Origin of the sequence: Alcaligenes sp. WGS1538 (genome assembly GCF_043187505.1) — a bacterium.
Classification (GTDB): Bacteria; Pseudomonadota; Gammaproteobacteria; order Burkholderiales; family Burkholderiaceae_B; genus Alcaligenes.
Genome location: NZ_CP171109.1, coordinates 563921 through 620754, shown reverse-complemented (window position 1 = coordinate 620754; position 56834 = coordinate 563921). Strand labels below are relative to the sequence as shown.

The window sequence follows — 56834 nt, the reverse complement described above, 5'->3', positions numbered from 1 at the left end:
CCAGACCACCTCGACCTTGGAGTCGATTTCATAGAAGGCGGTGCCGCCCCCGCTGAAGGTGGGCGCCAGTGTCACCTGATCGCCACGCCTGCCCCAGGCATTGGCCAGCGTCGAGGCGACGCGCTCGGCTCCGCCGGAATTCAGGGAACTGACGAAAAACAGAATTTTCACTGGGCCTCCATGGGCTCTTGGAATGGGGCAATCACGCAAAACGCCATTCTAAGACCGGCGCAGGCACTGTTCCAGCAATTGCTGCCACATGGCGAGCACGCGGGCCGAGGAGAAGCGGTCGCGCACGTCGATGGCGCGCCGCGCCAGGCGCTGGCGCTTGTCGGCATTGGCCATCAGATCGGACAGATGCGCGGCCAGGGCCTCCACGTCGGAGACGGGCCGCACCAGCACCCCGTCGATATTGGCGCGTATGATCTCGCGCGGCCCGGTGTCGCAATCATAGGCCACGGCCGTCAGGCCGCTGGCCATGGCTTCCAGCAGGCTGTTGGACAGGCCTTCCATGCGGGAGCTGAGCACATACAGATCGGACTGGCTGTACCAGTCCGCCATATTGCCGACTCGGCCGGGCATCTGTATGCGTTCCTGCAGTTCCAGCTCGGCGATGCGCGCCTCCAGCGGTTCGCGCTGCTCTCCTTCGCCCAGAATGACCAGATCCCAGGTCGGGAAATAATTGGACAGCATGGCAAAGGCTTCGATCAGGGTGTCGAAGCCCTTGACCGGATGCAGGCGCCCCACCGCCAGCAGGCGCTTGCGTCCTTCCCGCTCCGGCGCCGCCACGACGGGTTCGCCGTTGTCCATGGGCCAGCGCACGGCGTTGGGAATGACCTGGACCTGGCTGCCCGGCACATTCTCCCGCAGCCAGGCGGCGGTGCCCGCGGTCAGGGCCACCACGGCCTGCGCCTGGGGGTAGGTGCGCAGCCGCGCCTTCTGCCAGAACGTCGACAGCGACTGGGAGGGCGGATGCGTGTGCTCGGTGGCGATCACTTTGCAGGGCAGGCCCCTGGCGGCGGAGATCGCCAGCACGGACGAGGTGGTCATCATGCCCAGCACCACGTCCGGCTTGTGGCGGCGCATCAGCGCGCGCAGACGGCTCACCCGCCGCCAGTTGTTCCACAAGGCATGCAGGCGGCCGCGGCTGTTGCCCGCGGTGCCCAGCACATGGCGCTCCACGCCGGGAGCCAGCGCGTAGGCGTCCCTGTCCGTTCCCGCCTGGGTGACCAGCGACACCCGATACCCGCGCGCCGTCCAGGCGGCGCTCAAGTCCGCCGCGACGCGTTCGGCCCCTCCCCCGCCCAGCGAGTGGATGACCAGCATGACATGCGGCCGGGATCCTGATTGACTATGCACGTTTTCCTATTCCTGCGAGCCGGTCGCCACGGCGCCGGCCGGCTTCAAAGCCAAGATGAAATAACACGTGAAGGAAGCGGCATACATCAGGCTGGTGGCGAGCATGATGCCCGCCGGGCCCATGCGGGCCGCCAGCACCGGATTCAAGGCCGCCTTCACCAGAAAATTGACCACGGCGATCACCGCCATGGACTTGTAGCGGTTCTGGCTGGCCAGCAACTGGACCAGGATCAGAACCCCGAAATAAAACGGCAGTTGCACCAGCCCCCAGCGCATGACATGCGCGACGGCGGCCGTATTGTCCGGCGTGAAGGCGCCGCGCTCATAGAGCAGCGCCACGCCCCACGGCGCGAGCGCGATGCCCGCCCCCGCGGCCGCGGCCCCGGCCAGCAGCATCAGCGCCGACCATTTCAGGGCCATCGAACGGGCGCGATGCTGGTCTCCCCGGCTCTGGATGTCGGCCAGTACCGGCAGGGCGGCCCGGCCCACCGAGGCGGCGCCCACGCCCAGCAGCAGGGAAATGAGACGGCTGGCGTAACCCAGCGTGGCGTTGGCATTGGCGCCCAGGTTGGCTGCCGTGTATTGGTCTATGGGCCCGACAAAGCTCATGGCCACCTGCCCGACCAGCATGATGGTCGCCGCCTTGAGCAGGTTGGGCCATTGGCCCGAACGAAGCGTCGGGCTGGGCCGGGCCCAGACCTGGTCGGCACGCGAGGCCAGCACCAGCAGCCAGACGGCCTGGATGATCAGGCCCAGCAGCGTGCCCCACAACAGGGGGCCTATGCCCGGATCCGCGCCGGCGGCCAGCACCATCACCAGGATGACGAAGGCCGGCACGCTCTCGAGCAAGGTGTTGATGTGCCGTTCATGGGCGCGCAGCCGCGCCGCGCTCAGGCCTATCATCAAGGTCAGCACGGCGGCGGGCGCGAAGGCGAACAGCAGTTCCTGGCTCATGTGGCGGGCCTGCTCGTTCAGGCCCTTGCCCGCCCACTCCAGCACCCAGGGCCAGGCGATCCAGATCAGCGCGCCCAGCACGCAGCCCAGCACCACGCACCAGGCCTTGATCTCTCCCAGGAACTGGCGTCGCTGCTCCGGTTCGAGCCGGCGCAGGCGCACCAGCACGGGGATCAGCACCACGGACATGGAGCCCACCAAGGTGAGCGGCAGCCAGTTGGCCATGACCATGGTGAACTGATAGGCGTCGACCGCATCGCTCACGCCGTAGCGGTAGGCCACGGCCATTTCCTTGAATGCGCCCGCGGCCTTGCCCAGCAGCAGAAAAAACGCCACCCGCATCGCGCCCATGGCGATGCGGCGGTGGTCGGCATGCAGGCCGGAGAGGCGTTTTTTCAGGCTGGTCCGGGTCAACTCAGGAACGCCACATACCAGGGCATGGCCACGTCCAGACCCTGCTGGATGGTGTGACTGGGCTCGTAGCCCAACTGTTCACGAGCCTTGGAGATGTCCGCCTGCGAATGGCGCACGTCTCCGGCGCGAAAATCCGCATGCACGGGCTCGCGCGTATAGGTCACGCCATTGGCCGCCAGCGCCGTCCGCAGGTACTGGAACAACTGGTTCAGGCTGGTGCGGGCATTCACGGCCACGTTGTAGACTTCGGCCGAGCCCGGCTTCTGGTTCAGCGCGGCCAGGATGTTCATCTGCACCACGTTCTCGATGAAGCAGAAGTCGCGGCTGGTCTCGCCGTCGCCATTGATCTGCAGGGTCTGGTCCTGGATCATGGCCGACACCCATTTGGGAATCACGGCGGCATAGGCGCCGTTGGGGTCCTGGCGCTTGCCGAACACATTGAAATAGCGCAGGCCCACGCTGGAAAAGCCGTAGGCGCGGGCGAACACGTCCGCATACAGCTCGTTCACGAACTTGGTCACCGCATAAGGCGAGAGCGGCCGGCCGATGCAGTCCTCGACCTTGGGCAGGCCCGGATGGTCGCCGTAGGTGGAGCTGGAGGCCGCGTAGACGAATGCCTGCACCTTGGCGTCACGGGCCGCCACCATCATGTTCAGCGCGCCGCTCACGTTGACCTCGTTGGAGGTCAGCGGATCGTCCAGCGAGCGCGGCACCGAGCCCAGCGCGGCCTGGTGCAGCACGTAGTCCACTGCGTCGACCGCCTGGCGGCAGACGTCCAGGTTGCGGATGTCGCCCTCGATGAAGCGAAAGCGCGCCCAGCGCTCGGGGCCGACCTGATCGCGCACCTCGTCCAGGTTGTACTGGTGGCCGGTGGCGAAATTGTCCAGGCCCACCACCTGCTGGTCGAGCATCAGCAACGCTTCCAGCAGGTTGGAGCCTATGAAGCCGGCGCAGCCGGTGACCAGCCAGGTCCGTGGCTGGTCGCGCAACTGCTGCTTGGCCTTTTCGAATGCAGAACTCATGGCAATATCCATTTAGAGGCGCAGGTCCGATTCTTCGCGGTCGAACACGTACTTCAGGTCGTACAGCACATGCTCGGGCTTGCCCCATTGGCGCACGCCCTGCACGCCCAGCTCCTGGAACTGGCGATGGGCCACGGCCACCACGATGCCATCGTAGGCGCCGGCCTGGGGATCCGCGACCGGGGTGATGCCGTATTCGTGCTCGGCCTCCTTGGGGTCGACCCAGGGATCGTAGACGTCCACGTGCACATCGTATTGCTTGAGCTCGTGCACGATGTCCACGATGCGGGTGTTGCGCAGGTCCGGGCAGTTTTCCTTGAAGGTCAGGCCCAGCAGCAGCACGCGCGAACCCTGCACCTGGATGCGGCGCTTGGTCATGGCCTTGACCAGCTGGGACGCCACGTAGGCGCCCATGGAGTCGTTCAGGCGGCGGCCGGCCAGGATGATTTCGGGATGGTAGCCGATGGCCTGGGCCTTGTGCGTCAGGTAGTAGGGATCCACGCCGATGCAGTGCCCGCCCACCAGGCCGGGCCGGAAGGGCAGGAAGTTCCACTTGGTGCCGGCGGCCTGCAGCACGTCCAGCGTGTCGATGCCCATGCGGTTGAAGATCAGGGCCAGTTCGTTGATCAGGGCGATGTTGACGTCGCGCTGGGTGTTCTCGATGACCTTGGCGGCTTCGGCCACACGGATGGAGCTGGCCTTGAAGGTGCCCACCACGATGATCTCGCGGTACAGCGCATCGACCAGCTCGGCCACTTCGGGCGTGGAGCCGGAGGTCACCTTCTTGATGGTGGAGACGCGGTGCTCCTTGTCGCCCGGATTGATGCGCTCAGGGCTGTAGCCGGCGTAGAAATCCTCGTTGTAACGCAGGCCCGAGACCTGCTCCAGCACGGGCACGCAGACCTCTTCGGTGGCGCCGGGGTACACCGTGGATTCATAGATGACGATGTCGCCGCGCTTGAGCACCTTGCCAATGGTTTCGGAGGCACGCACCAGCGGGGTCAGGTCGGGCTGCTTGAACTGGTCGATGGGCGTGGGCACGGTCACGATGAACACATTGGCCCGGGCCAGTTCGTCGGCCTCGCAGGAATAGCTCAACCCCTTGGCCTGCGCCAGCTCTTCGGGCTCGACTTCCAGCGTGCGGTCCACGCCTTCCTTCAATTCGGCCACGCGGCGGGCATTGATGTCGAAACCGATGACGGAGCGCTTCTTGCCGAATTCAACCGCCAGAGGCAAACCGACATAACCCAGGCCGACCACGGCCAATTTCACATTCTCAAGTTGCAACTTCATTCTCCAATAGGCGGGATGCGCAAGGATTTATCACGAAGGCCGGAAATTCAGTCCCGGTCCGCCCGCCTGCGGACCGAAGGCAGCAGCAACCAGGACGGCCGCCGCCAGGAGACCAGGCGGGAATACAGCCAGATATAAACCAGTGAGAAGGCCAGCATGCTGGCGCACAAGGCCCAGGTATTGTCCCACCAGATCGTGGCTGGAACCAAACCGATCAAGGCGAGCACCCACAGGTAAGGCGAAGTCATGGCATTGCAGAAGGCCGGCAGCGAACCGGTGCTGTCGCGGCTGAAGGTGGCGCGCACCAGGCGACGGAACACCAGCTGGTGCAGGTGCAGCGCATCGGGCTGATCCACGGGCACGCCGCGCTTGAAACGGCGGCGCCAGATCGAGAACATGGTCTCGAACACCGGGTAGAACAGCACGGCCAGGGCATAGAACGGCGATACGCTGGGATTGCGCACCACCAGCTGGACCGCCAGCTCGGCCAGCATGAATCCCAGGAAATAAGCGCCGCCGTCGCCCAGGAACACGCGTCCGAACGGGAAGTTCCACACCAGAAAGCCCAGCGTGGCCGAGGCCAGCGAGGCGGCGATCAGAAAGATGGGGTAGTCCTGCACCTGCAGCGCCACCAGGGCGAGGGACAGGGCCATGAGGGTGGCGATCATGCCGGCCAGGCCGTTCATGCCGTCGATGATGTTCAGCGCGTGCGTGCAGCCGCCCACCGCGATCATGGTGAACAGCAGGGAGATGGGCCAGAAGCCCAGCACCCAGTCCGCCCAGCTCACGCCCACGCGCGACACCCCGCCCAGCAGCCACCAGGCGATGGCCGCGGACAGGAACGCCGCCAGCAGGCGCTTGAGCGAACCCACGTCCTTGGTGATGTCCTCCACCAGGCCGGCCACGAACACGGGCATGGCCGCCAGGAACAGGACGGGCCACAACCAGGTCAGCGTCATGTTGCTGGGGCCCAGCACCAGCAGGCCGGCCAGACTGCCCGCCACCACGGCCAGGCCGCCGACGCGGGGAGTGGGGCGGGAATGGGAGGCCTGGGGCTTGCTGAGATCGCTGTCGCCGGTCAGCCTGCCATGCCAGCGCTCGGAGGCCACGATGAGCCCGCCGACCATGAAGGCCACGACGCAGATATACAACCAGGTAAACGATTCCCCCATCTGAGGTAAGGACACTGCGGGACACCCTGAACGTTAGGACTGCATTATTATCAACCTGCCGCTGAGCTTCTGTCCGTGACCAGTCGCTTTAAATGCAACAAAATCTGTGCAAATCAGCGCGATCGGACCTGCGGCCCCCATGAAATCGGCAGCCCGCTAATTTGCCCGAGCGCGCAGCCGAAATCAAGCGTTTTACGAGGCTTACGGATTGGCCTGCACCAGTTCTTCGGTGGGGGTCAGCTCGTTGCCGCATTCGGTCAGCAGGCGGCGCAGCCAGCGGTGGCTGGGCGAGTGCCGGTTGCGCTCGTGCCAGAGCTGGTAGAAGCGCATGGGCGGGAACTCCACCGGCGCCTCCAGGATCGCCAGCGGCAGCAGCTTGCAGTAGAACTCCGCGAAGTGGCGCGCGGTGGTGAACACCAGGTCGGTGTTCTGCAGCAGGTAAGGCGCCGCCGAGAAGGACTGCACGATCACGCTCTCGTCGCGCTGGATGCGCAGCGCGGACAGCGTGGTGTCGATGACGCCGCGCTGGTTGATCGAATACGGCATGGGCACGACGTGGCGGGCGCGCAGGTAGTCGTCCATGGTCAGGCCCTTGCGGGCCAGCGGATGCGTGGCCGCCACCAGGCAGACGATCTGGTCCTCCAGCAGCACCGACAGGTGCATGCGGTCCGGGGGCTCGGGCCAGTTGCCGATGACCACGTCCAGATCGCCCTCGGCCAGGGAACGTTCGAAGTCGAAATTGGCGTCCAGCGCGTGCAGGTTCAGCCGCGCCTCGGGCGCTTCGCGGCGCATGCGCTCGACCACGCTGCCGATGAACATGGGCGCCAGGTAGTCCGGCGCGCCGATGTGAAATTCGCTGCGGCTGACCTGCGGATCGAAATTGCCCGGCGCATTGACCATGCAGTCGATCTCGGCCAGGGCGCCCTTGGCATGCGCCAGCAGGGCGATCGCCCGCTCGGTGGGCACCATGCCGCCCTTTTCCCGCACCAGCAGCGGATCGCCGATGATGTCGCGCAAACGCCGCAGCGCCGCGCTGATGGCGGGCTGCGACTGGTTCATCTTGAACGCGGTCCGTGAAACGCTGCGTTCGGTCACTAGCAAGCAAAATACCCTCAACAGGTAGGTATCGAGCGGGTTATCCCCACGCCGGGCGGCCATCAAGGTCTCTCCTTCTCACGAGTTTTCCTGCCACGATATTGGCACATGCGCAGAATACGTCATGGCATATATCATTTATAAGTCTAATTCTATTTTATTTATGATCAGAAATCTTAAACTGGTCGCACATAAAAAGACCATAGGCTGGAGACCCTCCTATATAAGCGCCCCGGAACCGCAAGCTCGGCCCCTTCCGCTCCATCACCACCGATACGTTGCAGACGGCCCTTTTCATGCACTTGCCCGCGGGCGTTTTCGCTAGCATAAATACTCCTAGAAAATCGGACTGAACCATGACCCAAACCCTTACTCCCGACACCGCCCTGGCCGAACTGTCCAGCCTGGATCAGGCCCAGTTTGTGAACAAGCTGGAAGGCATCTTCGAACACTCCCCCTGGGTGGCGGAGCGCACCTGGAGCAAGCGCCCCTTCCACAGCGTGGACGAGCTGCACGCCACCATGGTGGACGTCATGAACAGCGCCTCGTACGAAGAAAAGAAGAACCTGATCTGCGCCCACCCGGAACTGGCCGGCAAGGAAGCCGAGGAAGGCACCCTGACCACCGCCTCCACGGGCGAGCAGCGCGGCGCCGGCCTGGACCAGTGCTCGGCCGAAGAGCTGGCCCGCCTGCGCGGCCTGAACGCCAGCTACCGCGACCGCTTCGGCTTTCCGTTCGTGATCGCCGTCAAGGGCTTGACGCGTTACCAAATCATGGACACAGTGGATGCTCGCCTGAACAACGACGTCGACACCGAATTCCAGGCCTGCCTGCGCGAAATCGGCAAGATCGCCCGTTTCCGCCTGGACGCCCTGTTTGCCTGACGGCGGCGCGATCAGCGCCTGAACGGCAGAGCCCACGCACAAGCGGGACCGCAAGCAGGCAACTGCCACGCTGCGGTCCCGTTTTTCATTTCCTCAACCCGGCCCGGCGCAGCGCGGCTCCCGAACCCTGCTCCGGCCATTACCAGGACACGCCATGACCATCACCCTGAAACTGGAAACCCTCACCGCCGACGCCTTCGCTCCCTTTGGCGACGTCATCGAGGCCTCCGACGCCGTGAACCACTTCACCATCAATGAAGGCAATACCGAGCGCTACCACGACCTGGCCAACATCGACCCAGGCGCCGACGGCCGCGCCATCGTGTCCATCTTCCGCGGCCAGCCTCGCAGCCTGCCGTTCAAGGTCGAAATGATGGAACGCCACCCCAAGGGCAGCCAGGCCTTCATTCCCCAGTCGGGCCAGCCTTACCTGGTGATCGTGGCGCCCGCCGGCGACGCGCCCAAGGCCGCCGACCTGCGTCTGTTCCTGGCGCGCGGCGACCAGGGCGTCAACTATGCCACCGGCGTCTGGCACCACCCCCTGATGGCCCTGAACCAGGTGGCCGACTTCATTGTGATCGACCGCAAGGGCCCCGGCGACAACTGCGACGTCATCCAGCTCGAAGAGCACGCCGTCATCGCCGAACTGGAAACGGCCCAGGCATGAGCGAGTCCTGTCCGATCACTCCGGACATCCAGGCGATCTACGCCGGACGTCCGGACGGCGTGGATCAGGCCGAATGGCGCGCCCGGGTCAATCTGGCCGCCTGCTACCGCCTGGCGGCCCGGCAAGGCTGGGACGACATCATCTACACGCACATCTCGCTGCGCCTGCCGGGCCGCGACGACGTCTTTCTCATCAACCCCTTCGGCCTGCGCTTCGACGAGATCCGCGCCTCCAACCTGCTGCTGATCGACACGCAAGGGCGCGTGGCGGACGGCACCGACCGCAAGGCCAACCCCAGCGGCTTCGCCATCCATGGCGCGGTGCACCGCGCCCGCGAAGACGCGCACTGCGTCATCCACCTGCACACCGACGCCACCATCGCGGTCTCGGCGCTGCAATGCGGGCTGCTGCCCCTGTCCCAGCACGCCATGCGCTTCTGGAACGACATCGCCTACCACGACTACGCCGGCCTGGCCTTCCCGGCGCAGGAGCAGGAGCTCCTGGTGCAGGAACTGGGCCTGCATCCCGCCATGCTGCTGCGCAACCATGGCGGCCTGACTTGCGGGCGCACCGTGGCCGAGGCCTACATCCTGATGGATACGCTGGAGCGCGCCTGCCGCATCCAGCTGTCGGCCATGGCCGCAGGCACGGACCTGCACATGCCGCCGCGCGACATCCTGGACCTGACGCATCGCCAGCTCTTGCCCGGCTCCCAGCCCGAAGGCTTGCTAGAATGGCCTGCCCTGCTGCGCAAGCTGCATCAGTCCGAACCGGACTTCTGCCTGTAGCAGCCCATTCCAATCCCAATACGGAGCAACCCATGCCTACCATCAACGTACAACTGTTCGAGGGCCGTCCCGTGGAAACCAAGCGCGCCCTGGCCGAAGCGCTGACCAACGAAGCCTGCCGCGTGCTGGGCTGCGGCCCCGAGGCCGTGGACGTGGTCTTCACCGACGTCAAGCGCGAAAACTGGGCGACCGCCGGCGTGCTGTGGTCGGATAAATAAGCCGTTCCGCGCGTCTTCGCCAAGCGGCCCTGCGGGCCGCTTTTTTCATGCCCGCATCTTCAGGCGCGCAATGCGGATCGGCCCTGGCCATACCTTGAAATTTCAACTAGCATAGTTTCTTTGAGCTTGCTAGGTGGGCAATACCCCTATGCCCTTGAAACCAGCGTGAAATATGACAAATTGATGTCAAAACCGTTACCTCAGGCCCCGTTTCAAGGGGCTTATCTGAAAACGGCACCTAACAGTTCAACGCTATAAGCATTTGCATATTCCACTTATCAAGCAGCTCCTTCTTCCAGTGATATCCCCCATCCGATACCTTTATGCGTGCGCTGCCAGACATCGCCGCGCAAGCAGGCTATGGTCGTGCCGCATCGCCAGACTGGCCGGTGCCCCTCGATCACCTACCCACACCCGCCTGACCGACGCCGTCGTGCCGCACCCTCACCCGAGTCCTGCTGCGTCACCCTGGACGTCAACAACGTATCACTAAGGAGACCCCCTGATGTCTGCGAATCCTCAAGTTAGCCAGCCCGACGATTGCGGCGGCGTGGACGAACGCCTGCCCGTGGGCAGACTGGCGACCCTTGGTCTTCAACACGTCATGGTGATGTACGCCGGCGCGGTGGCCGTGCCCCTGATCATCGGCGAAGCCTTGGGCCTGACCAAAGACCAGATCGCCCTGCTGATCAACGCCGACCTGCTGTGTTGTGGCCTGATCACCATCATCCAGGCGCGCGGCGCCGGGATCTTCGGCATCCGCCTGCCCGTGATGATGGGCGTATCCTTCGCCGCGGTCAGCCCCATGATCGCCATCGGCCTGGATCCCAACCTGGGACTGACCGGCATCTTCGGCGCCACCATCCTGGCCGGCCTCTTCAGCATCCTGATCGCCCCGGTCTTCAGCCGCCTGATGGGCCTGTTCCCGCCCGTGGTCACCGGCATCATCATCACCGTCATCGGCGTGACCCTGATGCGCGTGGGCCTGAACTGGATCGGCGGCGGCCAGCCCACCATCCTGGATCCCGCCACCGGAATGCACGTGGCCAATCCCGAATATGGCTCGCTGGAGAACCTGGCCATCGCCATGATCGTGCTGGCCGTCATCCTGGCGATCACCAAGTTCGCTCGGGGCTTCCTGGCCAACGTGGCCGTGCTGATCGGCCTGCTGGTCGGCTTCTTCATCTCCCTGGCGATGGGCCGCATCAGCTTCGCCGGCCTGGAGCAGACCAGCTGGTTCGCCGTGGTCACGCCCTTCGAATTCGGCGTGCCCACCTTCAGCTGGGGCCTGCTGGGCGCCGCCGCCGTGCTGTCCCTGATCATGGTGGTGATCATGGTCGAATCGCTGGGCATGTTTCTGGCCCTGGGCTCGATCTGCGGCCGCCCCCCAACCCGCGAGGACCTGGTGCGCGGCCTGCGCACGGACGGCCTGGGCACCCTGGTCGGCGGCATCATGAACACCTTCCCGCACAGCTCCTTCTCGCAGAACGTGGGCCTGGTCAGCGTGACCGGCGTGCGCAGCCGCTGGGTCTGCGTCATGGGCGGCGTGGTGCTGATGATCCTGGGCCTGTTCCCCAAGATGGCCTTCGTGGTCGCCTCCATCCCCAACTACGTCCTGGGCGGCGCGGGCATCGTGATGTTCGGCATGGTGGCCGCCACCGGCATCAAGATCCTGATGTCGGCCAACCTGAACCGCAACCGCTACAACCCCTACATCATTGCCATCAGCCTGGGCTTTGGCATGATCCCCCTGGTTGCCGAGCACCTGCTGGACAAGATGCCCGCCGCCCTGGCCCCCCTGCTGCACAGCGGCATCCTGCTGGCCGCCGTGTCCGCCATCGTACTGAACCTGTTCTTCAACGGCATCGAGAAATTCGCCAGCCACAGCCACGAAGTGGAATCCACCTCGGCTGAAGCCAGGAAACAGGAGAACGTTCAATCCGCCCAGGACAATCAGCAGCTGGCTTCCCAGCACTGACACACCGGGCCTCAAGGCCGCCTTGCCCGAGGCGGCCTTCTTCTTTACCCCCTTGACCAGTCCCATCCGAAAAGTATCGACTGATCCACATGTAAACAAAAAAGATAAGGCACTACAGGAATTATCAACCACGCGTTCCGATGCAAAGGGCAAAAGACCCCGGACGCCATACCAAGCAAATCGAAGAGGAGACTTCATGAAACACCTGCGCCCCACCCTGCTGACCTGCGCCGCGCTGGCCGCCTCCACACTGGCTTCCCAGGCGCACGCCGCCACCTGGAGCGATACATTCCTGGGCTACCGCTACAGCTCGGCCTACACCGAGCCGATGAACGATCGCGACATCGAAAAGCACATCCTGAGCCTGACGCACGTCAGCGGCTACAGCCTGGGCCAGAACTTCTTCAATCTGGACATTCTGCAGTCGGACCGCCACGATCCTTCCAACGGCAGCAAGAACAACGGCGCCACCGAGTTCTACGCCACCTACCGCCACCAGCTGTCGCTGGGCAAGGTCTTCGACAAGAACCTGGCCTTCGGTCCCGTCAAGGACGTGGCCCTGACGGCCGGTTTCGACCTGAACACCAAGAACACCGCCTTCGCGCCGCGCAAGCGCCTGCTGGTCGTGGGCCCCACCTTCAAGTTCGACGTGCCCAAGGGCTTCGTGGACCTGAGCCTGCTGTACGGCAAGGAATGGAACCACTGCGGCCTGGGCGCGCCCGCCTGCCCGCAGAGCAAGATATCCTTCGACCCCCAGTTCATGGCCAGCCTGACCTGGAACATCCCTTTCGACGCGGGCGCGCTGCCGCTGAAATTCCAGGGCTTTGCCAACTACAACGGACCCAAGGGCGAGGACTACGCCGGCATCAGCACCAAATCCGAAGTGCTGGTGCGCACCTCGCTGATGGCCGACGTGGGCAAGCTGGCCTTCGACAAGAAAAACACCCTGTGGGTGGGCGTGGGCTACGAGTACTGGTACAACAAGTTCGGCAACCGCTACATGGCCAACGGCGACCTGAAGCCCGGCATCAAGACCAGCGCCCCGACCATCCAGGTCGAATGGCACTTCTGATCGCGCCGCATAACCAGAAAAAAACCGCTCCTTGGAGCGGTTTTTTTTTTGGAGCGGCCCGGGACAGTCAGAACTGCACTTCCCCGTCCCAATAGCCCGGCGTGTTGTAGATGGCGCGCAGATAGTCGATGAAGCGCCGCACCTTGGCCGGCAGGTAGCGCTGTTGCTGGTAAACGGCCTGGATGTCGTAGCTGGGCATCTCGAAGTCGTCCAGCACCGTGACCAGCTCGCCGCGCTTGAGTTCGGGCTGGATTTCCCAAGTGGAGCGCCAGCCTATGCCCCAACCCTGCTTGACCCAGTTGAACAGCAGCTCGCCGTCGTTGCAGTCCAGGTCGCCGTCCACCCGCACGGCGAAGGGCTTGCCGTCGCGCATGAAGGTCCAGCCGCGCTGCTGGCCGCCCTGCAGGTTGAAGGCCAGGCAGTTGTGGCGCACCAGATCCTCGGGCACGCGCGGCACGCCGTAGCGCTCGAAATACTCGGGCGTGCCGCACACCACGCGGCGGTTCGGATACAGGCGCACCGCCACGTAATTGGGATCGGTGACCTCGCCGATGCGCAGGGCCATGTCATAGCCTTCGCGCACCAGATCCACCACGCTGTCGGTGAAATTGAAGGACAGCTTCAGCTCCGGGTAGCGCTTCTTGAAGGCGATGGCGTGCGGAGCGACGTGCCGACGCCCGAAGGCGGCCGGCGCCGACACCACCAGGTGTCCGCGGACCACCTTGCGCTGAGCGCTGATGCTGGCCTCGGCCTCGTCGAAGTCCTTCAGTATCTGTTTGCACTGCTCCAGGAACTGTTCGCCCAGGTCGGTCAGGGTCAGGCCGCGCGTCGAGCGGTGCATCAAGCGTACGCCAAGCCGCTGTTCAAGCGCATCCAGGCGCCTTCCCATGACGACGGGGGTGACTCCTTCCACGACGGAAGCCGCCGCAAAACTGCCTTTTTCGGCCACCAGGGCGAAGCTTCTGATCTCGGTATAACGACTCATTCAATACTCCAGGTATCGATAGAAACAATCGTACCATCAATTCAAAGCCCTGCCCCCACTCCTTATTATCGTGTTGTGTATTTCGTCAACCGATGATCTAGGAGACATCAATGGCTCGAATGAGAGCAGTGGACGCCGCCGCCGCGATTCTGCGCAAAGAAGGCGTGAGCACCGTATTCGGCGTGCCCGGCGCCGCCATCAACCCCTTCTACTCCGCTCTGCGCAAGGAAGGCGGCTTTGATCACATTCTCGCCCGCCACGTGGAAGGCGCTTCCCACATGGCCGAAGGTTACACCCGCGCTGCTCCGGGCAACATCGGCGTATGCATCGGCACCTCCGGCCCCGCCGGCACCGACATGATCACCGGCCTGTACTCCGCTTCGGCCGACTCGATCCCGATCCTGTGCATCACCGGCCAGGCTCCCCGCGCCCGCCTGTACAAGGAAGACTTCCAGGCCGTGGACATCGAGTCCATCGCCAAGCCCGTCACCAAGTGGGCCGTCACCGTCCGCGAACCCGACCTGATCCCGCGCGTGTTCCAGCAGGCTTTCCACATCATGCGCTCCGGCCGTCCCGGCCCCGTGCTGATCGACATGCCCATCGACGTGCAACTGGCCGAAATCGAATTCGACCTGGATACCTACTCCCCGCTGAGCGCCTACAAGCCCGCGGCCACCCGCGCCCAGGCTGAAAAAGCCATCGAACTGCTGAACGCCTCCGAGCGTCCGCTGATCGTGTCCGGCGGCGGCGTCATCAACGCCGACGCATCGGCCCTGCTGCAGGAATTCGCCGAGCTGGTCAACGTGCCCGTGATCCCGACCCTGATGGGCTGGGGCACCATCCCCGACGACCACCCCCTGATGGCCGGCATGGTCGGTCTGCAGACCGCGCACCGCTACGGCAACCAGACCCTGCTGGCATCGGACTTCGTGTTCGGCATCGGCAACCGCTGGGCCAACCGCCACACCGGCTCGGTGGACGTCTACACCGAAGGCCGCAAGTTCGTGCACGTGGACATCGAACCCACGCAGATCGGCCGCGTGTTCGGTCCTGACCTGGGCATCGCCTCGGACGCCGGCGCCGCCCTGGAACTGTTCATCGAAGTGGCCAAGGAATACAAGGCCGCCGGCAAGCTGCGCGATCGCGCCCAATGGGTTGCCGACTGCCAGAAGCGCAAGGCCACGCTGCAGCGCAAGACCAACTTCGACAACGTGCCTCTGAAGCCCCAGCGCGTCTACGAAGAAATGAACCGCGCTTTCGGTCCCTCGACCCGCTACGTGACCACCATCGGCCTGTCGCAGATCGCCGCCGCGCAGTTCCTGCACGTCTACCAGCCCCGCAACTGGATCAACTGCGGCCAGGCCGGTCCTCTGGGCTGGACCATCCCCGCCGCCCTGGGCGTGGTCGCCGCCGACCCATCGCGCGAAGTGGTCGCCATCTCGGGCGACTACGACTTCCAGTTCATGATCGAGGAACTGGCCGTGGGCGCGCAGTTCAAGCTGCCTTACCTGCATATCCTCGTCAATAATGCCTACCTGGGCCTGATTCGCCAGGCGCAGCGCGGCTTCGACATGGATTACTGCGTGCAGCTGGCCTTTGATAACATCAATGCGCCCGAGACCAACGGCTACGGCGTGGATCACATTGCCGTCGTAGAAGGCCTGGGTTGCAAGGCCATCCGCGTGCACAAGCCCGAAGAGATCCAGCCCGCCATCGAGAAGGCCCGCGCCCTGATGAAGGAATTCAGCGTGCCCGTCGTGATCGAACTGATCCTGGAGCGCGTCACCAACATCGCCATGGGCACGGAGCTGCACAACGTGACCGAATTCGAAGCCCTTGCCGAATCCGGTATCGATGCGCCCACCGCCATCTCGCTGATGGACTGATTGTTGATTTGAAACGGAGTACCGAAATGCCAAAATTTGCTGCCAACCTGACCATGCTGTTCAACGAGCACGACTTCCTGGACCGTTTCCAGGCAGCGGCCGACGCCGGCTTCAAGGGAGTGGAATACCTGTTCCCCTACGCCTACGACAAACAGCAGCTGGCTGAACAATTGCAGAAACACGGCCTGACCCAGGTCCTGCACAACCTGCCGGCCGGCAACTGGGACGGCGGCGAACGCGGCATCGCGGTGCTCCCCGAGCGTGTGGGCGAATTCCAGGACGGCGTCGGCCGCGCCATCGAATACGCCACGGCCCTGGGCTGCAAGCAGGTCAACTGCCTGGCCGGCAAAGTGCCGGCCGGCCTGGACGCCGACACCGCTCACAAGACCTTCGTCGACAACCTTCAGTTCGCCGCCGGCAAGCTGAAGGACGCCGGCATCCGCCTGCTCGTCGAACCCATCAACACCTACGACATTCCAGGCTTCTACCTGAACCGCACCGAACAGGCCGCAGCCCTGCTGCAGGACGTCGGTTCCGACAACCTGTTCATCCAGTACGACATCTACCACGCCCAGCGTCAGGAAGGCGAACTGGCCAACACCATCAAGAAGCACCTGGATAGAATCGCGCACATCCAGCTGGCCGACAACCCCGGCCGCAACGAGCCGGGCACGGGCGAGATCAACTACGCCTGGCTGTTCAAGTACATCGACGGCACCGGCTACGACGGCTGGATCGGCTGCGAATACAAGCCTGCCGGCATCACCAAGGACGGCCTGGGCTGGATCCAGGCCCTGACCGCCTGATCGGGCGGCTCACTGCGCACCAACAACTAGGAGATTACAAAATGGCAAAAATCGGTTTTATCGGTCTGGGCATCATGGGCGCCCCCATGGCAGTCAACCTGATCAAGGGCGGCCACGAGCTGTTCACCTTCACCCGCGGCCCATTCCCCAAGAGCGTCAGCGAAGCCGGCGCCACCGTATGCGAGAACAGTGCTGAAGTCGCCCGCCAGGCCGACATCATCATCACCATGGTGCCTGACACCCCTCACGTCGAAGACGCCCTGTTCGGCGAAAACGGCGTGGCCGCCGGCCTGTCCAAAGGCAAGATCGTGGTGGACATGAGCTCCATCTCTCCCGTGGCCACCAAGGAATTCGCCAAGCGCATCGCCGAACTGGGCGGCGAGTACCTGGACGCTCCCGTGTCCGGCGGCGAAGTCGGCGCCAAGGCCGCCTCCCTGACCATCATGGTCGGCGGCAAGCAGGAAGTCTTCGACAAGGTCAAGCCCCTGTTCGAACTGATGGGCAAGAACATCACCCTGGTGGGCGGCGTGGGCGACGGCCAGATCACCAAGGTGGCCAACCAGATCATCGTGGCCCTGACCATCGAAGCCGTGGGCGAGGCCCTGCTGCTGGCCTCCAAGGCCGGCGCCGACGCCGCCAAGGTGCGTGAAGCCCTGATGGGCGGTTTCGCCAACTCCCGCATCCTGGAAGTGCACGGCGAGCGCATGGTCAAGCGCACCTTCGATCCCGGCTTCCGCATCGAGCTGCACCAGAAGGACCTGAACCTGGCCCTGACCACCGCCCGCCAATTGGGCGTGGCCCTGCCCAGCACCGCCATCGCCCAGGAGCTGTTCAACACCTGCGCCGCCCACGGCGGCTCCGGCCAGGACCACTCCGCGCTGGTCCGCGCCCTGGAAATCATGGCCAACCACGAGATCGGTCAATAAGACCGGGCTCCAGGGCGAGTCGACTTGCTGACGCCATTCGCAACAGCAGGGCATCAAAAGTCGATTCGTCCTGAAAGCGGGCTGCGGCCCGCTTTTTTTACCGCCGGGCCGCCCCAAGGCACAATGCCTCCTTTGGAGGTGCAGCAAGCCAGAGGCGCCGCGGGGATGTTTTTCAGCGCTGCACCGGGGGCCTCCCTCTTTGCTGCGCTTGTTCTTTTCGTCTAGATGGGCGCCTTGCCATTTCTGCAGATGCGCCCATATCGCGCAGCGGCCAGTGACCGACGCCGCCATAGCCCTGCGCCAGGAATGCCCATGAAAATCGAGCCACAAGACTTACTCAGCAAAATGTTCCAGGCTGCCGTCAATGCGGCTCAGCCCGAACACTGTATTCCTCCCTACCTGCCTGAAGCGCCCAAGGGCCGCACCATCGTCATCGGCGCCGGCAAGGCCTCCGCCGCTATGGCTCAGGCGCTGGAACGGCACTGGAACAAGGGCCCCATCAGCGGCGTCGTGGTGACGCGCTATGGCTACAGCGTGCCCTGCGACCACATCAAGATTCTTGAGGCTGCCCACCCCGTCCCCGATCAGGCCGGCGAAGACGCCGCGCACGAAATCCTGCGCACGGTCAGCAAGCTGAGCGAAGACGACCTGGTGATCTGCCTGATCTCGGGCGGCGGATCCTCCCTGCTGCCGCTGGCCGGCGGAGGCATCACCCTGGCCGACAAGCAGGCCATCAACAAAGCCCTGCTGAAATCCGGCGCGTCGATCGGCGAAATGAACTGCGTGCGCCGCCACCTGTCCGCCATCAAAGGCGGCCGGCTGGCCGCCGCCTGCGCTCCCGCCCGAGTGCTGAACCTGCTGATCTCCGACGTGCCCGGCGACAACCCCATGGACATCGCCTCCGGCCCCACCGTGGCCGATCCGACCACCTGCGAGCAGGCCCTGGAAATCATCCGCCGCTACGGCATCGACATTCCCGACGCCGCCCGCAGCCTGCTGGAGACCGGTGCCGGCGAAACCATCAAGCCCGATGATCCGCGCCTGGCGCGCGTCACGACCCACTTGGTGGCCACGCCCCAGCTGGCCCTGCAGGCCGCCGCCCGCGTAGCCGAAGCCGTGGGCGTGCAGCCCGTGCTGCTGGGCGACAGCATCGAGGGCGAAGCCCGCGACGTAGGCAAGGTCATGGCCGGCATCGCGCTGAGCGTGGCCCAGCACGGCCAGCCGGCCGCGGCGCCCTGCGTGCTCCTGTCCGGCGGCGAGACCACGGTGACCATACGCGGCAATGGCCGCGGCGGACGCAATGTGGAATTCCTGCTGTCCACCGCCGTGGCCCTGGACGGGGCGCCCGGCATCTACGGCCTGGCCGGCGACACCGACGGCGTGGACGGCCAGGAAGAAATCGCGGGCGCCTTCTGCAGCCCCGACACGCTGGAGCGCGCCTGGAAACTGGGCATACGACCGCGCGACAGCCTGGACAACAACGACGGCCATGGCTTCTTCGAAGCCCTGGACGACTCGCTGGTCACCGGCCCCACCCTGACCAATGTCAACGATTTCCGCGCCATCTTGGTTTTACCCCACAGCGAATAACGCATTTCATAAAGGACTGGACATGAGAGACACGAAGGCCCTGACACTGGACGACGCCAAACGCATCGCCGCCGCCGCGGAAGCCGAAGCCCGCAACAACAACTGGGCCGTCAGCATTGCGATCTGCGACGCCGGCGGTCACTCCCTCTGGCTGCAGCGCATGGACGGCGCTCCCCTGATGAGCGCCAGCGTCGCCCCCGAGAAGGCCCGTACCTGCGTGCTGAGCGGCAAGCCCAGCAAAGTCTACGAAGACATGGTGAACAATGGCCGCATCGCCGCCCTGGCCATGCCCGTGGTGCCCCTGGAAGGCGGCGAGCCCGTGGTGGTGGACGGCCAGGTGATCGGCGCCGTGGGCGTGTCCGGCGTGAAAGCCGGCGAAGACGCCCAGGTCGCCCGCGCCGGCGTCGCCGCCCTGACCGCCTGACTCAGCAAGGACAACACCATGAAACGTCAACGTCAATCCCGCATTCTGGCCACGCTGGGCCCTGCCAGCTCCACGCCGGAACGCATCCGCGAGCTGTTCGAGGCCGGCGCCGATGTATTCCGCCTGAACTTCAGCCACGGCACCCATGAAGACCACGCCGCCCGCTACCACGCGATCCGCCAGATCGAAAAGGAAACGGGCCGCAGCATCGGCATCCTGATGGACCTGCAGGGGCCCAAGCTGCGCGTGGGCAAGATGAAGGACGGCCGCGTGCAGCTGCAGACCGGCCAGAAGTTCCGACTGGACCTGGATCCGGCCGAAGGCGACGGCACTCGCGCCCACCTGCCGCATCCCGAGATCTTCGCCGCCCTGGAGAACGGCACCGACCTGCTGCTGGACGACGGCAAGCTGCGCCTGCGCGTGGACAGCTTCGGCCCTGATTTCGCCGAGACCACCGTCATGGTCGGCGGCCCCCTGTCCGACCGCAAGGGCGTGAACGTGCCCGGCGTGGTCCTGCCCATTTCGCCCCTGACCGAAAAAGACCTGGCCGACCTGAAATTCGGCCTGGAGCTGGGCGTGGACTGGGTGGCCCTGTCCTTCGTGCAGCGTCCCGGCGACATTCGCGAAGCTCGCGAGATCATCGGCGACAAGGCCTGGATCATGGCCAAGCTGGAGAAACCGCAGGCGCTCGAGCACCTGGAAGAGATCGTGCATCTGTGCGACGGCGTGATGGTCGCTCGCGGCGACCTGGGCGTGGAAGTTCCCCCGCAGCGCGTGCCCGTGCTGCAGCGCCAGATCGTGCGCACGGCGCGCGCCGCCGGCCGCCCCGTGGTCGTGGCCACCCAGATGCTGGAATCCATGATCACCTCCCCCGTGCCCACGCGCGCCGAAGCGTCGGACGTGGCCACCGCCATCTACTCGGGCGCGGACGCCGTCATGCTGTCGGCCGAATCGGCCTCGGGCCAATTCCCGCTCGAAGCCGTTTCCATCATGGACAGCATCATCAAGGAGATCGAGAACGACCCCAGCTGGCGCACCATTCTGGAGGCCAACCACAGCACGGCCGAGGCCACCACCGCGGACGCCATCTGCTGCGCCTTGCGCCGCGTGGCCGCCATCCTGGAGCCCGCCACCACGGTGGCCTACACCACGACCGGCTTCAGCGCCCTGCGCGCCAGCCGCGAGCGCCCCACCGCGCCCATCCTGGCCCTGACCCCCAAGCTGGAAACCGCCCGCCGCCTGGCCCTGGCCTGGGGCGTGCATGCCATTCCTTGCGAAGACGTGAGCGACCTGAGCGAAATGATTGATCACGCCACCGACGTGGCCGTCAGCAATGACTTTGCGAGCGCAGGCGACACCATCGTCATGATCGCAGGCGTGCCTTTCGGCAACAGCGGCAAGACCAATCTGCTGCATGTGGCCACCGTGCCCGGCGCCAAGGCCTGACACTCCCGGCCCTGTCCTGAGCAACACACTGCCCGCCTCGAGCGGGCAGTGTGCTTTTTACGCCCTCCCCGCTCCGACTCTCTCGTGAACTTTCCGGACAATGCCGACGCCCTCAGGCGAGGGGCGGAGCCAGCAAGGCTCAAGCAGGCACCCAATGGCGAGGCTCATCGCTAGCCGCGGGCAAAAAAAAACCCGAGATCAAGAGATCTCGGGCAAATCCACCAAAGGAGGAGGGTGGAGGAGACAACCGTGGCATGTCGGGCTGCTAGATGATTCATCGAGCCAGAAAGCTAGGGTAATTACCGTTGTTTTTCCCGCTTTCTTTTCGACATCCGATAACTGAAGTTTATCCATAAAATTTGTGCGATGCAAGATAAATACGCTCGAGGCCGCATAAACCAAGAACTTGTGGCGTTAATGCCTCATTTCCTAGCGCAAAACAGGCCGCAGGTATCTAGTCGTTATCCCTAAGCCCCCAAACCATCATCCGCTGAACGGTCACAGCCGGCAAAACGCCCTCTTTGCGACGCTCTGATGCAGGAAAAAAAATTCTGTGAAGAATTCCGGGAGCCAATTTGCCAGGTCGATGCCGCACTGGTCTTCCAAAGACACCGCTCAAGGTGCAGGAAGAGCGGACGGGACTGACGGCTTGCCGGCGCGGCGCGCCGGTGCCCTGGTCGGGGCGCGTGGCCGGGCGCGTCGTTAACTCCGGCGGGTTGCTCGCCCCCCAGACGAGCAACAAGCGCCGCCGTCGAACAGAACGACGCTTAGCTCCCGTCCCCGCGCCCCGCCTGCGGCAAGCCATCCGACCCGCCCCGTCCGCTCTTCCTGCGCCTTGAACGGCTCAAAATGTCGATGGCATCGACCCGGCCACAGGCACCATTCACCAAACAGAAAGCTCAGCGGGATGTGAGGTTGACGCGTTATGCGGCTTGCGCGGACGTCCCGCCGTTTGGGCCAATACAGCGGTGCCGTTCTCGCGAGGAGGGCCAGGGCGGGCCGGCGGGCGAGTCAGGGCCTTCGCCGCAGGCGGGATGCGGGGGCGGGAGGCAAGGGGCGTGCTGCTCGAGCAGGACGCTTGTGATTCGTCCAGTGGACGAATCACGCTGCGAGTTCACGCCCCGCCCGCCCCAGTATCCTGACCAGGGAACCCGCGCGCAGCGCGGGCGAAGGACCCAGCCAAGCCGGCCCGCCCCGGCCTGTCTCGCGAGGGCCTGAGCCTCTTTCCGCTTGGCCCAAACGGCTTGCCAAACACGGAGGAGCCCCCGAAATTCCTCGAAGAACCCAAAAAAAAGCCGCTCCGAGAGCGGCCTTCCGACACAAAGCGCAAGCAAGGCTCTACAAGCGATAGGCCGTGGTGGTCATGACCTTGGACATCATGCGCATGGCCGCCTTGATGGGCGGCGGCAGACTTGCGGCGCCGTTATGTTCGGCCGTGCGGCGATGCTCGATCTCGTCGTCGCGCATCTGCTCGACCACGCGCCGCGAGCGCGCGTCGGCCTGGGGCAGCGACTCCAAGTGGCTGTCCAGATGCTGTTCGACCTGGCGTTCGGTTTCGGCCATGAAGCCCAGGTTATAGGAGACGCCGGCTCGGCTGGCGATCAAGCCCAGCGCAAACGAACTTGCATACCAGAATGGATTGAAGATGCTGGGCCGGCTGTCCAGTTCGCGCAACCGGTCGTCGCACCAGGCCAGGTGGTCCACCTCTTCCTGGGCGGCGTGCAGCAATACGTCGGTGACCTGTGGATCCTTGCACAGCATGGCCTGGCTGCGATAGAGCGCCTGCGCGCAGATCTCGCCCACGTGATTGACGCGCATCAGGCCGGCGGCGTGGCGCGCTTCCTCGGGCGTGATGTCCGACACTTCCTTGCCGGCTGGATTCGGGCGCGAAGCGCGCGCCGACCGGCCCAGCACGTCCAGTGCCCGGTTGGCCTCGGTCAGGAATTGATCGAACAGGCCGGTGCGTCTGTGCAGCCGGTAAGCGCCGGCCGGAAGGGAACGGTTCATGGGAGCCACCTGAAAAACAGAATCAATCGCTATTATTGCCGCAAAAAGGCCAGGATGGCCTTGATCTCGGCCAAGAGCCAGAGCAAGGGAAGCACGCAGGCCATGACCACCAGCCCGATGCCGGCGATTTCCTGATCCGACTGCAGATAGAAGTTGCACAGGCGCATGGGGTTATCCTGGTAAAGAATGCCCACGATGGCCATCATCCAGCAGAAGTTGCCCAGAAAGAACAGGCGGAACACCAGGTGGGCGCGCCGCCAGGACTCCATGAACAGCATGCCCATCAGCACCAGGCCGACATACTTGCCCAGCGCCATGGAGGAAGACACCAGCACGTCGTCCAGCGCCTTGGGCACCATCCAGTAGGCAGCCGCGAAGCTGACCAGGATCAGTCCCGGCAGGCCGTACTCGTTCAAGGCGTAATAGGGCCGCAGAACCGCCTGCATCGCGCGGCTGCGCCCCGCGCCCTGGAAGCTCAGAGCCAATTGCAGGACCACGCCGGAAAGCACCAGCAAGGGGATGTGCACCAGCATGTGCAGGCTCATCTGGGCGGTCAGCGGCCGGTCCCAGTACGCCGCGGCGGCGAACAGCACGGCGGCCAGCAGGGCCAGGATGCTGCCCAGGTAAGGACGGATGCGGCGCGGCGCCGGAGAGGTTCGCAACTGGATCATGGGGCCGCCTTCCGGACGCGCTCCAGGGCCTGGCGCGCGTGCGACAGGGCCAGGATGGGTTCGCCGTAGTCCACGATGCGCCGCAACCGCGGCTCGGCCGTCACCACGTGGTAGGCGGCATTGTGCTCGTATTCGTCGAACGGCGCGGGAATGACGATGATGCCAAAGTCATCCAGGACGCGCTGGCGCTCGTCGCCCGGCATCATGGTGACGAATTGCCAGACCGCGGGATCCGCCTTCATCATGTGGCTGTAGCGCTGCAGGCGATCAGCCGAATCCGTGGGATCGAAGCTGATGCTCAGCAGGCGCACCTTGTCCTGCAGGCCCTCGTCCAGGATGGCCTGCTGCAACTGCTGGTATTCGGAACCCATGGCCAGGCACAGCGTGACGCAGCGGGTATAGATGAAGTTGACGATGGCCACGCGCCCGTCTTGGTGCAGGACATCGTGCAGGCTGCGTATGGCGTTGGAGGGAGTCAGGACCGACACATCGGAGATGGGCCGGGGAGAGGCGGCCACGTCGTTGCGACGGGCCGTCTCGGAGGTCAGGGCCGAGAACCCCTGGGTCAGGTGGGCCAGCGCCCCTATGCCCAGGGCGCAGACCAGCAGGAGACTTGCCAGGAGTTTCATTCCCGGCCCTTCAGTACGGCATCACTGTTCCATGGGCGCCAGGTCGGCGTCGCCATTCCAGTGGTCGGTCTTGTCAGCGGTTTTTTCACGTTCAGCTTTGACAAAGGCCTCATCCACGGGGTCGGCGCTGTTGTCACCCAATTCAGTACGCAGGTAGTTTACTACCGCCGCCATTTCCGCGTCATTGAACTTCTCGCGGAATTCGGGCATGGCGCCATTGTACTTGTTGCCCTTGACCGTGATTTCGCCGGTGATGCCGTGCAGCAGGATCTGGACCAGCACCTCGGGCTTGCGCAGCACCCATTCGGAGCCGACCAGCGGAGGGAACACGCCCGGGATGCCGGCGCCCGTGGCCTGGTGACAGGCCGCGCACTGCGCCACGAACAGCTGGTGGCCGTCGATCTTGCCGCCTTCGGCGCCTTCAGGAGCCTTGAAGTCGGCGGCGATGCGGTTGTCACCCACCGTGGAGTCGTAGCTCAGGTTGCTGCTGAATATATAGTAGATGCCCCACAGGAACAGGCCTGCGATGACGAGCAGCACCACCCATGGCACCGGCTCCGCCTTCTCGTGCGGATCGGCGTTCTCGCGCAGCTGCGCGTCGTACTTGTGATTGTCAGTCATTCTAATTCTCCGATGCGCCCCGACACGCGGGGCGCACTAGCTCGACGGTATCTGTTTATTTGAGAACGCTGGCGGGCGATACGGGATACGTACGGTCCAGGGCCAACAGATACTGAACCAGGTCCAGGGCCTCAGGCTTGGCCACGACCACTTTTCCTTCCGGAGCGAAGGCGCCGGGCAGATTGACGACCTTGTCGCCGGCCTCGGCCTTGTCCTTCAGCTCGAACATGAAGGGGTAGGCAGGCATGTTGCTGCCGGGCGTGTAGGCGCGGGGCTGGTACAAGTGGCCCAGGTGCCAGTCCACGCTGGGCTGGCGGGCGCCGATGTTCATCAGGTCCGGACCGGTGCGCATGGTGCCCAGCAGGTGGGGCGTGTCGTAGTAGTAGTCGCCGGCCACGGAAGCGCGGCCCCAGCCGCGCTGGAAGTCAGGCGCCTGGTTCTGGCTGCGCGGCTGCTGCGAGTGGCAGTAGACGCAACCCATGTTGATGTACTGCTGGCGGCCGCGCAGCTCGACGCTGGTGTAAGGCTTCAGGCCTTCGGGCGGCTCCACCTTCTCGACTTGCAGATAAGGGATGACGACCAGGGCCGAGATGGCCAGGGCGAGCGTCACCATGGCGCCGCCCAAGAGTTTGTATTCGCTTTCCATGACTAAATCAGGCCTCCACTACATTGCGAGTTGCCGAGCGCTGGTGAAACAGGGCTGGACCAATACGACGGCTGCCATAGCGCAGAGCCATTGCCACAAAGTGGAAGGCAAACACGAGGTGGCCCAGGGTCATCAGGGCGCCACCCAGAGAACGCGATTTCAGGTAAGGCATCGTGACAAAAACGGATTCCATGAAGGCTTTGGCCGGATCCAGCATGGCCAGGCCTTGCAGCCAGCCGCCAATGCTCAGGCCCACGGCGTAGATGCCGAAGCCGATCACCACCAGCCAGAAGTGCAGGGAGATCAGCTTGGGATAAGGCCATTCCCAGGACATGACGCGGGGCATCACGTAGTAGATCGCGCCGAACATCACCACGGTGAAGAAGCCGTACAGGCCGATGTGGGCGTGGGCGACCGTGAAGTGGGTGAAGTGGGTGATCGTGTTGATGCTGCGCAGAGCTTCAAAGGAGCCCTGGATGGAGCTGACGGTGTACATCATGCCGCCCAGCACGATGAAGCGCAGGGTGGGCGAGTGGATCAGGGTGCGGAAGTGACCCTTCATGGTGTAGTGCTGGTTGATGGAGAAGGCCAGCACGGGAATGATCATCATCATGCTCTGCACGATGGACAGGGTGACCATCCACTGGGGCACGGGACCGCCCACCAGGTGGTGGCCGCCGACCTGGCCGTAGAAGAACGCCAGGCCCCAGAAACCCACCAGGGACAGGTTGTAGGAGGCGATGGGCTGGCCGATGATCTTGGGCAGGAAGTAGTACACCGAAGCCAGCGCCATGGGGGTGTAGAACAGGCCCAGCACGTTGTGGCCGAACCACCAGTTCATCGTGGCCTGCTCGACGCCCACGTGCACGGCGGGCAGGTTGCCGACCAGGAACAGGATGGGGAACCAGAACAGGGCCGCGCCCATGTACCACACGGACACGTACAGGTGATGGGTGCGACGGTTCTGCAGGGTGAACACCAGGGGCAGGGCCGCCAGGGCGCCGCCGATCACCAGCAGGATGTCGATCTGCCAGGGCATTTCCAGCCATTCCATGCCGTCGGTGATCCCCACGGCGATGCTGCCCAGGCCCGCGATCAGGCCGGCGTTCCACAGGGCGCCGCCCAGGATGGCGAAACGCGCGCCCATCAGGGGCGTCTTGAACAGGCGGGGCAGCATCCACATGGCCACGCCGAAGGCGGCCATGGGCGCCCAGCCGTAGGCGACGGCGTTCAGGTGCAGCGTGCGCATGCGGCCGAAGGTCATCCAGGCGTACTGGGTCAGGAAGTCGGGTTCGTGCAGCTTGATCGAGCTGATCAGACCGGCCGTGGAGGCCACGATCAGCCAGACAATGGCACAGGACAGAAACATGAACGTGACGTAGGCCGAGGAGCGGTCGGCTTCCACGCGCTCGGCCAGCTCCACGCTCAGGGCGCGGTGTGCGTCGGCGGAAATGGCGGTCTCGCCCATTTCCTTCTGCAGGGCCAGGCGCTGCTCAGGCGTGGCGGAGGGATCGTCGACCTGACCGATTTCGCCTTGGGAGAAGATCTCCTTGGCGGCGGCCGGGCTGTCGTCGAAGAAGTTGCGGCGTAACGACCAGATGAAGACGAAAAGTCCAGTTACGGACAATATGAAAGCTAAAAGCAGTATTGAAACGGTATTCACAATGATCCAGGCCTGGTTAATGTGAAGCTGCCAAGCAGCTCAGCGGCACTTGACGCGTCGCAGATCAAAAGAGAGTGGACGCAAGAAATCTGCGACTGCCTAGGTCGCGAGAGCCGCCATGTTAAAACAACCGTCTGTTACGCCTTGATAAAGCCCCCAGGCAACGCGGGGTTTATTGAGACAGAACAAATACGGACACGACTTTTTTTGGTATATGGGCAGCGGCCATTATAGGCGAGGGTAAACCCTCGTGACATGGCTGTTTCAATTTCTCCCTTACCTGGCTTGCAGTTTATCCTAGGACAAACAACAAAACCACCCATGTCCTCACATTTTGTCTGCGTTCCTGTCCGTAGCTGTCATAGCAGATCGGATATATCCTCGTCACAATTTCGCCACATTCATATAAGCTGATAGCGCCTATAAAAATCAGGACCAGTCCCTTCGCCGGCCGGGGAGATGCGCGTGCACGCTCAGCGGTCGAGAAAGTACAATCGAGCGAAGACTCACACCGACCGGGCTCGCCCCGGACCGAATCAAGGACACCACTATGGAATGCACAATCGACTGGGGCGGCTCCGAAGGCATGCTCTTTGTCGCCCGCACGGGCAGCGGCCACGTGACCGCCATGGACGGCGCGCCCGAAGGCGGCGGCAACAACCTCGCCCCCCGCCCCATGGAGATGCTGCTGACCGGCGCAGGCGGCTGCGCAGCCTACGACGTCGTGCTCATCCTGAAGCGCGGCCGGCACGCCATCACCGGCTGCCAGGTCAAGCTCACGGCCGAACGGGCCGACACCGACCCCAAGGTCTTCACCCGCATCCATTTCACTTTCGTGGTGACCGGCAAGGACCTGCCCCGCACGGCCGTGGAACGCGCCGTGCAGCTCTCGCACGACAAGTACTGCTCGGCCTCCGCCATGCTGGGCAAGACCGCCGAGATCACCTATTCCATCGACATCCAGCAAGCCTGAGACCGCCATGTCCGCACACCCCTACGAAGACCTGCTGCGCCTGGTCTACACCCAAGGCACCCCCAAGACCGACCGCACCGGCACGGGCACCCGTTCGGTGTTCGGCCACCAGATGCGCTTCGATCTCTCGCAGGGCTTTCCCCTGATCACCACCAAGAAACTGCACACCCGCAGCATCTTTATCGAGCTGCTGTGGTTCCTGCGCGGGGACTCCAATGTGCGCTGGCTGCAGGAGCGCGGCGTATCCATCTGGGACGAATGGGCGGATGCGGACGGCAACCTGGGTCCGGTCTATGGAGTGCAGTGGCGCTCCTGGCCCACGCCGGACGGGCGCCACATCGACCAGATCAGCCAAGTCGTGGAGCAGATCCGCCGCAACCCCGACTCCCGCCGCCTGATCGTGTCCGCCTGGAACGTGGCCGACGTCGGCCAGATGGCCCTGCCGCCCTGCCACGCCCTGTTCCAGTTCTACGTGGCCGACGGCAAGCTGTCCTGCCAGCTCTACCAGCGCAGCGCGGACATTTTCCTGGGCGTGCCCTTCAACATCGCCAGCTACGCCCTGCTGACGCACATGGTGGCCCAGCAATGCGACCTGGACGTGGGCGACTTCATCTGGACCGGCGGCGACTGCCACCTGTATTCGAATCACTTCGAGCAGGCCGAGCTGCAGCTCGCGCGCGAGCCCCGCCCCTATCCCACGCTGACCATCAAGCGCAAGCCCGCCAGCCTGTTCGACTACGAATTCGAGGACTTCGAGATCACCGGCTACGAACCCCACCCCCACATCAAGGCTCCCGTCGCCGTATGACTACGCCTCCCGCCATCCGCCTGGTCGTGGCCTACTCGGCCAACCGCTGCATCGGCAAGGACAACGCCCTGCCCTGGCGCCTGCCCTCCGACCTGCAGCATTTCAAGCGCGTCACCATGGGCCTGCCCATCATCATGGGCCGCAAGACCTGGGAGTCCCTGGGCCGTCCCTTGCCGGGCCGCCCCAACCTGGTCATCAGCCGCAATGCGGACTATCCGGCGCCCGGCGCCCAGGTCTTCACCGACCTGGACCAGGCCCTGCGTGCCTGTCCCGATGCCGGGACGGTCTGCGTGATCGGCGGCGAACAGCTCTTCCGGCTGGCCCTGCCTCTCGCCCACGAGCTGGTCGCCACGGAAATCCACGCTTTTGTAGCCGGCGACACTTTCTTCCCCGAGCTGTCCGACAGCCAGTGGAAGGAAGTCGAGCGCCTGCCCCAGCCCCCCGAGAACGGCCTGAAGTTCGACTTCGTCACCTACCGGCGCGCCACCTGAAGCTGGCAGGGGCTCCCTCCTAGGGGTTTTTGCCAAGACGGCGGCGCTTTGCAGCGCAGCAAGGACGCGAGACAATACAGATGCACGGTCAGCAGACCGTCAGGTTTCGTGTGTCCTTCTTCCTGGAATGCGCCATGATCCGTCCCCCCGCCAGCCCCGACCTGTCTTCTCTCTGGATGCCGTTCACGGCCAATCGCCAGTTCAAACAGAACCCCAAGCTGCTGGCCCGCGCCAAAGGCATGCACTATTACACGGCGGACGGACGCCCCATCCTGGACGGCACGGCGGGCCTGTGGTGCGTGAACGCCGGACACGGCCGCGCCCACATCATCGAGGCGCTGACGCGCCAGACCATGAACCTGGACTACGCGCCCAGCTTCCAGCTCGGCCACGAGGACGCCTTTCGCGCCGCCCAGGCGGTGGCCGGCCTCATGCCCGACGGGCTGGACCGCATCTTCTTCACCAATTCCGGCTCGGAGTCCGTGGACACCGCGCTGAAGATCGCCCTGGCCTACCATCGGGCCCGCGGACAAGGGCAGCGCACGCGCTTCATCGGCCGCGAACGCAGCTACCACGGCGTGGGCCTGGGCGGCATCTCGGTGGGCGGCATCACCGCCAACCGCCGGGCCTTCTCGCCCATCCTGATTCCCGGCGTGGACCACCTGCCCCACACGCACAGCCTGGAACACAATGCCTTTACCCAGGGGCAGCCGGCCTGGGGCGCGCATCTGGCCGACCACCTGGAAGGGCTCATCGCCCTGCATGACGCCAGCAACATCGCCGCCGTGATCGTGGAGCCGCTGGCCGGATCGACCGGCGTGCTGGTCCCGCCCCAGGGCTATCTGGAGCGCCTGCGCCAGATCACGAGCAAGCACGGCATCCTGCTCATTTTCGACGAAGTCATCACCGCGTTCGGCCGCCTGGGGGACAACACCGCCAGCCAGTACTTCCACGTCACGCCCGACCTGATCACGCTCGCCAAGGGCATCAGCAATGCCGCTGTGCCCGCCGGGGCGGTGGCCGTGCGGCGCGAGATTCACGACGCCATCCTGGACGCCAGCCAAGGCGGAATCGAATTCTTTCACGGCTACACCTATTCCGCCCACCCGCTTGCCACGGCCGCCATCCTGGCCACCCTGGAGATCTACCAGGATGAGGCGCTGTTCCAGCGCGCCCGGCGCCTGAGCCCCTACTTCGAACAGGCGGCCCACTCCTTGCGCGGCAGTCCGCACATCATCGACATCCGCAATCTGGGGCTGGTGGCCGGCATCGAACTGGCCAGCCGCGCGGGCGCGCCCGGCGCGCGCGCCGCCGAAGTCTTCAACGCCTGTTTCGAGCAAGGGGTGCTGGTGCGCTACACCGGCGACACCATCGCCATTTCTCCGCCGCTGATCGTGGAGCAGGAACAGATCGATCAGATATTCGGCACCATTCGGACAGCCTTGAAGAACGTGCGCTAGGTTTTTCGTGATTCTTCAGAAGTTTCCCAGAGGTGGACGGGCAGGCCGATAACAGACTGGTCTTGGTGACGACTCCGCCCGGGAAAAGACAGGGCCGGTCCGGGCTGACGGCTTGCCGGCGCCCCTGGCCGGCAGCAGGCGCCGGGCGCCCCTTGAGCTTGCCGCGTGGTTCACACCGAACCCCTGGCCCGCTTTCACAACAGACAAAACAATGCCTCCCGAAGGAGGCATTGCGTACGGCATGAAGCGCCCAAGACCGGTTGTTTACTCGGCCACGGCCTCGTAGCCGGGGCCGTCCAGCAGGCCGTCCAGGTCGGCGGGATTGTCGGCCTTGAGCTTGAAGATCCAGATATCGAACGCCGCCTCGTTGATCAGGTTGGGCGAATCGGACAGCGCTTCGTTGAACTCCACCAGTTCGCCCGCGACGGGCGCATAGATGTCCGACGCGGCCTTGACCGACTCGACCACGCCGGCCGTCTGGCCGGCTTCCAGGCGCGTGCCGGGCGTGAACTCGCCCACGAACACCAGATCGCCCAGTTGGTCCTGGGCAAAGTCGGTGATGCCCACCAGCACCACATCGCCGTCTGCCTTGGCCCACTCGTGGGTGGCCACATATTTTCTATCGTCAGGTAGCTGCATGCGCCCCCCCTTAAAAACAAAAAGTGCTTGTTGCCTAAACTATAAACCACGCCCGGGATCAGCGCTGAGCGAGCGCGCGCAAGCCGCCGCCGACGCCCATGCCCACTGGAAATTGTAGCCGCCCAGCCAGCCGGTCACGTCGACCGCCTCGCCGATGAAGTACAGGCCGGGCACCTTGCGGGCCTCCATGTTCTTCTGATTCAGCTCGCGCGTGTCCACTCCGCCGCTCATGACCTCGGCCTTCTTGTAGCCGGCCGTGCCGCTGGGCTTGAGCTGCCAGGCATTGATGACCTGCCCGACCGTGCGCAGCACGCGGTCCGGCAGGTCCGCCAGGCGCTGCTGGCCCACGCCCCCGGGCAGCAGGTCCGAGGTGTCCAGCCACTGCTCCACCAGGCGGCGCGGCCACAGGCTCGAGAGGACCGTGACCAGGAGCTGGCGATTGCCGGGCTTGGCGTCCAGCAATTGCTGGCCTATGTCCTGGCCGGGAGCCAGGTCCACGGTGATCCCCTCGCCCGACTTCCAGTAGCTGGAAATCTGCAGGATGGCCGGACCGGACAGGCCGCGGTGCGTGAACAGCAGATCCTCCAGGAAGGCCTGGCGCTGCTTGCCGGCGCCCGTGCTGACTTCCACTTCCAGCGCCATGCCGCTCAGCGAGGAAAACGGACGCCAGTCCCGGCCGTCGAAAGTCAGCGGAACCAGCGCCGGGTGCGGCTCGATGACCTTGAGGCCGAAGTGCCGGGCCACGCGCAGCGCATAATCCGTGGAGCCCAGTTGCGGGATGGCCATGCCGCCGGTGGCGATGACCACCTGGCGCGCCTGCAGGTCGCCCTGGCTGGTGCGCAGCACGAAGCCGGCCTCGATGCGGCCTATGGATTGCACCGAACAGGGCATGCGCCAGGACACCTGCCCTTTCAGGCACTCCTGGCGCAGCATCTGGATGATGGACTCGCTGGAATCGTCGCAGAACAGCTGGCCCTTGTGCTTTTCGTGGTAGCCGATGCGGTAGTCGCGCACCAGCTGCAGAAAATCCTGCGGCGTATAGGCCGCCAGGGCGGAACGGCAGAAGTGCGGATTCTGCGAAATGAAGTTTTCCGGAGAGGTCCCGGTGTTGGTGAAATTGCAGCGGCCGCCGCCGGAGATGCGTATCTTCTCGGCGAGCTTTTCCGCGTGATCGATCAGCACGACCCGAAGGCCGCGCTGGCCGGCCATGCCGGCGGCCAGCATGCCGGCCGCCCCTGCGCCAATGACGGCGACGTCGAAAAATGGTGCCACTCTGCTTTACTCGCCAGCCTCGGATTCGCGGATGCAATCCACGTAGTAGCGCGGCAGGCCGTCCGGACCGATATCCTGGGCCAGGCCGTGCACGTAGGTTTCAAAGCCGGGGAAGCGGGCGTTGAATTCGCGCGCGAACTGCAGGTATTCCACGATGCGCGAGTTGAAGCGCTCGCCGGGGATCAGCAGCGGGATGCCGGGCGGGTACGGGGTGAGCAGCACGCCGGTGACGCGGCCTTCCAGTTCGTCGATGCCCACGCGCTCGATCTCGCGGTGCGCCATCTTGGCGTAGGCGTCGGACGGCTTCATGGCCGGCACCATGTCGCTCAGGTAGACCTCGGTGGTCAGGCGCGCCAGGTCGTACTTGCGGTAGGCTTCGTGGATCTGCTGGCACAGGTCGCGCAGGCCCATGCGCTCGTAAGTGGGCTGAGCCTTGCAGAAGTCCGGCAGGATGCGCCACATGGGCTGGTTGCGGTCGTAGTCGTCCTTGAACTGCTGCAGGGCCGTCAGCAGCGTGTTCCAGCGGCCCTTGGTAATGCCGATGGTGAACAGGATGAAGAAGGAATACAGGCCGGTCTTCTCCACCACCACGCCGTGCTCGGCCAGGTACTTGGACACCAGGGCGGCCGGAATGCCGTGGTCGGCAAAAGTGCCGGAGATGTCCAGGCCGGGGGTGATGACCGTGGCCTTGACCGGGTCCAGCATGTTGAAGTCGGTCGGCAGCTTGCCAAAGCCGTGCCATTCGGCGCCCGAACGCAGGATCCAGTCCTCGCGGTTGCCTATGCCTTCCTCGGGCAGGCGGTCCGGCCCCCAGACCCTGAACCACCAGTCGTCTTCCCCGTACTCGCCGGACACCTTGCGCATGGCGCGACGGAAATCCATGGCCTCGCGGATGCTTTCCTCGACCAGGGCCGTGCCGCCGGGCGGCTCCATCATGGCCGCGGCCACGTCGCAGGACGCAATGATGGCGTACTGCGGGCTGGTGCTGGTGTGCATCAGGTAGGCTTCGTTGAAGACGTTGCGGTCCAGCTGGCGGTTTTCCGCATCCTGCACCGTGATCTGCGAGGCCTGCGACAGGCCCGCCAGCATCTTGTGCGTGGAGTGCGTGGCGTAGATCATGGTGTCCTTGCTGCGCGGTCGATCGGCGCCGATGGCATGCATGTCATGATAGAAGTCGTGGAAGGCGGCGTGCGGCAGCCAGGCTTCGTCGAAATGCAGCGTGTCGATTTCCGAATCCAGCGTTTCCTTGATCATCTCGACGTTGTAGATGACCCCGTCGTAGGTGGACTGGGTCAGCGTCAGGATGCGGGGCTTCTTGTTCTTGGCGTTGCGCGCGAAGGGGTTGGCCTCGATCTTGCGGCGGATGTTCTCAGGCTGGAATTCTTCCTGCGGGATGGGGCCGATGATGCCCAGGTGGTTGCGCGTCGGGCGCAGGAACACCGGGATGGCGCCCGTCATGGTGATGGCGTGCAGGATGGACTTGTGGCAGTTGCGGTCCACCACCACCACGTCGTCGTTGGCCACGTTGGCGTGCCAGACGATCTTGTTGGAGGTGGACGTGCCGTTGGTCACGAAGAAGCAGTGATCCGCATGGAAGATGCGCGCGGCATTGCGCTCGGCCTCGGCCACCGGGCCTGTGTGGTCCAGCAGCTGGCCCAGTTCGTCCACGGCATTGCAGACGTCGGCGCGCAGCATGTTCTCGCCGAAGAACTGGTGGAACATCTGCCCCACCGGGCTTTTCAGGAAGGCGACCCCGCCCGAGTGTCCCGGGCAATGCCAGGAGTAGGAACCGTCCGAGGCGTAGTTCACCAGCTCGCGAAAGAACGGCGGAGCCAGGCTGTCCAGGTAGGAGCGCGCTTCCCGTATGATGTGCCGGGCCACGAATTCGGGCGTGTCCTCGAACATGTGGATGAAGCCGTGCAGTTCACGCAGGATGTCGTTGGGGATGTGCTGCGACGTGCGCGTCTCCCCGTACAGATAGATGGGGATGTCCTCGTTGCGAAAGCGCAGCTCGCCGATGAAGGAGCGCAAATTCATGATCGCGTTGGCGACATCCTCGGGGGAATCCACGTCGAATTCCTCATCGTCGATCGACAGGATGAAGGCGCTCGCGCGGCTTTGCTGCTGCGCAAAAGAACTAAGGTCACCATAGCTGGTGACCCCGAGAACTTCAACGCCTTCGGCCTCTATCGCGGCGGCCAGGGCTCGGATGCCCAGGCCTGACGCGTTTTCGGAACGGTAGTCTTCGTCGATGATGACGATGGGAAAACGAAACTTCATTCCAGAACTCCTAGGTACGGGGCAAGGTGACGCCCAGCTGACCCTGATATTTGCCGCCGCGGTCGCGGTACGACACTTCGCAGATTTCGTCGCTTTCGAAGAACAGCATCTGCGCGCAGCCCTCGCCGGCGTAGATCTTGGCCGGCAGCGGGGTGGTGTTGGAAAACTCCAGCGTCACGTGGCCTTCCCATTCGGGCTCCAGCGGCGTGACGTTGACGATGATGCCGCAGCGGGCGTAGGTGCTCTTGCCCAGACACATGGTGAGCACGCTGCGCGGGATGCGGAAATATTCGACCGTGCGGGCCAGCGCGAAGGAATTGGGCGGGATGATGCACACGTCGCCCACGAAATCCACGAAGGACTTCTCGTCGAAGGCCTTGGGGTCCACGATGGTCGAATTGATGTTGGTGAAGATCTTGAATTCGTTGGCGCAACGCACGTCGTAGCCGTAGCTGCTGGTGCCGTAGCTGACGATGCGCTGCCCGTCCACGCTGCGCACCTGGCCGGCCTCGAAGGGTTCGATCATGCCTTCGGCAGCAGCCCGCCGAATCCAACGGTCGCTTTTGATACTCATAGGAAATTAGCCGCCTTAAATCAGTAACCGGGTATTTTATCGTTTACATGCAAGCTTGACCCACACGACGCGCAAAAACGACATTCAAGCGGGTTGCGCGCCCGTTTCCCGGCGGGCGCGCTTTCTTGGAACCTGTGCATGGTCCTAGTCCTGGGAGAACCAGCGGTAGATCAGGGCCAGGCCGTTGACCGTGCCGGCGCTCAGTTCCGCCGTCAGGCCGCGCGCCAGGCGGTAGCTGGCGCGCCCCACCGTCCCGGTGTCGGCCATGGCCTGCTGCAGGCTGACCGTGATGTCGGACGTAAGCCCCTTGGAGATCGCCAGGAACTTGCGCTCCACGTCGCTGGTGCCGCTGTTCAGGGATTTGACCACACTTTCCACCGGCAGGATGCTGCCCGGGCTGCCCAGGTCGCCCGAACGCATGGCGACCTCGTCGATGCCGAACTTGCGGTAGAACGGTTCGCCGTCGCCCAGGAAGGAGGTGCCCACGCTCAGCAGCAAGGCGATGTCCCCGCCCGAGTCGTCGGGTCCGTGTCCCAGCAGCAGCCAGGACAGCTTCTCCACTTCGCTCACTTCCGGATAGGACACCAGGTCGATGCGCGGCCGGCGCGCCGTGCCGGCCACCTTGACGCCGGCCTGCACGGCCTGGTCGGTGCGCAGGGCCTCGATGTCCAGGATGGGCGAGGTGATGTCGCCCTGGAAGGTCACGGTACCGCGCCTGAGCAGCAGCTTCTGCCCGTACAGTTCGATGCGCCCGCCGCGGGTGCGCAGCGCGCCTATGCCCGTCAGCTTGCCGCCTATCATGGTGATCTTCAGGTCCCCCACCAGGCCGGAATTCACGCCGTAGCCGGTCAGGTAGAAGCGCGGCCCCAGATCCACGTCGATCTCCATCGTCATGTCCGTGGTGCCCTCGACCTCCTGGTCCTGCAGCGTCTGGCCGGCGCGCAGCACCACCACGTCGCTGTCCACGGTGGGGATGCCGCCCAGCATGTCCAGGTTGAACCAGCCCGCGTCCGCCACCACTTTGCCCTGGATGGCGATGCGCGGCAGATCCATGTCCAGGTCCAGCCGGCCTGTCATCATGGCGTAGCGGTCGGCGCGCTGCACGATGGGAAAGCGCAGGATGTCCACCGCAAAGGTCCCCTGCTGGTTCACCAGGTTCCATTGGCCCGACACCGTCAGCTTGCCGCCCTTGGCGTCGGGGCTTTCCTTCAGCCAGGTCGCCGTGCGCCACTCCTGAGGTTCCACGCGCTGCGTAGCCGGGAAGGTCAGGCTTTCCAGGCGGAAGACGTCGCCGTCGAAACGTGCGTCCAGGCTGCCGTCCAGCAAGCGTATGCCGTCGTCTAGCCGCGTGAAGCGCAGGTCTCGGCCGGTCACCGTGCCGCGGCTGGTCCAGGCCCACTTGGCGCCCACATCGATGTTCACATCGGCGTTCAGGCGCCCCCCCAGTTCCATGGCATCGCCCAGGAACAGGCTGGTCCAGCCCAGGTCGTCGATGTTGGCCTTGACGTTGATCTTCTTGGCATCGCCGTCACGCAGGGCGATCCCGCCGCCCGGCGTGGCATGCACCACTGTTTCCGCCGTGGCGGTCAGGTAGCCCATGCGCTGCGTGCGCACGTCCAGCAAGGCGTCCAGGCGGCTGCGCCCGCCCGAACCGGGCGTGGCCTTGAGCGTCAGGCTCATGTCCTGCAGGCCCAGCGGAAACGGCGGCTCGGCCGGCACCTGCACGTCGCCGCTGACGCGCTGGATGCGCGCCTGCCCCGCCAGGGCCCCGGCAAAACTCAGGTTCCAATCGGCCTTGACTTCGATCTCGTCCGGACGGGTGTTCTTGCGCGAGGCGACTTTCACGCCGCCCTTCTTTTCCTGGGCCTGTTCCTCCACGCCCAGCTTGCGCATCAGCCGCTCGATGCGCGGCTGGGACAGGACGAGGTCCGTCAAGGCGCCCTGGCTGGCCCACTGGCCAGCCTGGTAACGGGACTCCTGGTGCCGCAAAGCCACCCAGGACTGGCCGTCCATGGTGGTGGCGATCGTCGTTGCGCCGATCCGCAGCGACCAGGGCGTCGCAAGGGCCTGTTGCGCGGCGGTGGAGGCCGGCGGCGCTTCGCCGGCCGCCGGAGCGCCGGCCGCCGGGACGCCCGCCGCCGGTGTTTCGGCCGGGCTTTCCGGCGTCGGCGCTTGAGCGGACGAGGCAGACTCCTGGACGGGCAATTCCCGGCCGAGCTCCTGCAGGCGCTCGGGCTCGGGCTCGGGCGGTGTCAGTGCCGCGGTGAACAGCACGGGCATGGCGGACTGCAGCTTGGCGCCCAGGCCGGCGTGATCAGCCGCCAGGCGTGTGACGCGGCCGTCCCAGAATGCCGCCTTGCCTTGCCCGGCGAAATTCCAGCTGCCTTCCAGAGCCAGGTCGGCCTGCGCCAGACCCTGCCCCAGCTGGTCGCGCTTCGTGCCGCCCAGGTCATATCGCGCCTTGAGATCCAGCCCGTGCCGCGCAATCGAACCCCTGAGCTTGCCTTCGGCCGACACCGTGCCCAGTTCCAGGCCCGGCCACAGTTGCCCGGCCCGCGGCACCTGGACCTGCAGGTCCAGCATGCTGTCAGGCTCGCCAAACCCGCCTTTCAGGGCAATGCGGTTGTCGCCCACCTTCAGGTCCGTCAGGGCTTCGGACACCGTCAGGCCGCGCCACCAGTCCGCGCTGCCGGGCTGGGCGGGCGAGGCCACGTGCGCCTTGATCTGTCCGGCGGCCGGCTGCCGGTTCCAGCGACTGCCCTGCAGCAGCTGCACGTCCACATCGGCCGTCACCAGCTGAGCCTTGTCCACCAGCAGCACATCGAAGCGGCCTTGCCCGTTGATGAGGGCGTCAGGCAGTACATCGCCCAGCAGGGCGTGCAGATCCAGCCTGTCACTGCGGAACTGCCCCTTGAAATGATCCTTGATGTGTCCCTCGTCCTGCTGGGCGTCCCAGGCAAAATCGGCATCGAACTTCGATTGGTCGGGCAGTTGCAAGGCCACGGTCGCCTGGCGCACGGGCACGGCGGCCAAGGGCGTCAGGTCCGCCCGAGCATCCAGATGATAGCCCTGGCCGCTGCCCTGCAGCGTCAGCGCCGCCTGCTCCAGCGAACCGTCCAGCGTCAACTGCGCATTGATGACGCAGTCGGGAAGCGGTTCGGGCTCCGGCACGGCCACGGGTTCAGTGATGCGCTCATCGCCGCTGGCGGCGGGCGCGCCGGCCTCAGACGCGGCTGCTTCGGATTGCACAGCGTCGGGAACGCCTGTCTTGTCGTCCGGTTTGGACGCGGCGGGAGTCCCGCCCTGGCGCGCCGCCTCCTTCGGGGCGTAGCCGGGCAGGTATTGTCGGGCACATACGGGCGATTCAGGCGTCAAGCCCCGCGCGATGACCTGCACATCGGCCCGGGCCGGGAACGGCGCTTCGAAACGGGCCAGATCGACCTCGCCCTGCAGTCCCGCGCGCATGAACTCGTTGGCCAGCATCAGATCGTACAGGCGCAACTGTCCGCCTTCCGTTCCCACCGACAGCGCCGCCGACAGATCGGCGACGGCCAGCGGCAGCGGCGCGCCGTCCTGCGTCAGCATGAACTGGCCCAGGGCCAGCTTGTCCACCGCGATATGGACGGGCAGCTCGGGCATCTGGAACGGTTCGTCCGGCTTGGGTTCGGCCGGCGTGGTCAGTGCGACCTCCACCTTCTGCGCGCTCAGCTCCACCACATGCAGGCGGCGTTCCAGCAGCTCTTTCCAGTTGGTCTGCAGGCGCAGGCGCTCGATGTCCACGTGCGTGTCCGGCAGGTCCAGCACCAGGCGGTCGACGCTCAGGCCGTCCCACACCGAACCGCGCACGCCCTGGGCGCTGCCGTTGGCATGGGGCAGGGCCGTGCGCAGCGCCCAGCGCGTGCCGGCCTCGCTGGCCAGGACCCAGTAGGCAAAGCCGCAGACCAACAGCAGGGCCATGACCACGAAGGGTATGCCCCACAAGGCAAAACGACGGAACCAGCGCCGCAGAAAAGCCATCAGAATGCGATTCCCAAAGAAAAACTCAGGCGCAGGCGCTTGTCCCGCTGCCCGTACGCCACGTCGATATTGAAGGGACCGGCCGGCGTGCGCACCACGGCGCCCAGGCCATAGCCCCAGGCCAGCTTCATGTCGCCAAAGCTAGGGGCTGCGTCGCCCACGTCCACGAAAGCGCGCATGCCGTACATGCTGGTGAAGAAATGCGTGTATTCCACACTGGCCACGGCCAGGGCCGGCGCCCCCACCACGGCGTCATTCAACTGCAGGCCTATGCTCTGGAATTTGTAGCCGCGAATGCTGCGCGCCCCGCCGGTGCGATATCCGAAGTCCGGCGGAGTGCGGTCGGTCATGCGCCAGACCTTGCCGATCTCGCCACGCACCGACAGCACGTCCCATTCGCCGATGGGCCACCATTGTTGCAGGCGCAGATTGGCGCGATAGAACGGCTCGCCCCGGTCCAGCGTGATGCCCGCGCCCAATCCCAGGTCCACCAGATTGCCTTCGCGCGGATCGTATTTCTTGTCCACGTCGCGCCGCAGCCACTGCCAGGTCGCGATGGCCGACGGCACCTCCCGCGTGGGCAGGCCTGCGATCTTGGTCTTGTCCCAGGCGCCCAGCAGGCCCCATTCGGTTTCGTATTCGACCCGGCTCTTGCCGGCGGCCTTGCGTTCCTGGCGCAGCTTCCAACCGAACGCGGCGCGGGCCGTATCCAGCCCTTCGATATCGGAACGGTCGTAGAGCAGTCCCAGGCTGTTCTTGTAGCCGCTGCGGGTGGGCGGCAGGTGCACATCATAGAAGGCGCGCTGGCGCTTCTTGTCCACGCCTAGGCCGGCCTCGGTCCAGATGGGCAGGCCGAACACGATGTTCTGGCGGTAAAGGCCCTCCACGCGCACGCCGTGGTCGCTGTCCACGCCCAGGGAGCCGGTGAAGCGCTTGGCGGGCGCTTCGGTCACGCGCACCAGCACGGGCAGCTCCACCTCGCCGTCCGCGCGCACTTTCTGCAGGCTGGATTCATCGTCCAGGGTGACGAAGGCGCCGCGAAAGAACGAGGTGGACGCCAGCGATTGCTGCCATTCGTCCAGCTTGTCCTGGTCGTAGGGGTCGCCGGGTTCATAGCGCACATAGTGTTCGACCAGCGATTGCGGCACCCGCTTCAGGCCCGAGGTGACAAGCTGGCCCATGCGCACGCGCGGCCCGCTCTTGACCTTCAGCGACAGGTCGGCCACGCCTTCGTCGGCCAGGACCACGGCGCGCGTGCTGTCATAGCGCGCGTAATAGAAATCCTGGCGCTGCACGCTCTCCAGCAGATCCGCCTTGGCCGACGACCAGACCTTGTTCAGGAACGGATCGTCCGGCTTGAGGGGGAAGTCCGCCTTGATGCCTTCCAGCCGCACCTCGAACTCCGGCTGGGTGATCTGCCCCTTGAAATCCAGGTCGACCTTGCGCACCCGGGTAAGTTCGCCCGGCTCGATGATGATGTCCCAGGTTTCTCCGCCTATGTCCTCGCCCACCTCCAGCGTCACCACCGAATCGAAATAGCCCTGGGTTTCCAGGGCCGAGACGGTCGCATCGTGCGCCCGGCGGCGCAGGCGCGAGACTTCCCCCACGTCCTGGTCTTCAGCCAGGCGCGTGATGGCGCTGACGGCGCGCTGGATTTCCTTCAGGGCCTCGGGCGGCACGCCGCCCGGATCGATGACGACTTCGGGGACGGAGGCGGCCCAGGCCGGTCGGCTCAGGGCCAGCAGCAACAACAGGCAGAGGCCGGGTTTCAGCATAGGCACTCAGAGCGGACGAGGGACAACCTTGGGTCGCTGCGCCGACGTGTCGGGCGGCAGCTGGGAAAGATTGGCTGAAACCCGATTGGCGATCTCCTGATAGAGGCGGGCCTCGGCGCTGTCGGCCGCGGCGATGACGGTGGGGGTGCCCGAATCAGTCTGGGCGCGGATGCTCATGGCCAGCGGCAGGGCCCCCAGCCAGGGCACGTTGAACTGAGCCGCCATGTCCCGCCCGCCATGCTGGCCGAAGACCGGGTCGGCATGACCGCAATTGGAACAGATGTGCACGGACATGTTCTCCACGATGCCCAGCACCGGCACGTTGACCTTCTGGAACATGGACAGGCCGCGCTTGGCGTCGGCCAGGGCCAGGTCCTGCGGCGTGGTGACGATCACGGCGCCGGTGAGCGGCACCTTCTGCGACAGGGTCAGGGCGATGTCGCCCGTGCCCGGCGGCATGTCGATGATCAGGTAATCCAGGTCGTCCCAGCGGGTCTGGGTCAGCAGCTGCGTCAGGGCCTGGGTGGCCATGGGGCCGCGCCAGATGGCCGGCGCGTCCTCGTCCAGCAGAAAGCCGATGGAATTGGCCTGCAGGCCGTGGCCGATGAGCGGCTCCATCATCTTGCCGTCGGCGCTGCGCGGGCGCTCGTGCAGACCCAGCATGATGGGCACGCTGGGACCGTAGATGTCGGCATCGAGCAGTCCGACGCGCGCGCCCTGCATGTGCAGCGCCAGGGCCAGGTTCACGGACGTGGTGCTCTTGCCCACTCCGCCCTTGCCGGAGGCAACCGCAATGATGTTGCGGATGTTGGGCATGGGGCGCAGGCCCTGCTGCACGGCATGGGTGCCGATGCGCGGGCTCAGGTGCAGCTGAGCCAGCTGCGCGCCCACGCCGGCGAGCGCCTGGACGATGCGCTCGCGCAATTGCCCCTGGATGTCGTAGGCCGTGTAGGGCAGATGCAAAGTGAGCGATACCTGGTCGTTTTCAATGCTGATTTCACACTTGCCCGCATCCACCGACAGCTTCTTAAACGTGTTGGGGTCGGTCACCCCAGCCAGGGCCTGCAGTACACGTTCGGAACTTACAGTCATTTGTCCAAAACCTTGCTATAAAGAAACATCACCATACCTTTAAACCAGAAGAATAGCGGATCAAAGGGAATTTTTTTGTACAGATAGTGTCATACTAACCCTATGAATACATTTAACCAGATTATCCGCACAGCCCTCTTTGTCTTGCTGACAATTTTCGGTGCAATCATGGCGTTTATTTTCATGGTTTCCACCGCGATTGCCATCGGCATCCTGTACATCGTGGCCCGCATCAGCGGCCGGCCCTTCGGGGTCAAGGCCTATTGGGACCAGCGCCGCCGTCCGGTCGCCCCCGCGATGCGTCCCGATGCGCCGCGCGCGCCTCGCGCACAGGACGTCACCGACATAGAAATGCGCGAAATCCCCTGACAGCCCCGCCCGGGGCGGGCGTGCGCCCGTCCCGGTCCGGCATGCGCCCCGCGGCCCGTGCAGCCGCGGGGCGCCTGATTGCGTTCCCGCTTCCTTCGCCCGCTGGCCTGCCCTGTCGCACCCGCGCGACCGCGTCCCCGCCGGCTGATCCTCATTGCCAGCAGAAGAGCGCAATTCGACATAAAATCGCACCTTCCCTTTTACACTTTTTTTCCTTTACGTCATGTCACGAACGATATTTGTCACGACCGCCCTGCCGTACGCCAACGGCTCGTTCCACATCGGCCACATCATGGAGTACATCCAGGCCGATATCTGGGTCCGGTCGATGCGAATGTCGGGACATACGCTGCACTTCGTCGGCGCGGACGACGCGCACGGCGCGCCCATCATGCTCAAGGCCGAGAGCGCCGGCATCACGCCCGCCCAGCTGGTGGACCGCATCGCCGCCGAGCGTCCGACCTACCTGAACGGCTTTCACATCCAGTTCGACCACTGGCACCGCACCGACTCCCAGGAAAACATCGCGCTGGCGCAGGACATCTACCGCTCGCTGAAGTCGGCCGGTTTCATCGACACGCGCACCATCGAGCAGTTCTATGACCCCGTCAAGGGCATGTTCCTGCCCGACCGCTACATCAAGGGCGAATGCCCCAAGTGTCACGCCAAGGACCAGTACGGCGACAGCTGCGAAGTGTGCAGCGCCGTCTATGTGCCCACCGAGCTGATCGAGCCCTACTCCACGCTGACCCGCGCGCGCCCCGTGCTCAAGACTTCCGAGCATTTCTTCTTCCGCCTGTCGGACCCGCGCTGCGTGGCTTTCCTGCAGGAATGGACCACGGGCACGAATGCCCAGGGCAAGCCGCGCCTGCAATCCGAAGTGTTGGGCAAGACCCGCGAATGGCTGGGCACGGGCGAAGGCGCCGAAGCCTCCCTGAACGATTGGGACATCTCCCGCGACGAGCCCTACTACGGCATCCCCATCCCCGACGCCCCCGGCAAATATTTCTATGTCTGGCTGGACGCGCCCGTGGGCTACCTGGCTTCCCTGAAAGCCTATTGCGCCAAGCAGGGCCTGGATTTCGACGCGTTGCTCGATCCCGAAGGCAATACCGAGCAGATCCACTTCATCGGCAAGGACATCGTGTACTTCCACGCCCTGTTCTGGCCCGCCATGCTGAAGTTTTCCGGCCGCAAGGTGCCCGACGCGCTGAACGTGCACGGATTCATCACCGTCAGCGGCGAGAAGATGTCCAAGAGCCGCGGCACCGGCATCTCGCCGCTGCGCTACCTGGAGCTGGGCATGGACGCCGAATGGATGCGCTATTACATGGCCGCCAAGCTCAATTCGCACGTCGAGGACATGGACTTCAACCCGGAGGACTTCATCGCCCGCGTCAACAGCGACCTGATCGGCAAGTACGTCAACATCGCCAGCCGGGCAGCCAACTTCATCAGCAAGCATTTCGACGGCCAGCTCGCCTATCAGGGCGACACGGCCGAGATGCAGGCCGAGCTGCAGGCCGTGGCCGAGAAGGTGCGCGCGGATCTGGAGAACCGCGAGTACGGCCGCGCCGTGCGCCAGATCATGGCCCACGCCGACCTCATCAACCAGGCCTTCGATACGGCGCAGCCCTGGGTCATGGCCAAGGGCATAGGCACGGCCGAGCAGGCCCAGAAGGACGCGCTGCAGGACATCTGCTCGCGCACGCTGGCCGGCTTCAAGGGCCTGTCCGTGATGCTGGCCGCCATTCTGCCCGCCCTGACCGATCGCGTCGCCCGCGAGCTGTTCGGCATGAACCGCAGCTTCGTCTGGGGCGACGCGGCCGAACTGCCCGGCCACATCGCCCCGTTCAAGCACTTGATGCAGCGCGTGGACGCCAAGCTGGTGGACGAGCTGCTGGCCCCGCCGCCCGCGCCCGTCGTGGTGCCCGGCGGCGAGCCCATCGCCGACACCATAGCCATCCAGGACTTCGCCAAGGTGGACCTGCGCATCGCCAAGATCGTGGCCTGCGAGCCCGTGGACGGTTCGGACAAGCTGCTGCGCCTGAGCCTGGACGTGGGCGAAGGCCGCCTGCGCCAGGTGTTCTCCGGCATCAAGTCGGCCTACCAGCCTGAAGACCTGGTCGGCAAGCTGACCGTGCTGGTCGCCAACCTGGCCCCGCGCAAGATGCGCTTCGGCGTGTCCGAAGGCATGGTCCTGGCCGCCAGCCACGCCGACGAATCCGTGGACAGCGGCATCTACGTGCTGGAACCCTTCCCCGGCGCCCAGCCCGGCATGCGCATCCACTGACGCCGCCTGCCCGATAAAAAAACCTCGCCCGCGGGCGAGGTTTTTTTTACCTGGAGCAAGACAAGATCATCCCACCCGTTTCCCGCAACATAGCGGCTTTTCACTACCATGCCAATCAGAGCCCGGATTGAATACAGACCCCTTTCTTATATACCCGTAACGGGTATAATTGGAGAATCTGCATGGATGTGTACACACGACGGTATTTTGCGCGCTGGCAAGCTGACGAGCATCTACCCGATGAAGCGCTCTGGTCCGCCATCTCCGAAATGGAATGCGGACTGATCGATGCCAACTTGGGCGGACTGCTGTACAAGAAGCGTCTTGCGCGCCCAGGATGTGGCCGACGCGGCGCTTACCGTGTCCTGCTTTCCGCCCGCCTGGGTCAGCGCTACATCTTCATGCACGGTTTCTCGAAGTCGGACCGCGACAATATCCATTCGTCCGAACGCGCCGCCTTGCAATATGCGGGAAAAGTTTTTCTCGGACTGCATGGTTCCGGCTTGTCCAGAGCACTGCAAGACGGCATCTTGATCAGGATGACAGCACCATGAAGAGCCCCCTTATCGACTCCTTGCGCGACGATCTGCAAGCCCTGGTGAAATCCGGCGCCGTGGACAAAATTACACTGAGGGAATTCGACCAGCTCTGCCCGCCGCAAGTAACGGAATTGGATCCTGGTGAAATCAAGGCCTTGCGCGAGCGATTCAAGATCAGCCAAGCTGTCTTCGCCCTTTATCTGCACACCACGGCCTCCACGGTCCAGAAATGGGAACGAGGCGAAAGCCGCCCGGCCGGCCCTGCATTGAAGCTGCTCAACCTGGTCGCGCAGAAAGGACTGAACATCCTGGCCTGAACGGCCGGGCCGCCGCGCCGGCTCAGGCTGGCTCGAACACCGTCATGGACTCCACGTGGCCGGTATGGGGAAACAGGTTCAGCACGCCGGCGGCGCGCAGACGGTAGCGTCCCCGGTGCACCAGGATGGCGGCGTCGCGGGCCAGGGTCAGCGGTTCGCAGGAAACGTACACGATGCGTTGCGGACGGCGCTCGTCGGACAGGCGGGCCAGGACTTCGGCGACGGCGCGAGCCCCTTCGCGCGGAGGATCCATCAAGACCTTGTCGACGCGTCCCAGGGCGTCCCACCAGTTGCGGTCCGCCTCGAACAGATTGCGCTGCGCGAAATCGGTCCGGTCCTGCAGGCCGTGGGCGCGGGCGGCGTGGCGGGCGCGCTCCAGCAGGGCGGCGCTGCCCTCGACGCCGGTCACGAAGGCGGCCCGGCGCGCCAGCGGCAAGGTGAAATTGCCCAGGCCGCAGAACAGGTCCAGCACGCGCTCCTGCAGCCCGGGCGCCAACAGCGCCAAGGCCTGGGACACCAGGCTGCGGTTGCTGGCAGGATTGACCTGGGTGAAATCCGTCGGCCGGTAGGCGAAGCGCACATCGAACTCGGGCAAGGCGTAGGCCAGTTCTTGCGCTGGCGGCACGGGATCCAGGGGCCGCGCCGAATCGGGCCCGCCCGCCTGCGTCCACCACTGCACGCCGTGTTCGCGCCCGAAGGCCCGCAGGCTGTCCTGGTCCTGCTGCGTCAAGGGCAGCAGGTGCCGCAAGACCAGGACGCAGGCCGAATCCCCCATGGCCAGCTCGATCTGCGGAATGCGGTGGGGAATGGACAGGCCCGCGATCAGTTCCCGCAAGGCCGGCAGCAGCGCCGATACCGGCGCGGGCAGGACAAGGCACTGGCGCAGGTCGGCCACGTGCGTGCTGCCGCGCTCCCGGAAGCCGATGCGCAGCCCCTCCCCGTCCACCCGATAGACGGACAGGCGAGCGCGCTGCCGATAGGCCCAATACGGGCCATGGACCGGCGCCAGCAGGCGCTCGGGGCGCAGGCCGCCGACCCGTTGCAGGCTGTCTTCCAGGTGACGCTGCTTGACGGCCACCTGGGCGGAGGGCTCCAGATGCTGCATGACGCAGCCGCCGCAGACGCCGAAGTGCGGACAGGGCGGCTGGACGCGCTGGCTGCTGGCCTGCAGGATGTCCTGCAGTTCCCAGACCTGGTGGCGGCGGCCCCCTGCCGGGTTCGCCACGCGCACTCGTTCGCCGGGCAGGGCGCCGTCCACGAAATGCGTGCAGCCGTCCTGTTGCGCAACGCCGCGCCCTTCCATATCCAGGGCTTCGATATCCAGTTCCATCATGTCCTGCCGGCGCTCCTTGGCCGTCCCGTTTGCCAGGCTGACATTGTAAAAGCGAAACCCGCTCAGACGGGCGCGGGCTGGCGCGGAGCAGGCATGGCCTCGAACAGGCCGTCCGGCGCATACACCGTCGCGACCGGCTCGGCCAGTTGCGCGCCATGGCGCCGCACGATATCCGCGATGCGCAGCAGGATGTCTTCCTTCACGTTCATGAACTCGTTGTAGTCCGTGCTGACCGTGAACGCATACAGGGACAGCTGCAATGAGCGTTCACCGCAGCTGTCGAAATTGAAAGCGAAGAAATCCTGCTGTATGCCCTTGTGTTCGCGCAGCATCTGCCGACACTCCTCCACGATGCGCGACATCACGCCCATGTCCATGTAGCGCAGGTGCAGGGTTTCCATGATGCGCCGCGCCGTCATGCGGGAATGGTTGATGATGGGCTGCGTGTTGAACATGGAGTTGGGCACATAGAAGGGCTTGCAGTCGAAGCCGATCAGGCGCGTGGCGCGCCAGCCTATGTGCTCCACCCCGCCGGCCAGTTCCGTGCCGGGAATGATGATGTATTCGCCTACCTTGAAAGGCCGGCTGGCGAAGATGGTCAGCCCGCCCAGCAGGTTGGCCACCAGGCTCTGGGCGGCAAAACCGATGGCGATGCCGCCCACTCCGCCGAAGGCCAGCACGCCCGCGATCGAGAAACCCAGGGCCTGCATCACTGTCAGCGCGGCGGTCAGCACGATGGAAGCCCGTACCAGCTTGCCGATGGCGTCCGTGGCCGTGGGATCCAGCTCGTGGCGGCGCACGCGGGCGCGCGCCACCAGATTCTCCTGGACCTGGGTGCAGACCTTCAGGAAGTACCAGGTCACGACGGCGATCACCGCCACCATGGGAGCGGTGGGCAGGACGGCCGCCAGCATGGACGAAACATCATGCTCCACCAGCAGGCGCGCGGCCCCCGCCAGGCCCAGCACCCAGATCAGCGCCTTGAGCGGACCTGGCGCGCCGGCCAGGAAACCATGCACCCAGACGTGGCGCGTCGGATCGGTGCGCTGTGCCAGGCGCGCCATCACCCTGCTCACCACCATGCCGGCCAGCAAGGCGAACAGGATGATCATGAATACGGCCAAGACGTCGCCCCACTGCTCCAGCACGGCGGCGACTCTCTGATACAAGGAATGCTCTTCCACGGTCAGTCGCTCCAGTTGTCGTGAGTGATCGGCGGGCCGCTCCGCGGTCCGCCGCCTGCGTCTTTTACGGTAACAGCCGCGCGCCCGCCGCTTCAAGTCGCCGTCGGGCCCCAAAGCCCGATACACTCTCGATCAGGCAGGCCCTTCGCAGACGACCCGCCCCACGCATTCTGAAGGAACCCCGGCATGGAAAAAGTGACCCCCGCCGACCTGGACCGGCACCGCAGCGCCCAGTTCTCCACCTGGGTCAGCGTGGCCGTGAACATAGGCTTGAGCCTGCTGCAGATCGCCATCGGCCTGTACGCCAATTCGCGCGCCCTGATCGCGGACGCAGTCCATTCGCTGTCGGACCTTCTGTCGGATTTCGTGGTGCTGTTCGCCAACCGCCACAGCCGCAAAGGGCCGGATGCGGACCACCCCTACGGCCACCTGCGCTATGAGACCGCCGCCACCCTGGCCATCGGCGTGCTGCTGATCCTCGTGGGCCTGGGCATGGTGTGGAACGCCGTCACCGCGCTGCAGGACCCGGGCAGCATCGCGCCTGTCCACCCCGCCGCCCTGCTGGTCGCCTTCATCGCCCTGTGCGGCAAGGAACTGCTGTTCCGCTACATGCTGCGCGTGGCCAAGCGGGTGCGCTCCACCATGCTGGTGGCCAACGCCTGGCACGCGCGCTCGGACGCGGCCTCCTCGCTGGTGGTCAGCCTGGGCGTGCTGGCCAATCTGGCCGGCCTGCCGCTGGCCGACCCGCTGGCCGCCAGCATCGTGGGATTGATGATTCTGCGCATGGGCTGGAAGTTTTCCATCGGCGCCTTCCACGACCTGACCGACCGCGCCGTGGACCACGACACCGAGCAACGCATCGCCGCCCTGCTGCGCGAGACGCCCGGCGTGCAGGGCATCCACGAGCTGCGCACGCGCAAGCTGGGTGACATGATCTGGGTGGAAGTGGACCTGGAGATGGACGGTTCCCTGACCATCGCGCAGGGCCACGCCATCGCCGTGCTGGCCCGCGAACGAGTCATGCAGGCCGAACCCGTGCTGGACGTCATGACGCACTTCGATCCGGTCGAGCCCAAGCCTCCCTCGGCCGGCGCTTGACCCTCACGTCGCGTCAGTCTTCATCATGCCGTTCTTTGACCTGGAGAACGGCATGACCTCTCGTACCGAACCTCGCGCTCCCAGCCGGACGGCCCTGCGCATGGCCCTGCAGCGCGCCGCCCACCAATTGCTGGACGAGCCGCGCGTGCTGGACGACCCCTACGCGCTGCGCATCCTGGGACCGGAAGCGCTGGACATGGCCGCCGACCCCTACCGCTACAACGACCCCATGAGCCGCCCCCTGCGCGCCGCCATCGTCGGCCGCAGCCGCTGGGCCGAGGACGCGCTGGAACAGGCCGTCGCCCATGGCCTGCGGCGCGCCGTCCTGCTGGGCGCCGGACTGGAGACCTATTGCCTGCGCGCCCCGCCCGGGCTGCAACTGCTGGAGATCGACCACCCCGCCACCCAGGACTGGAAGCGCCGCCAGCTGGAACTGGCCGGATTGGCGCTGCCGGCCGGCGCCGTGCTGCAGCCCTGCGATCTGTCCCGCCAGGACCTGGGCGACTGCCTGGCCAGCGCAGGCGTGCTCCCGGACGAGCCCGTCTGCTTCGTCGCCCTGGGCCTGACCCCATATCTGCATGCGGATCGCATACGCGACCTGCTGGCCTGCGTGGCGCGCTATCCCGCCGGCAGCAGCATCCTGTTCGACTTCCGGGTCGATCCCGCCGCGCTGGACCCCATCGAACGGATGCTGGACGGCGCGATGGCTCAGCAATGCGCAGCCGCCGGCGAACCCTGGCTCAGCGCCTATCATCCGCAGGACATGGATGGTTTGCTGGCCCGCCTCGGCTTTCGCTGCCGTACACTGTGGGGTACGGAAGAACTCAACGCCCGCTACTTCCACCGCCGCCGCGACGGGCTGCAGAGCGCAGGCGGCGGACTGCGCCTGATGCGGGCCGACGTCTGACCTCGACCACATCATGACCCCAGCCTCTCCCCCGGCGCTGCTACGCGTCGGTGAACTGGCCCGCCGCGTCCACATGACCGTGCGCGCCCTGCACCATTACGACGACATCGGCCTGTTGCGGCCGCGCCATCGCAGCGCCGCGGGCTATCGCCTGTACGCCCAGGAAGACATCGCCCGCCTGCAGCACATCCAGGCGCTGCGCTCGCTGGGTCTGGGGCTGGCGCAGATAGGCCGCCTGCTCGATGAGCATCCTCAGGACATCGCCCCCCTGCTGCGGCGCCACATCCAGCAACTGGACAAGGAGATCGAGCGCCAGCGGCAGATGCGCGATGGCCTGTACAGCCTGCTCGATACGACGGGCACGTCCTCCGACTGGCACGGGCGTCTGGAACTGATCGCCCTGTGCAATCGCTACCTGGCTCCGCAGGACAAGCAGGCCCCGCCCTTGCTGGAAGCGGACGGACGCTTGCGCGCGCCATGGAGGCGGCGGCTGCAGGGCCTGGAGCGCCTGCGTCTGAGCGGCGTACCCGCCGACCATCCCCATGCGCGCCGCGCCGCGCGTCGATGGATGATTGCGCTGGAAGAAGAGACCCGGCGCGACCCCGCCCTGTTCCAGCAGCTGCGGCGCATGTTCAAGGACGAGCCCGCCCTGGGTCGTCGTACCGGCTTGAGCCCGGAGCTGGATCAATATCTGCTGCGGGCCTACGCCCATCACCGCCTGACCCTGTTCCAGCCCTACCTGAGCCCCGAGGCCTTCGCCTACCTCAGCGACCACTACCCCGATGCGCTGCCGCTGTGGCCGGATCTCATGGCGGACCTGCTGGACGCCGTGCAGCGAGGCGATGCGCCCGCCCACCCCCGGACCCAGGCCCTGCTGGATCGCTGGCTGGCCCTGCAGCAGCGCTATACCCTGGACGCAACCGCCGCCAAGAACCTGCGTCTGGCGCAGGAAACCGAGCCGGGACTGCAGGAAGGAACATGGCTGCCGCCGGCCGTGCTCCGGCTGCTGAAAGACGCGCTGGCGCTCCGCTCCCTAGATGTCTAGCTGAAGTCGGGGCCGGCGCTCGGGCGCCAGCATGTCCACCAGCACGCGCGCCAGCGCCCTGACCATATCGTCGGCGTTGGGCCTGTGCAGGATCGCCAGCTCGAAGGCGTCGATCACCGGCAGACCCTGCGCCCGCCCCAGTTCGACATGGTCGCTGGTGACGGCCCGGCGCGGCAGCAGGCTGATGCCCATGCCGTCGGCCACGGCGCCCTGGATGCCGCTCAGGCTGGAGCTGGTGAAACTGATGCGCCAGCGGCGCCCCAACGACTCCACCGCGCTGATGATCTCCTCCCGGTACACGCCGCGGCGCGGGAAGGTCACCAGGGGAATGGGATCCAGGTGGAACACCGGATGGGCCGCGCTGTCCACCCAGGCGGTCTTCTCCGGCATGCAGGCCACGGCTTCGCGCGTATTGTGGCGCTGCTTGACCAGCACCAGGTCCAGTTCGCCCTGGTCGTAGGCCGCCATCAAGTCGCTGCTCAAGCCGCTGGTGACCTCCAGCTTGACCTGGGGAAAGCGCCGGTTGAAGCCCGCCAGGGCCTGCGTCGTGCGGCCGCTGGTGAAATCCTCCGGCACGCCCAGGCGCACCGTCACCGTGACGAAGGCGCCGGACAAGGCCTCGGACAACTGGTCGTTCAAGGCCAGCATCTGGCGCGCGTACCCCATCAGGGTCTGGCCCGCTTCCGTCGTGCTGACGCCGCGACTGCCGCGCTCCAGCAGCCGGTGTCCCACCATGTCCTCCAGCCGCCGCACCTTCTGGCTGATGGTCGACTGAGTGGAATGCAGCCGCGCGGCCGCCGTGGTGAAACTGCCGCAATCGACCACGGTGAGCAGGGCGCGCAGCAGGTCCAGGTCATACAAAGGTCTATTTGGTTTTTCAATGGAAATCATGACTGCATTTGTTTTCCTAATGATCTTCTGGACTTTTAGCATCCGCCCGCCACTTGCACAAGCGCGTCGCCTTCGCTTGCCGGCGGCAGCAAGTTCAGGCACATTCTCATTCCTGACAAGGTTTTACCCTTGTGATGGCTTACTGGGCCCCTGCCTCCCCCATTCTGACAGCGGCACACAACCGGGCATTTGAAAAGCAAATACTAGGAATTAATACATTTAATTTGTACATATGGCCACACATCGCTATCGTGTACCTGTCCCCGCGCATTGAAACGACGGCGTGCCTCTTCCGCCAGGAGGCCGGCACCGTCCGCGCCGTGCAGCGCGACAGGCGTTTCTAACTGAATCTCCATCGGAATCGTTATGTCCAAAGTCAATTACTACGCCCCTCCCGGCGGTCACCCACCCCAGACGCAACTGCTGACCGACCGCGCCATGTTCACCGAAGCCTACGCCGTGCTGCCCAAGGGCGTGCTGCAGGACATCGTGACCAGCTTCCTGCCCGGCTGGGAAAAAACCCGCCTGTGGGTTCTGGCCCGCCCCCTGTCCGGCTTTGCCGAGACCTTCTCCCAGTACATCGTCGAAGTCAGCCCCAACGGCGGCAGCAACAACCCTGAAGCCGACCCTGAAGCCGAAGGCGTGATCTTCGTGGTCAAGGGCCAGCTGGAACTGGTCCTGAACGGCACCAAGCACATCCTGGAAGAAGGCGGCTACGCATTCCTGCCTCCCTCGACCAACTGGACGCTGCACAACCGCTCCAACGACCTGGCCAACTTCCACTGGATCCGCAAGCGCTACCAGCGCGTGGAAGGCCTGGACGCCCCCGAAGCCTTCGTGACCAACGAAAAGGACATCACGCCCCTCGTGATGCCTGACACCGAAGGCCGCTGGAGCACCACCCGCTTCGTGGACATGTCCGACATGCGCCACGACATGCACGTGAACATCGTGAACTTCGAACCCGGCGGCGTGATTCCTTTCGCCGAAACCCACGTGATGGAACACGGCCTGTACGTGCTGGAAGGCAAGGCCGTCTACCGCCTGAACCAGGACTGGGTGGAAGTGGAAGCCGGCGACTTCATGTGGCTGCGCGCTTTCTGCCCGCAAGCCTGCTACGCCGGCGGCCCAAGCCGTTTCCGCTACCTGCTGTACAAAGACGTGAACCGCCACGCCAACCTGACGATCGGCGGCGCCCGCTGATCATCGGCGCCACGCAAAAAACCCGCTGCCTTGCAGCGGGTTTTTTTATTGTCCTTCAAACGCCGACCCGTGCGCCGGCCTCATGCTGCGCATGCGACAGATAGGCGAACTCCCCCGTGAACGCCTTGCTGACGGGAAAGGCCAGGTCGCCGTGCTTGCTGGTCTGCGCGCCCAGCCCCACCAGCGCCTCGGCCAGCTTGACCGCGGCGGCCACCCCTTCGACGATGGGCAGGCCCACTTCACGGGAGATCTGTTCGGTCAGGTCCGCCATGCCGCCGCAGCCGAGCACGATGGCGCCCACGCCGTCCTCGTCGCGAGCGCGCTTGCATTCGGCGATGATGGCCTCCAGCGCCAGGCCCGGCTGCTCCTCCAGTTCCAGGACCGGGATTTCCGCCGCGCGCACGCGCTTGCAATGCCCCTGGAAGCCATACATCTGCAGCAGATGCTCGGCAATGACGCAGGTGCGAGTCAGCGTGGTGACGATGGAGAAGCGCGTACTGATGAAACTGGCCGCATGGAATGCCGCTTCAGCGATGCCGATGACGGGCGAGCGCGTCAGTTCGCGCGCCGCAAGCAGGCCCGGGTCGCCGAAGCAGGCGATGATGTAGGCGTCGGCCCCGCCCTGCTGCTGGGCCTGGCGGATCTCCTCCAGCACGCCGACCGCGCTGATGGCCTCGTCGAAATGGGACTCGATCGACACCGGCCCGCTGCGCGGGTTGCTGGCGCTGATGCGCGTGCCGGCGGCGGCCACCCTGCGGGCCGCCTGCTCGATCTTGTGCGTCATGGACGCGGTCGTGTTGGGATTGATCAGCCGAATCTGCATTCAAGGTCTCCGTTTTTTCTGTGTCATGGTCTTGCCTGCCGGGAACAGGGATTGATACGCCCGGGAATCGAACTGGCTCAGCACGGACTTCAGGTCGAACGGCTCGGCGGCGCTGGGCTCCTGCACCACGCTGCGTTCGACGTCCTTCAGATGGGTTTCCATCCAGACGCGCGCCTCGTCGCCGCGCTGTTCGCGCAGCAAGGGCAGGATCTCGGCATGCTTGCTGGGCGGGCACCCGCAACTATGCGGTGCGCCGAAGGTGGCGATGACCAGGGAGGTGCGCGCCACCAGATCGCCCAGGAAATGGCTGATGATTTCGTTGTCCGCCAGGCGCGCCAGGGCCAGGTGGAACTGGCCCGACAGATAGATGGCGCGGCGCCGGTCGCCTTCGCTTTCCGCCTGGCTTTCCTGCTCCAGAAAGGCCTCCAGTTCGGCCAGCCGCTCCGGCGTGGCCTTGGGCACGATGTAGGCGATGGCGCCGCACTCGACGATCTGGCGCGAAGCGAACAGGTCGCGGGCGTCCTTCAAGGTGGGCTGGGCCACGCTGGCGCCGTGGTTCATGCGTACGTCCACCAATCCCTTGTGCGCCAGCTTCTGCAGCACCTTGCGGATGCTGGTGCGGCTGACCCCGTAGGTCTCGGCCAAGGTATCCTCGGGCAGCTTGGTGCCCGGTTCCAGCTGCAGCCCCACGATGGCCGCGTAGAGATGAGCGAAAATGCCGTCATCCTTGGTCTGGCGGGATTCGTCCGCCGCATTCAGCACAGGTTCATGAGATATTTTCTTGCTCATCTTGTATCCAATAAATAGATAAATTCGTATCCAATATTAGAGTGTTCATGGACACTATATATCAGCCAAGCGGGAATGTCAGCCAAACTCCAACAAGAAAGGCTCACGGCCCGACCTATGATCCCCGACCTGCCCAAGGCGTAGAAGGCAAAGCTTAAGGGAAAACGCTAGTATCGCGGTATTGTTTTACGCCTATAATTTGTTCCCAAGTTGTATACATTACTGAAGAAAAAATTCGACAATCTGATGACGCATCATCAGGCCCCAGCCGCTTCGGAACGCCGACAACAATAACGCAGAATGGGCACGCCGGAGAGACAAGAACGTGACGCCCGGCCGGCATGCGCCGGCGGGCCACGCTGACGCGCATCCCCGCCCCGGCGGGGCGCGCACCTTCCGTGTGAACCAAGACAACACGCCGACACAGGCGTGGAGGAGACGGCTATGTCCGAATACGGCCTGGCAATTTTCATTTTTGCCCTAGGGGCGGGAACCTCGCTGCTGCTGGTGGGGTACATCATGCGCAACTACTTCCGCTACAAGCAGGAAGACGACCTCGCCAAGGAGCAATGACCATGGCAACGACCTTCATTTCTCCCGGCATGGCCTTGGCCATCATCGGCCTGATGTCCGCGCTGATCCTGGGCTTTGGCGTCTACGTGAGCAAGCGCCATGTCAAGAACGCCAACGACTTCCTGTACGCGGGCCGCAACGTGGGCCTGGCCCTGGGCACCGCCACCCTGGTGGCGGCCTGGATCACCGGCAACACCACCATGGCGGCGCCCGAACTGGCCTACAACGTGGGGCTGATCGGCTCGCTGGCCATCAGCACCATGGGGCTGTCCCTGGCCATGTTCGCCCCGCTTGCCAGCCGCATCAAACGACTCATGCCCCAAGGCTATTCCAGCGGCGAATTCATCCGCCGCCGTTATGGCTCGCTGGCCTGGAAGCTGTACCTGATCCTGGCCGTGTACTACTTCCTGGGCTTTCTGGTGACCCAGGCCATGGCCGGCGGCATCCTGCTGCAGGCGCTCTCGGGGGTGGACTACAAGATCGGCATGCTGACCATCATGGCCGTGTGCACCTACTACACGCTCAAGGGCGGGCTGAAGGCCATCCTGGCCACCGACTTCCTGCTCAGCCTGATCATCCTGGGCACGCTGTTCGCCGTGGCGGCCTGGTCCTACTGGAACTTCGACCTGGGCCAGATCTACACCCAGACCTCCGAGCTGCGTCCCTCCACGCTGAACATCCTGACCGCGGCCGGCCTGATGTTCGTGGGCGGCAATTTCCTGTTCGGCTGCGGCGAGATCTTCCACAGCAACATCTGGTGGCAGCGCGTATATGCTTCCAGCGAACGCACCGCCTCGCGCTCCTTCGTGCTGGCCGGCCTGATCTGGTTCGCCGTGCCCATCGTGGCGGGCTCCCTGGCCTTCATCGCCATCA

At 65.0% G+C, this 56834-nt stretch carries 52 protein-coding genes (2 of these 52 running past the window's edge); 26 read left to right on the top strand and 26 right to left on the bottom strand.

Features of this window, described 5'->3' with window-relative positions; all coding sequences use genetic code 11:
- From ACF3ND_RS02900 to ACF3ND_RS02870, 7 genes are all read right to left on the bottom strand, one after another.
- Positions 1–171 carry the 5' end (the start) of a glycosyltransferase family 4 protein gene (locus tag ACF3ND_RS02900; protein ID WP_394064070.1) on the bottom strand. The gene continues 957 nt to the left of window position 1, outside the view, so only the first 171 of its 1128 coding nucleotides appear in the window; the start codon lies at positions 169–171; its stop codon lies beyond the left edge, outside the window.
- A 48-nt stretch (positions 172–219) separates the two neighbouring features.
- On the bottom strand, positions 220–1326 hold the full coding sequence (locus tag ACF3ND_RS02895) for a glycosyltransferase family 4 protein (RefSeq protein WP_394065770.1): 1107 nt from the start codon (positions 1324–1326) through the stop codon (positions 220–222).
- A 39-nt stretch (positions 1327–1365) separates the two neighbouring features.
- Complete coding sequence (gene murJ, locus ACF3ND_RS02890) at positions 1366–2664, bottom strand: murein biosynthesis integral membrane protein MurJ (RefSeq protein ID WP_394065769.1); 1299 nt, start codon at positions 2662–2664, stop codon at positions 1366–1368.
- A 59-nt stretch (positions 2665–2723) separates the two neighbouring features.
- A complete protein-coding gene (locus ACF3ND_RS02885; RefSeq protein ID WP_394064068.1) occupies positions 2724–3749 on the bottom strand; it encodes an SDR family oxidoreductase in 1026 nt (341 codons plus the stop codon).
- 12 nt (positions 3750–3761) lie between these two features.
- Positions 3762–5042, bottom strand: a complete 1281-nt coding sequence (gene tviB, locus ACF3ND_RS02880; protein ID WP_394064066.1) for a Vi polysaccharide biosynthesis UDP-N-acetylglucosamine C-6 dehydrogenase TviB — start codon at positions 5040–5042, stop codon at positions 3762–3764.
- A 47-nt stretch (positions 5043–5089) separates the two neighbouring features.
- Entirely contained in the window at positions 5090–6214 is a 1125-nt protein-coding gene (locus ACF3ND_RS02875; protein WP_394065768.1) for a glycosyltransferase, read from the bottom strand.
- Positions 6215–6415: 201 nt separating this feature from the next.
- Positions 6416–7372 (bottom strand): LysR family transcriptional regulator, encoded by a 957-nt coding sequence (locus tag ACF3ND_RS02870; protein ID WP_394064064.1) that lies wholly within the window; start codon positions 7370–7372, stop codon positions 6416–6418.
- Between the two features lie 293 nt (positions 7373–7665).
- On the opposite strand from ACF3ND_RS02870, the gene uraD reads away from it, so the two are divergent.
- The 6 genes from uraD (at position 7666) to ACF3ND_RS02840 (ending at position 12916) form a co-directional block, all read left to right on the top strand.
- Complete coding sequence (uraD, locus tag ACF3ND_RS02865) at positions 7666–8193, top strand: 2-oxo-4-hydroxy-4-carboxy-5-ureidoimidazoline decarboxylase (protein ID WP_394064063.1); 528 nt, start codon at positions 7666–7668, stop codon at positions 8191–8193.
- A 154-nt stretch (positions 8194–8347) separates the two neighbouring features.
- Positions 8348–8860, top strand: coding sequence for an ureidoglycolate lyase (locus ACF3ND_RS02860; RefSeq protein WP_394064061.1), 513 nt, complete (start codon positions 8348–8350; stop codon positions 8858–8860).
- Positions 8857–9648: a class II aldolase/adducin family protein gene (locus tag ACF3ND_RS02855; protein WP_394064059.1), complete on the top strand. Its 792-nt coding sequence runs from the start codon at positions 8857–8859 to the stop codon at positions 9646–9648. Before ACF3ND_RS02860 ends, ACF3ND_RS02855 begins: the two co-directional genes overlap by 4 nt.
- 32 nt (positions 9649–9680) lie before the next feature.
- The gene (locus ACF3ND_RS02850) at positions 9681–9866 is read left to right on the top strand and encodes a 4-oxalocrotonate tautomerase (protein ID WP_394064057.1); all 186 of its coding nucleotides are present in this window, start codon (positions 9681–9683) and stop codon (positions 9864–9866) included.
- Positions 9867–10371: 505 nt separating this feature from the next.
- Entirely contained in the window at positions 10372–11844 is a 1473-nt protein-coding gene (locus ACF3ND_RS02845; protein ID WP_394064055.1) for a nucleobase:cation symporter-2 family protein, read from the top strand.
- Between the two features lie 196 nt (positions 11845–12040).
- A complete protein-coding gene (locus ACF3ND_RS02840; protein WP_394064053.1) occupies positions 12041–12916 on the top strand; it encodes a hypothetical protein in 876 nt (291 codons plus the stop codon).
- Between the two features lie 67 nt (positions 12917–12983).
- Here ACF3ND_RS02840 and ACF3ND_RS02835 read toward each other — a convergent pair whose 3' ends face one another.
- On the bottom strand, positions 12984–13901 hold the full coding sequence (locus ACF3ND_RS02835) for a LysR family transcriptional regulator (RefSeq protein ID WP_394064051.1): 918 nt from the start codon (positions 13899–13901) through the stop codon (positions 12984–12986).
- 110 nt (positions 13902–14011) lie between these two features.
- Here ACF3ND_RS02835 and gcl point away from each other — a divergent pair, with 110 nt between their 5' ends.
- The 6 genes from gcl to pyk all read left to right on the top strand — a co-directional run bounded on the left by gcl (position 14012) and on the right by pyk (position 20979).
- Positions 14012–15787 carry a glyoxylate carboligase gene (gene gcl, locus ACF3ND_RS02830; protein WP_394064049.1) on the top strand — a complete coding sequence of 592 codons (1776 nt, stop codon included), beginning with the start codon at positions 14012–14014 and terminating at the stop codon, positions 15785–15787.
- Positions 15788–15813: 26 nt separating this feature from the next.
- Positions 15814–16593: a hydroxypyruvate isomerase gene (hyi, locus tag ACF3ND_RS02825; protein ID WP_394064047.1), complete on the top strand. Its 780-nt coding sequence runs from the start codon at positions 15814–15816 to the stop codon at positions 16591–16593.
- A 41-nt stretch (positions 16594–16634) separates the two neighbouring features.
- Positions 16635–17519, top strand: a complete 885-nt coding sequence (gene glxR / locus ACF3ND_RS02820; RefSeq protein WP_394064045.1) for a 2-hydroxy-3-oxopropionate reductase — start codon at positions 16635–16637, stop codon at positions 17517–17519.
- Positions 17520–17831: 312 nt separating this feature from the next.
- The gene (locus ACF3ND_RS02815) at positions 17832–19109 is read left to right on the top strand and encodes a glycerate kinase (RefSeq protein ID WP_394064043.1); all 1278 of its coding nucleotides are present in this window, start codon (positions 17832–17834) and stop codon (positions 19107–19109) included.
- Positions 19110–19131: 22 nt separating this feature from the next.
- On the top strand, positions 19132–19533 hold the full coding sequence (locus tag ACF3ND_RS02810; protein ID WP_394064041.1) for a heme-binding protein: 402 nt from the start codon (positions 19132–19134) through the stop codon (positions 19531–19533).
- 18 nt (positions 19534–19551) lie between these two features.
- The gene (gene pyk / locus ACF3ND_RS02805; RefSeq protein WP_394064039.1) at positions 19552–20979 is read left to right on the top strand and encodes a pyruvate kinase; all 1428 of its coding nucleotides are present in this window, start codon (positions 19552–19554) and stop codon (positions 20977–20979) included.
- 1338 nt (positions 20980–22317) lie between these two features.
- On the opposite strand, the gene coq7 is transcribed toward pyk, so the two are convergent.
- From coq7 to ACF3ND_RS02775, 6 genes are read right to left on the bottom strand one after another with little or no spacing between them, the layout of a single operon-like run.
- Positions 22318–22986, bottom strand: a complete 669-nt coding sequence (gene coq7, locus ACF3ND_RS02800) for a 2-polyprenyl-3-methyl-6-methoxy-1,4-benzoquinone monooxygenase (protein WP_394064037.1) — start codon at positions 22984–22986, stop codon at positions 22318–22320.
- A 32-nt stretch (positions 22987–23018) separates the two neighbouring features.
- Positions 23019–23657, bottom strand: a complete 639-nt coding sequence (locus ACF3ND_RS02795; RefSeq protein WP_394064035.1) for a hypothetical protein — start codon at positions 23655–23657, stop codon at positions 23019–23021.
- Positions 23654–24286, bottom strand: a complete 633-nt coding sequence (locus ACF3ND_RS02790) for an SCO family protein (protein WP_394064033.1) — start codon at positions 24284–24286, stop codon at positions 23654–23656. The genes ACF3ND_RS02795 and ACF3ND_RS02790 overlap by 4 nt, the downstream gene beginning before the upstream one ends.
- 21 nt (positions 24287–24307) lie before the next feature.
- On the bottom strand, positions 24308–24907 hold the full coding sequence (locus ACF3ND_RS02785; RefSeq protein ID WP_394064031.1) for a c-type cytochrome: 600 nt from the start codon (positions 24905–24907) through the stop codon (positions 24308–24310).
- A 55-nt stretch (positions 24908–24962) separates the two neighbouring features.
- Entirely contained in the window at positions 24963–25553 is a 591-nt protein-coding gene (locus ACF3ND_RS02780) for a cbb3-type cytochrome c oxidase subunit II (RefSeq protein ID WP_394064029.1), read from the bottom strand.
- A gap of 7 nt (positions 25554–25560) precedes the next feature.
- Complete coding sequence (locus tag ACF3ND_RS02775) at positions 25561–27216, bottom strand: cbb3-type cytochrome c oxidase subunit I (RefSeq protein ID WP_394064027.1); 1656 nt, start codon at positions 27214–27216, stop codon at positions 25561–25563.
- Between the two features lie 550 nt (positions 27217–27766).
- On the opposite strand from ACF3ND_RS02775, the gene ACF3ND_RS02770 reads away from it, so the two are divergent.
- The 4 genes from ACF3ND_RS02770 (at position 27767) to ACF3ND_RS02755 (ending at position 30948) form a co-directional block, all read left to right on the top strand.
- Positions 27767–28189 carry an OsmC family protein gene (locus ACF3ND_RS02770; RefSeq protein WP_394064025.1) on the top strand — a complete coding sequence of 141 codons (423 nt, stop codon included), beginning with the start codon at positions 27767–27769 and terminating at the stop codon, positions 28187–28189.
- A gap of 7 nt (positions 28190–28196) precedes the next feature.
- Positions 28197–28997: a thymidylate synthase gene (locus ACF3ND_RS02765; protein ID WP_394064023.1), complete on the top strand. Its 801-nt coding sequence runs from the start codon at positions 28197–28199 to the stop codon at positions 28995–28997.
- Positions 28994–29488, top strand: a complete 495-nt coding sequence (locus ACF3ND_RS02760; RefSeq protein ID WP_394064022.1) for a dihydrofolate reductase — start codon at positions 28994–28996, stop codon at positions 29486–29488. The genes ACF3ND_RS02765 and ACF3ND_RS02760 overlap by 4 nt, the downstream gene beginning before the upstream one ends.
- Before the next feature lie 134 nt (positions 29489–29622).
- Positions 29623–30948, top strand: a complete 1326-nt coding sequence (locus tag ACF3ND_RS02755; RefSeq protein WP_394064020.1) for an aspartate aminotransferase family protein — start codon at positions 29623–29625, stop codon at positions 30946–30948.
- A 264-nt stretch (positions 30949–31212) separates the two neighbouring features.
- On the opposite strand, the gene gcvH is transcribed toward ACF3ND_RS02755, so the two are convergent.
- From gcvH to apbC, 7 genes are all read right to left on the bottom strand, one after another.
- Positions 31213–31587, bottom strand: a complete 375-nt coding sequence (gene gcvH, locus ACF3ND_RS02750; RefSeq protein WP_394064018.1) for a glycine cleavage system protein GcvH — start codon at positions 31585–31587, stop codon at positions 31213–31215.
- A gap of 39 nt (positions 31588–31626) precedes the next feature.
- Positions 31627–32859, bottom strand: a complete 1233-nt coding sequence (locus ACF3ND_RS02745) for an NAD(P)/FAD-dependent oxidoreductase (RefSeq protein WP_394064016.1) — start codon at positions 32857–32859, stop codon at positions 31627–31629.
- Between the two features lie 6 nt (positions 32860–32865).
- Positions 32866–35139 (bottom strand): Orn/Lys/Arg decarboxylase N-terminal domain-containing protein, encoded by a 2274-nt coding sequence (locus ACF3ND_RS02740; RefSeq protein WP_394064014.1) that lies wholly within the window; start codon positions 35137–35139, stop codon positions 32866–32868.
- A 10-nt stretch (positions 35140–35149) separates the two neighbouring features.
- Positions 35150–35713 (bottom strand): dCTP deaminase, encoded by a 564-nt coding sequence (gene dcd / locus ACF3ND_RS02735; RefSeq protein ID WP_394064012.1) that lies wholly within the window; start codon positions 35711–35713, stop codon positions 35150–35152.
- 144 nt (positions 35714–35857) lie between these two features.
- Entirely contained in the window at positions 35858–39730 is a 3873-nt protein-coding gene (locus tag ACF3ND_RS02730) for a translocation/assembly module TamB domain-containing protein (RefSeq protein ID WP_394064010.1), read from the bottom strand.
- On the bottom strand, positions 39730–41505 hold the full coding sequence (locus tag ACF3ND_RS02725; RefSeq protein WP_394064008.1) for an autotransporter assembly complex family protein: 1776 nt from the start codon (positions 41503–41505) through the stop codon (positions 39730–39732). The genes ACF3ND_RS02730 and ACF3ND_RS02725 overlap by 1 nt, the downstream gene beginning before the upstream one ends.
- A 6-nt stretch (positions 41506–41511) precedes the next feature.
- Complete coding sequence (apbC, locus tag ACF3ND_RS02720) at positions 41512–42597, bottom strand: iron-sulfur cluster carrier protein ApbC (RefSeq protein WP_394064006.1); 1086 nt, start codon at positions 42595–42597, stop codon at positions 41512–41514.
- A gap of 168 nt (positions 42598–42765) precedes the next feature.
- On the opposite strand from apbC, the gene ACF3ND_RS02715 reads away from it, so the two are divergent.
- From ACF3ND_RS02715 to ACF3ND_RS02700, 4 genes are all read left to right on the top strand, one after another.
- A complete protein-coding gene (locus ACF3ND_RS02715; protein WP_394064004.1) occupies positions 42766–42966 on the top strand; it encodes a hypothetical protein in 201 nt (66 codons plus the stop codon).
- Between the two features lie 223 nt (positions 42967–43189).
- Positions 43190–45259 carry a methionine--tRNA ligase gene (metG, locus tag ACF3ND_RS02710; RefSeq protein ID WP_394064002.1) on the top strand — a complete coding sequence of 690 codons (2070 nt, stop codon included), beginning with the start codon at positions 43190–43192 and terminating at the stop codon, positions 45257–45259.
- Between the two features lie 182 nt (positions 45260–45441).
- The gene (locus ACF3ND_RS02705; RefSeq protein ID WP_394064000.1) at positions 45442–45813 is read left to right on the top strand and encodes a type II toxin-antitoxin system RelE/ParE family toxin; all 372 of its coding nucleotides are present in this window, start codon (positions 45442–45444) and stop codon (positions 45811–45813) included.
- Positions 45810–46115, top strand: coding sequence for a helix-turn-helix domain-containing protein (locus ACF3ND_RS02700; RefSeq protein WP_394063998.1), 306 nt, complete (start codon positions 45810–45812; stop codon positions 46113–46115). Before ACF3ND_RS02705 ends, ACF3ND_RS02700 begins: the two co-directional genes overlap by 4 nt.
- 22 nt (positions 46116–46137) lie before the next feature.
- Here ACF3ND_RS02700 and rlmD read toward each other — a convergent pair whose 3' ends face one another.
- Positions 46138–47484 (bottom strand): 23S rRNA (uracil(1939)-C(5))-methyltransferase RlmD, encoded by a 1347-nt coding sequence (gene rlmD, locus ACF3ND_RS02695; RefSeq protein WP_394065767.1) that lies wholly within the window; start codon positions 47482–47484, stop codon positions 46138–46140.
- A 26-nt stretch (positions 47485–47510) separates the two neighbouring features.
- Positions 47511–48617, bottom strand: coding sequence for a mechanosensitive ion channel family protein (locus ACF3ND_RS02690; protein WP_394063996.1), 1107 nt, complete (start codon positions 48615–48617; stop codon positions 47511–47513).
- 201 nt (positions 48618–48818) lie between these two features.
- Between ACF3ND_RS02690 and ACF3ND_RS02685 the strand changes: the two genes are divergently transcribed.
- The 3 genes from ACF3ND_RS02685 to ACF3ND_RS02675 are packed head-to-tail and all read left to right on the top strand — an operon-like array spanning position 48819 to position 51682.
- On the top strand, positions 48819–49730 hold the full coding sequence (locus ACF3ND_RS02685) for a cation diffusion facilitator family transporter (RefSeq protein WP_394063994.1): 912 nt from the start codon (positions 48819–48821) through the stop codon (positions 49728–49730).
- A 52-nt stretch (positions 49731–49782) separates the two neighbouring features.
- On the top strand, positions 49783–50637 hold the full coding sequence (locus tag ACF3ND_RS02680; protein WP_394063992.1) for a class I SAM-dependent methyltransferase: 855 nt from the start codon (positions 49783–49785) through the stop codon (positions 50635–50637).
- A 13-nt stretch (positions 50638–50650) separates the two neighbouring features.
- Positions 50651–51682 carry a MerR family transcriptional regulator gene (locus tag ACF3ND_RS02675; RefSeq protein WP_394063990.1) on the top strand — a complete coding sequence of 344 codons (1032 nt, stop codon included), beginning with the start codon at positions 50651–50653 and terminating at the stop codon, positions 51680–51682.
- On the opposite strand, the gene ACF3ND_RS02670 is transcribed toward ACF3ND_RS02675, so the two are convergent.
- Positions 51671–52573, bottom strand: coding sequence for a LysR family transcriptional regulator (locus ACF3ND_RS02670; protein ID WP_394063988.1), 903 nt, complete (start codon positions 52571–52573; stop codon positions 51671–51673). The genes ACF3ND_RS02675 and ACF3ND_RS02670 overlap by 12 nt on opposite strands.
- A 366-nt stretch (positions 52574–52939) precedes the next feature.
- Between ACF3ND_RS02670 and ACF3ND_RS02665 the strand changes: the two genes are divergently transcribed.
- Entirely contained in the window at positions 52940–53776 is an 837-nt protein-coding gene (locus ACF3ND_RS02665) for a bifunctional allantoicase/(S)-ureidoglycine aminohydrolase (RefSeq protein WP_394063986.1), read from the top strand.
- A gap of 55 nt (positions 53777–53831) precedes the next feature.
- Here ACF3ND_RS02665 and ACF3ND_RS02660 read toward each other — a convergent pair whose 3' ends face one another.
- Together ACF3ND_RS02660 and ACF3ND_RS02655 are read right to left on the bottom strand one after the other, a co-directional pair.
- Positions 53832–54599: an aspartate/glutamate racemase family protein gene (locus tag ACF3ND_RS02660; RefSeq protein WP_394063984.1), complete on the bottom strand. Its 768-nt coding sequence runs from the start codon at positions 54597–54599 to the stop codon at positions 53832–53834.
- Positions 54600–55388 (bottom strand): GntR family transcriptional regulator, encoded by a 789-nt coding sequence (locus ACF3ND_RS02655; RefSeq protein WP_394063982.1) that lies wholly within the window; start codon positions 55386–55388, stop codon positions 54600–54602. It abuts the gene before it with no gap.
- Positions 55389–55832: 444 nt separating this feature from the next.
- Between ACF3ND_RS02655 and ACF3ND_RS02650 the strand changes: the two genes are divergently transcribed.
- Positions 55833–55961, top strand: a complete 129-nt coding sequence (locus ACF3ND_RS02650; protein ID WP_394063980.1) for a hypothetical protein — start codon at positions 55833–55835, stop codon at positions 55959–55961.
- Between the two features lie 2 nt (positions 55962–55963).
- On the top strand, positions 55964–56834 hold the 5' portion of the coding sequence (locus ACF3ND_RS02645; protein WP_394063978.1) for a hypothetical protein. 563 nt of this gene lie beyond the right edge of the window; 871 of the gene's 1434 nt are visible here — the first part of the coding sequence; its start codon is at positions 55964–55966; the stop codon falls past the right edge of the window.

Excerpts from the sequence above, each read along its gene's own strand:
- ACF3ND_RS02895 (WP_394065770.1), bottom strand. The coding sequence starts at position 1,326 with ATGCTGGTCATCCACTCGCTGGGCGGGGGAGGGGCCGAACGCGTCGCG.
- murJ (WP_394065769.1), bottom strand. The coding sequence starts at position 2,664 with ATGGGCGCGATGCGGGTGGCGTTTTTTCTGCTGCTGGGCAAGGCCGCG.
- ACF3ND_RS02885 (WP_394064068.1), bottom strand. The coding sequence starts at position 3,749 with ATGAGTTCTGCATTCGAAAAGGCCAAGCAGCAGTTGCGCGACCAGCCA.
- tviB (WP_394064066.1), bottom strand. The coding sequence starts at position 5,042 with ATGAAGTTGCAACTTGAGAATGTGAAATTGGCCGTGGTCGGCCTGGGT.
- ACF3ND_RS02875 (WP_394065768.1), bottom strand. The coding sequence starts at position 6,214 with ATGGGGGAATCGTTTACCTGGTTGTATATCTGCGTCGTGGCCTTCATG.
- ACF3ND_RS02870 (WP_394064064.1), bottom strand. The coding sequence starts at position 7,372 with ATGGCCGCCCGGCGTGGGGATAACCCGCTCGATACCTACCTGTTGAGG.
- uraD (WP_394064063.1), top strand. The coding sequence starts at position 7,666 with ATGACCCAAACCCTTACTCCCGACACCGCCCTGGCCGAACTGTCCAGC.
- ACF3ND_RS02860 (WP_394064061.1), top strand. The coding sequence starts at position 8,348 with ATGACCATCACCCTGAAACTGGAAACCCTCACCGCCGACGCCTTCGCT.
- ACF3ND_RS02855 (WP_394064059.1), top strand. The coding sequence starts at position 8,857 with ATGAGCGAGTCCTGTCCGATCACTCCGGACATCCAGGCGATCTACGCC.
- ACF3ND_RS02850 (WP_394064057.1), top strand. The coding sequence starts at position 9,681 with ATGCCTACCATCAACGTACAACTGTTCGAGGGCCGTCCCGTGGAAACC.
- ACF3ND_RS02845 (WP_394064055.1), top strand. The coding sequence starts at position 10,372 with ATGTCTGCGAATCCTCAAGTTAGCCAGCCCGACGATTGCGGCGGCGTG.
- ACF3ND_RS02840 (WP_394064053.1), top strand. The coding sequence starts at position 12,041 with ATGAAACACCTGCGCCCCACCCTGCTGACCTGCGCCGCGCTGGCCGCC.
- ACF3ND_RS02835 (WP_394064051.1), bottom strand. The coding sequence starts at position 13,901 with ATGAGTCGTTATACCGAGATCAGAAGCTTCGCCCTGGTGGCCGAAAAA.
- gcl (WP_394064049.1), top strand. The coding sequence starts at position 14,012 with ATGGCTCGAATGAGAGCAGTGGACGCCGCCGCCGCGATTCTGCGCAAA.
- hyi (WP_394064047.1), top strand. The coding sequence starts at position 15,814 with ATGCCAAAATTTGCTGCCAACCTGACCATGCTGTTCAACGAGCACGAC.
- glxR (WP_394064045.1), top strand. The coding sequence starts at position 16,635 with ATGGCAAAAATCGGTTTTATCGGTCTGGGCATCATGGGCGCCCCCATG.
- ACF3ND_RS02815 (WP_394064043.1), top strand. The coding sequence starts at position 17,832 with ATGAAAATCGAGCCACAAGACTTACTCAGCAAAATGTTCCAGGCTGCC.
- ACF3ND_RS02810 (WP_394064041.1), top strand. The coding sequence starts at position 19,132 with ATGAGAGACACGAAGGCCCTGACACTGGACGACGCCAAACGCATCGCC.
- pyk (WP_394064039.1), top strand. The coding sequence starts at position 19,552 with ATGAAACGTCAACGTCAATCCCGCATTCTGGCCACGCTGGGCCCTGCC.
- coq7 (WP_394064037.1), bottom strand. The coding sequence starts at position 22,986 with ATGAACCGTTCCCTTCCGGCCGGCGCTTACCGGCTGCACAGACGCACC.
- ACF3ND_RS02795 (WP_394064035.1), bottom strand. The coding sequence starts at position 23,657 with ATGATCCAGTTGCGAACCTCTCCGGCGCCGCGCCGCATCCGTCCTTAC.
- ACF3ND_RS02790 (WP_394064033.1), bottom strand. The coding sequence starts at position 24,286 with ATGAAACTCCTGGCAAGTCTCCTGCTGGTCTGCGCCCTGGGCATAGGG.
- ACF3ND_RS02785 (WP_394064031.1), bottom strand. The coding sequence starts at position 24,907 with ATGACTGACAATCACAAGTACGACGCGCAGCTGCGCGAGAACGCCGAT.
- ACF3ND_RS02780 (WP_394064029.1), bottom strand. The coding sequence starts at position 25,553 with ATGGAAAGCGAATACAAACTCTTGGGCGGCGCCATGGTGACGCTCGCC.
- ACF3ND_RS02770 (WP_394064025.1), top strand. The coding sequence starts at position 27,767 with ATGGAATGCACAATCGACTGGGGCGGCTCCGAAGGCATGCTCTTTGTC.
- ACF3ND_RS02765 (WP_394064023.1), top strand. The coding sequence starts at position 28,197 with ATGTCCGCACACCCCTACGAAGACCTGCTGCGCCTGGTCTACACCCAA.
- ACF3ND_RS02760 (WP_394064022.1), top strand. The coding sequence starts at position 28,994 with ATGACTACGCCTCCCGCCATCCGCCTGGTCGTGGCCTACTCGGCCAAC.
- ACF3ND_RS02755 (WP_394064020.1), top strand. The coding sequence starts at position 29,623 with ATGATCCGTCCCCCCGCCAGCCCCGACCTGTCTTCTCTCTGGATGCCG.
- gcvH (WP_394064018.1), bottom strand. The coding sequence starts at position 31,587 with ATGCAGCTACCTGACGATAGAAAATATGTGGCCACCCACGAGTGGGCC.
- ACF3ND_RS02740 (WP_394064014.1), bottom strand. The coding sequence starts at position 35,139 with ATGAAGTTTCGTTTTCCCATCGTCATCATCGACGAAGACTACCGTTCC.
- dcd (WP_394064012.1), bottom strand. The coding sequence starts at position 35,713 with ATGAGTATCAAAAGCGACCGTTGGATTCGGCGGGCTGCTGCCGAAGGC.
- ACF3ND_RS02730 (WP_394064010.1), bottom strand. The coding sequence starts at position 39,730 with ATGGCTTTTCTGCGGCGCTGGTTCCGTCGTTTTGCCTTGTGGGGCATA.
- ACF3ND_RS02725 (WP_394064008.1), bottom strand. The coding sequence starts at position 41,505 with ATGCTGAAACCCGGCCTCTGCCTGTTGTTGCTGCTGGCCCTGAGCCGA.
- apbC (WP_394064006.1), bottom strand. The coding sequence starts at position 42,597 with ATGACTGTAAGTTCCGAACGTGTACTGCAGGCCCTGGCTGGGGTGACC.
- ACF3ND_RS02715 (WP_394064004.1), top strand. The coding sequence starts at position 42,766 with ATGGCGTTTATTTTCATGGTTTCCACCGCGATTGCCATCGGCATCCTG.
- metG (WP_394064002.1), top strand. The coding sequence starts at position 43,190 with ATGTCACGAACGATATTTGTCACGACCGCCCTGCCGTACGCCAACGGC.
- ACF3ND_RS02705 (WP_394064000.1), top strand. The coding sequence starts at position 45,442 with ATGGATGTGTACACACGACGGTATTTTGCGCGCTGGCAAGCTGACGAG.
- ACF3ND_RS02700 (WP_394063998.1), top strand. The coding sequence starts at position 45,810 with ATGAAGAGCCCCCTTATCGACTCCTTGCGCGACGATCTGCAAGCCCTG.
- ACF3ND_RS02685 (WP_394063994.1), top strand. The coding sequence starts at position 48,819 with ATGGAAAAAGTGACCCCCGCCGACCTGGACCGGCACCGCAGCGCCCAG.
- ACF3ND_RS02680 (WP_394063992.1), top strand. The coding sequence starts at position 49,783 with ATGACCTCTCGTACCGAACCTCGCGCTCCCAGCCGGACGGCCCTGCGC.
- ACF3ND_RS02675 (WP_394063990.1), top strand. The coding sequence starts at position 50,651 with ATGACCCCAGCCTCTCCCCCGGCGCTGCTACGCGTCGGTGAACTGGCC.
- ACF3ND_RS02670 (WP_394063988.1), bottom strand. The coding sequence starts at position 52,573 with ATGATTTCCATTGAAAAACCAAATAGACCTTTGTATGACCTGGACCTG.
- ACF3ND_RS02665 (WP_394063986.1), top strand. The coding sequence starts at position 52,940 with ATGTCCAAAGTCAATTACTACGCCCCTCCCGGCGGTCACCCACCCCAG.
- ACF3ND_RS02660 (WP_394063984.1), bottom strand. The coding sequence starts at position 54,599 with ATGCAGATTCGGCTGATCAATCCCAACACGACCGCGTCCATGACGCAC.
- ACF3ND_RS02655 (WP_394063982.1), bottom strand. The coding sequence starts at position 55,388 with ATGAGCAAGAAAATATCTCATGAACCTGTGCTGAATGCGGCGGACGAA.
- ACF3ND_RS02650 (WP_394063980.1), top strand. The coding sequence starts at position 55,833 with ATGTCCGAATACGGCCTGGCAATTTTCATTTTTGCCCTAGGGGCGGGA.